This window comes from Ralstonia sp. Ralssp135 (assembly GCF_047304345.1).
In the GTDB taxonomy this organism is placed as follows: domain Bacteria; phylum Pseudomonadota; class Gammaproteobacteria; order Burkholderiales; family Burkholderiaceae; genus Ralstonia; species Ralstonia chuxiongensis.
In genome coordinates this window covers 57,672-108,189 of sequence record NZ_JBGLYZ010000014.1, presented here as the reverse complement: position 1 = coordinate 108,189, position 50,518 = coordinate 57,672, and the positions used below count along the sequence as shown (strand labels likewise).

Sequence of the window (50,518 nt, the reverse complement as noted above, 5' to 3'; positions counted from 1 at the left end):
CCATCTCGGGCGCGCCTTTCTTTTGCTTACTTTTCTTTGGCAAGACAAAGAAAAGTGAGTCGTGCCCGGCAGGGTACGAAAGGGAGGCAGACCACCAACACCAAAACTCAAAACCAAAACCTCAAACCTTCAAAACCACAACCCCCAACGGCGGCAACCGCAACACCAACGACTGCCCCTGCCCATGCGCCGCCACGTGGTCCACATCCACCGCGCCACCGTTGCCGAGATCGCTGCCGCCATACACGGCGGCGTCTGTGTTCAGTACCTCCTGCCAATGCGTGGCGCCATCGGCGGGCGGCACGCCAATGCGATATCCCTCTCGCGGCACCGGCGTCATGTTTGCCACCACCAGCATCGGCCGTCCGTCGCCGTCGAGCCGCAGGAAGGCAAACACGCTGTTGGTGCGATCGTCGCCAATCACCCAGTTGAACCCTTCCGGCGCGGTGTCTCGCGCATGCAATGACGGTTCGTTCCGGTACAGCGCATTGAGGTCATGCACGAGCCGCTGCACGCCACGGTGCCGCGGGTCATCCAGCAGGTGCCATTCGGGCGATGCATCGTGGTTCCATTCGCCCACTTGCCCAAACTCGCAGCCCATGAACAGCAGCTTCTTGCCCGGATGCGTCCACATGAACGCCAGGTAGGCGCGCAGGTTCGCCAGCCGCTGCCATTCATCGCCGGGCATCTTGCCCAGCAGCGAGCCCTTGCCGTGCACGACCTCGTCGTGCGAGATCGGCAGGATGAAGTGCTCGGAGAATGCGTACACCAGCCCGAACGTCATACCGTCGTGATGGTGCTGGCGGTACACCGGGTCGCGCTGCATGTAGTGCAGCGTGTCGTGCATCCAGCCCATGTTCCACTTGTAGTCGAAGCCCAGGCCGTTGAATTCCACGGGGGCGGTCACGCCGGGCCAGGCAGTCGATTCTTCGGCGATGGTGATGGCGCCGGGGCAGCGCTCGTGCACCACGGTGTTCATCTGCTGCAGGAACGCCACGGCTTCGAGGTTTTCGCGGCCGCCGTAGCGGTTGGGCACCCATTCGCCGGCGCGGCGTGAGTAATCGCGATAGAGCATCGAGGCCACGGCATCCACGCGCAGGCCGTCGATATGGAAGCGCTCCAGCCATTCCAGTCCGCTGGCGATCAGGAAACCGCGCACTTCATTGCGGCCGAAGTTGTAGATGAGCGTGTTCCAGTCCTGATGGAAGCCTTCGCGCGGGTCTTGGTGTTCGTACAGCGCGGTGCCGTCAAACTGTGCCAGCCCGTGCGCGTCGGTTGGGAAGTGCGCGGGTACCCAGTCGACGATGACGCCCAGGCCTGCCTGATGACATCGATCAACAAAGCGTGCAAACGCCTCGGGCGAGCCAAAGCGCGCGGACGGCGCGAACAGCCCGAGTGGTTGATATCCCCAACTGCCGCCGAACGGATGTTCCGCCACCGGCAGCAGTTCAATGTGCGTGAAGCCGAGCGCCGTCACGTAGGGGATCAGCCGGTCGGCCAGCTCATCCCAATGCAGGTTGCGGCCGCCGTCTTCCAGATCGCGCAACCACGAGCCGGCATGCACTTCATAGATGCTGATGGGCGCGTCAGGTTTGTGGCGCTCAGCGCGCGTTTGCATCCAGTCGTCATCGCTCCAGCGCAGCGGGGCCGGGTCAGCCACCACCGATGCGGTGGCGGGCGGCGGTTCGGTCTGGCGGGCAGCAGGGTCGGCCTTGACCATCAGATGGCCGTCGGCGCCAATCAGCTCGAACTTGTAGCGCGCGCCGGGGCCGACGCCCAAGCCACTGGGCAGGAACAGTTCCCACACGCCAGCCTGATGGCGCAGGCGCATGGGGTGCCGGCGTCCGTCCCATTGGTTGAAGTCGCCCACCACAGACACGCGCTGCGCATTCGGCGCCCATACCGCAAAGCGCACGCCGCTGATGCCGTCGATGCGGATGGCCTGCGCGCCCAGGCAGCTCGCCAGCGCCCAATGCGTGCCTTCGTTCAGCAAATGCAGGTCCAGATCGCCGAGCAGCAGCCCGAAGGCATATGGGTCTTCGGTTTCCTGCACGGCTTCATGGCCGGTGCCTGCAGGCCAGATGATGCGCAGGCGATAAAGGTCGGGGTGGCCGTACACGTCTTGCGCATCGGCGCGCAGCGGGCCGTGGAACAGTCCCGTGCGGCCCACCGGCGTCATCTCGGTGATGATCTGGCCGCGGGCGTCGATGGCCTGCACACGGCGTGCACCGGGATAGAAGGCACGCACCACCCAGCGCGTGCCGTCGTCGGTGTCCACGCGATGCGGCCCGAGCACGGCAAACGGGTCACCCAGGCGGCCATGCGTGAGCGCGTCGACGCGCATCTGGTCGACACCGGGCGGTAGCACGATCGGCGCCTGGGGGGCGGCGGCGGTTTTGGTTGGAGAGGCAAAGTCGAGTGCGGTCACGGTGGGCCTCCCGTCGAGTCTTCTGCAGCAGGTGAGGGTGGCTCTGCATGCAGCAGGCGGCGTGCCACGCGCGTGAAGCCTTCCAGCGGAATCGGCAGCCAGGTCGGGCGGTTGGACGCTTCGTAGTTGACTTCGTATGCGGCCTTTTCCAGCAGGAAAAGATCCAGCAGGTGAAAGTCGACCACGGGCTGATCCAGCGCGTTCAGATCGGGCCCGCGAATGGCAGCGGCATACGCCTCCAGGAAGCGTTCGGTAGACGCAGCGCGGAACCGCTCCAGCAGGACGTTGCGGCGCTCCTGCGCTGGGCCGGCCACGTGTTCGGGGCCTTGGCGCATGGCGCCCACCACGTAGTCGAGCGAGCGCATCAGCCCTGCCACGTCGCGCAACGGGCTGGTCTTGCGCCGGCGCTCTTCCACGGGGCGGGACGGCTCGCCTTCAAAGTCGATCAAGTAGGCATCGCCCTGCGCCACCAGCACCTGGCCGAGGTGGAAATCGCCATGGATGCGCGAGAGCGTGGCGCCCAGGCCGTCTTCGGCATGCGCGCGAGCAGCGTCGAGCAGCGCCTGGTGTTGCGACAGCAGCCATTGCACGTCGCGCTGCCGGGGGCTGTCGGGGTTTTGCTGCTGCCATGTCGTCAGGTTGTCGTGCGCGCGGGTGAGCTGTTCGCTCACGCGGGTGATCCAGTAGGTGGCATCGTCTGTATCGGCAATGCGCACACCGAAGTTCGGGTCTTCGGTGGGCGCGGCCAGCGCCGCATGCAGTTCGCCCAGCCGCGTGCCAATCACGCCGATGAAGTTGACGTAGCCCGCCAATGCCTCGTCGGTATCCACGCGCGCTTCCGAGACGGCCACAGGGGACGATTCACCATCGCCGGAAGTCACGCCTTCCATCTGCACGGCCAGTTCGTCGATGGTGCGTCGCAGGTAGTCCAGCGCCCAGGTCCAGGCATCGCCCTGGTTGGGAACGAAGCTTTGCATGACGGCCAGCGTGGCGCGTTCGCCGTCGGCAGCGTGGTGAGAGATCTCGCCAATCAGCGCCGCCGTGTTGGCATAGCCGACACGCGTGAGGTGGCGCGTCATCTCCACCTCGGGGTGGATGCCCGTTGCGATACGGCGGATGAGCTTGACGATGACCGACTCGCCAATCACCAGCGAGCTGTTCGACTGCTCGGCCGCCAGCCACTGGATGGGCGTGTCGGGCGCCAGCGGTAGCGGTGCGGGCCGTGTGCTGCCGGCCTCTGGCGTTTCGGCGGGTTCTGCCAGCTCTGCGATGTTAGGCTCCGGCTCGAACCGCACGGTGCCGTCATTGGCTTCTAGCGTGGTGCCGCGCACGAGGTTGGTGAGCAGCGCACGGGCGAAGGTTTCGGTGGTGAAGGCGTCGGTCAGGTAGCCGACATGGCGGCCGCGCCGCACGCGCGCCAGGGCGAGCTGAATCGGCAGCGCCGGTAGCGTGGCCGATTCCCATGCGATGGAAAGCGGCAGCAGGTAACGCTCGACGCGCTCGCTGCCGTCGGGGCTGCCCAGCGTGACGGCCACTTCGTTCAAGAACACCTCGGGCCGCGTTGCCCCGGCCAGCGGGCGGTTGGTGGATGCGGCATCCACGGGCACGGTCGCGCCCCAGGCAAACTTCGCGCTGCGCAGCACGCTGTCCTTGGCGGCAAACCAGCGGCGCTTGGGCAGATAGGTCGGCAGGATTTCGCGCTCGATCAACTGGCGATGCGCCTCGCGTTGTCGCGTGTCGGCCAAGGCATCGAGCCCCGCGCGCAGCACCAGCGTCGTGAACTCGGGCAACTGCTCGGCGGCCGGCTGCGACCAGCTCGGGCCGGGCTCGTTCTCGCGCAGCTCCAGCCAATAGAAGGCGTACGGCGGCAGCGTGAGCAGATACGACAACTGGCCGATCGGCGGAAACGCCGTCCCGCCAATCAGCTCTACTGGCACGCGCTGTGCAAAGGCGGACAGGTCCAGCTCTACGGCCTGTGAGGCGCGAGAGAGATTGGCCACGCACAGGATGGGCGCCTCGCCTTCCAGCGCGCGGATATACGCCAGCACCTTGCGGTTGGACGGCTGCAGAAACTGGATGGAACCACGCCCGAACACGCGATGGCGCTTGCGTGTGGCAAGCAGCCGGCGCGTCCAGTTGAGTAGCGAGTGCGCGTCGCGGCTTTGCGCTTCGACGTTCACCGATTCATAGCCGTACAGCGAGCCCATGATGGCCGGCAGCACGAGCTGTTCGGGGTCGGCGCGCGAGAAGCCGCCGTTGCGGTCGGGGGACCACTGCATCGGCGTGCGCACGCCATCGCGGTCGCCCAGGTGGATGTTGTCGCCCATGCCGATTTCGTCGCCGTAATACATCACGGGCGTGCCGGGCATCGAAAACAGCAGGCTGTTCATCAACTCGACGCGGCGGCGGTCGCGTTCCAGCAGCGGCGCCAGCCGGCGGCGGATTCCGAGGTTCAGGCGCGCGCGGCGGTCGCTCGCGTAGACCTCCCAGAGGTAATCGCGCTCGGCGTCGGTCACCATTTCGAGCGTCAGTTCGTCGTGATTACGCAGGAAGATGGCCCATTGGCAGCCGCTGGGCACTTCCGGCGTCTGACGCATGATGTCGGTGATCGGGAAGCGGTCTTCACGTGCAATCGCCATGTACATGCGTGGCATCAGCGGGAAGTGGAACGCCATGTGGCATTCATCGCCGGCGCCGAAATATTCCTGCGTGTCTTCGGGCCACTGGTTGGCTTCTGCCAGCAGCAGGCGGTTCTTGAATTCTCCATCCATGGCCGCGCGAATCTTGCGCAGCACGTCGTGTGTCTCGGGCAGGTTCTCGTTCGAGGTGCCTTCGCGCTCGACGAGGTAGGGCACGGCATCCAGCCGCAGGCCATCTACCCCCAGATTCAGCCAGAACTTCATCACACCGATCACGGCCTTGAGCACGCGCGGGTTGTCGAAGTTGAGGTCGGGCTGGTGCGAATAGAAACGGTGCCAGTAATACGCCTTGGCCACCGGGTCCCACGTCCAGTTGGAAGGCTCGGTATCGATGAAGATGATGCGCGTGCCGGCGTACTTCTTGTCGTTGTCGGACCACACATAGAAGTCGCGTAGCGCAGAACCCGGCTTGGCGCGCCGCGCACGCTGAAACCACGGGTGCTGGTCCGACGTGTGGTTGATGACGAGTTCCGTGATCACGCGCAGGCCCCGCGCATGCGCTTCGGCAATGAAGCGGCGCGCGTCGGCCATGCTGCCGTAATCGGGGTGCACGCCGCGGTATTCGGCGATGTCGTAGCCGTCGTCGCGGCGCGGCGACGGATAGAACGGCAGCAGCCAGATCACGTCCACCCCAAGCTCGGCGATGTAGTCGAGCTTGGAGATCAACCCGGGGAAATCCCCGACGCCGTCGTTGTCGGAATCGCAGAACGATTTGACATGCAGCTGATAGATGACGGCGTCCTTGTACCAGAGCGCGTCGTCCACCAGCAGCGCGGTCGGATTGCGCGTCATGACGGTTGTTCCTCCGAAGGCAGGGCCGGGCGCACGCGCCAGATGGCAAACGGCTGCTCGGGTTCAAGACGGATGTGCTGCCACTTGCCGCGCCACACGGTGCGCTGGCCGTTGACCAGGTTCTCGGCCATCAGCGCGCCGTGGTCGGGCAGGCCCCATTGCCACAGTGGCAGTTCGATGTCGGACTCATGTGCGTGGTGCGGGTCGAGATTGATGGCCACGAACACTGTGTTGTCGCCAAAGCGGTCTGGCGGCAGGGCGTTGGCCAGTTCAGCCTGGGAGGTTCCCAACTGCGCTGGCACCACAGGCGGCGTCGATTTGCTGAAGAACAGGATCTGCTCGCCCGAGGCCGGCTGGAACGTCACGCCCAGGTGCGAGTGCAGCGCCGGATTGGCCCGGCGGATGCGATTGAGCAGGGCAATCTCTTTGACGATGTTGCCGGGGCGATTGTGGTCCCACGCGCGCAGTTGGTACTTCTCGGAGTCGAGGTACTCCTCCTTGCCCGGCACCGCAGCGCCTTCGCACAGCTCGAACCCGTTATAAACGCCCCACAGGCCAGACAGCGTGGCCGCCAGCGCGGCACGAATCAAAAAGCCCGGCCGGCCCGACGACTGCAGGAACACCGGGTTGATGTCCGGCGTGTTGACGAAGAAGTGCGGGCGGAAATATTCACGCACTGGCGTGCGCGTCAGCTCGGTCAGGTAATCGATGAATTCCTGCTTGGTATGCCGCCACGTGAAGTACGTGTACGACTGCGAAAACCCAACCTTCGCCAGCCGGTACATCACCTTGGGGCGCGTGAAGGCTTCCGACAGGAACACCGTATCCGGATAGCGCGCACGCACCTCGCCGATCATCCATTCCCAGAACGGCAGCGGCTTGGTGTGCGGATTGTCGACGCGGAACAGGCGCACACCCTCGTCGGCCCAGAACATCACCACATCGCGCAGGGCGGTCCACAGGCCGGGCTTGGCGTCGCTGGCATAGAAGTCGACGTTGACGATGTCTTCGTACTTCTTGGGCGGGTTCTCGGCGTATTTGATGCTGCCGTCGGGCCGCCACGCAAACCAGCCGGGGTGCTCGCGCAGCCAGGGGTGGTCGGGCGAGCATTGAATGGCAAAGTCGAGCGCCAGCTCCAGGCTTTTCTCACGCGCGGCGCGCACCAGTCGGCGGAAATCTTCCAGCGTGCCGAGCTGCGGGTGGATGGCGTCGTGCCCGCCTTCCGCAGCGCCAATGGCGTATGGGCTGCCGGGGTCGTCAGCCTCGGCGCGCAGGCTGTTGTTGCGACCCTTGCGGTTGGTGCGGCCGATCGGGTGGATGGGCGGGAAGTACAGCACGTCGAAGCCCATGCCGCGAATGGCGCCCAGCCGGCGGATCACGTCATCAAACGTGCCGTGCCGGTGTTCGTCATCCGATGCCGAGCGGGGGAACAGCTCGTACCAGCTCGCGAACGCCGCGCCACCGCGTTCCACGTCCAGCGGATACGCCACGCTTTCCACATAGAACGGCCGGTAGTGCGAAGCCTGCGCCATCACGTGGGCGGTCACGGGGTCCAACAGCAGCTTGAGACGGTGCGCTTGGTCCGCCCCGGCCAACAGGTGGGCCAGCTTGTGCAAGGCGTCGACCGGTGCGTCCTTCGGCGCATGTTCTGCGGCCTGTGCGACGAGCTGCGCGCCTTCTTCCAGCTCCAGCGTTACGTCCACGCCGGCGGTGTGCTTCTTCTCCAGTTCAGACCGGTAGGTGCCGAACGCATCGCGCCACGCGGCCACGGCATAGGCGTGCCGCCCCAGCCGTTCGGGCCGGAACGCGCCACGCCAGCGGTCGTTGCCCAGCGGCATCATCGGTACGTGCTGCCAAGCGTCTTCATCTTGCGCGCGCCACAGCAGGTGCACGGCCAACTTGTCGTGCCCGTCCATCAGCACATCGGCCTCGACGATGATGTCATCGCCCACCAGGCGCTTCACGGCAAAGCGGCCGTCTTCAACGGAGGGCTGCACCTGTTCGATGCCGATGCGCGGCGACGCAATGGCCGCGTTGACAGGGTCTTTCGCTTCGCCGGCCTTGGTACGCGGGCTCTTCGCGGCTTTGGCTGTCGCGGGATAGTGCACCGGAGCATTGCGGAACACGCGCCAGACCTGCACGTCGCCGGGCAGCAGGTCGATTTCGGCCAAGGGCCGTGCATTGGTGCGCAGCGTATCGTCGCAGCTGCCCACCGGTTCGGTCAGCAGGTCGAGCGCTACGCCGCGCGTAAAGCCGCCAGCCACGCCGGGCAGAAAGTGGTCGGCATGCACCGACACGCCCATGTGCAGATCGGGGTTGATGACGGTCAGCGTGGCGGCGTCGCCTGCACGCAGGTCGGGGCCATCGGCGCGCAAGAGGGCGGTGGCGGGCGCGTCGGGGCCGGTCAGCATGCGCAGTTCGGCGTGCGGCGCCACGGTGTTCGTCTCGCGCGCGGCGCGGATGGTGGCGTTCACATCACGCACGGCGTCGCTCAGGTCAAACGCAGCATGGGCGTCGATCCATTGCTGGTCGGATGGGTCACCGCGCTCAGCCAGCATCGGGAGCAGCGCGCCCCGTTCGAAGCCCAGCGGCATCAGCCAGCCGGCATCGAGCGTGTCGGCCACGTGCAGGAGGCGGCGATAGGCGCGCTCTCGGATCATCGTGTCGCCAAACGCTTGGCCGTAGCGCGTGCCGAACGGTGCCTCCACGGTGGCGATAGGCGGGGCCACGGCGGCCAGGCGTGCGTGCTCTTCCACCATCCAGCCGGCGCGGAAATCCCACCAGCGCAGCGACGAGAATGTCGCGTCAAAGCCGGCACCTGCCAGCCCATCGACCGCCGCGCCGTCCATGCCGGGCGTCCAGGCCAGGAATCGCACGGCCCCGGCGTCTTTGCGCACGTTCGCAATCAACGTACGCCACCGGTCTGCAGGCAGGCGGGCGGGCGCTTCACAGCGGAACCCGCTGATGCCCAATGCGGCCCAGGCGCGCAGTTGCTGAGCCCACCACGTGAGGATGGCATCTGCGTTGCGCGGGTCGTCGTGGCGGAAGGACGCCACCTCAAGGTGAGAAGGCGGCAGGCGCGGGTCCAGCGCGTTGCCGTCTTCGGCGTGGCTGGCGAACCAGTCGGGATGGTCGGCGCGCAGGGGCGCATCAACGGCCACGCGGTCGATTACCAGATCGAGCAGCAACGTAAGCCCACGCGAGCGGCAGCCTTCGGCCAGCTTGGCGAGGGCTGCGTCGGCCGGCCCGCCGCCTAGCGCCGCATGCAGTTGCGCATGGTCGCGGGTGACGAAGACGTTGCCGGCCGCACCCACCGCAAATGGCGGCGCCATCAACACATGATCGAAACCCAACGAGGCGATGAGATCGAGCACGCCTTCCCAGCGGTCGAGCCTGCCCAGTTGCAGCGGATGCACGTAGCAGATGGCTGGGGCGTATGGGGGTCTCCGCCGCGGTGGGCGGGGCGGCGCTCGGCATTGCTGCCGGGCGGGTCACCGATTTGGCATTGCTGCCGGGTGGCTTGGCCGCGTTGAGTGCGGCCGTGGTTTTACGTGGAGTGGCGGGCTTGGGCGACTTGGTCTCGGGCATGCGTGAAAGCGGGGCAGGGCGTCAGGCGCGGTCAGGCACGGATCTTCTCGGCACTGGCGGCGCGCGCCACCGCGTGCGCTCGGATCTCGTCGGACAGTGCCGTCGAGCGTCGCCGCGCCGGCGTACGCACAGGTTGGTCGGGGCGGGGCGTGTGCAGCGCGTCGGGTGCGACGGGCGTCTGCGCAAGCGCCACGGCAGGCATGGGCGTGGCGGCTGGTACGAGGTTGCGGTACAGCGCGATGTATTCGCGTGCGGGCTGCGACCAGCCGAAGTCGGTCGTCATGCCGTTGTATTGCAGGATGCGCCACGCCTGCGGCTGGGCGAAGACGCGCAAGGCACGCTCCACGGCGGCCACCATGGCATCGGCGGTGTCGCCGTCAAACAGGAAGCCTGTGGCGCCGTGCAACGCCGCCTCCGGCGAGCCGCGATCGGTGATGGTGTCCATCAGCCCCCCGACGCGCGACGCGATCGGCACCGTGCCGTAGCGCATCGAATAGAGCGGCGTCAGGCCGCACGGCTCGAAGCGGCTGCCATGCAGCAGGATGTCGGCGCCGGCGTGCAGCAGATGGGCATAGGCCTCGGTGTAGCCGATCTTCGCGGCCACCTGGCGCGGATAGCGCGCCGCCAGCTCAGCCATGCCGGTCTCGTAGGCGTGTTCACCGCAGCCGAGCACGGCGACCTGCAATTGCGGGTTGGATTCCAGCAGCTGGGGCAGCGCCTGCAACGTCACGTCGGCCATCTTCTGATGCGTCAGGCGGCTGCCCACGGCCAGCAGCGGCGCTTTGGCGTCTTCCGGCAGGCCGAAGCGCTGTTGCAATACACGTTTGGCGGTGTGCTTGCCGCTCAGGTTGGCGGCAACAAACGGCTGCGGAAGCAGCGGGTCTTTCGACGGGTTCCACACGTCGTTGTCGATGCCGTTGAGGATCGCGACGAGGTCTTGCTGGCGTGCGCGCAGCAGGTCCTGCATGCCGCAACCTGCTGTCTCGGTCAGGATTTCGCGCGCATACGCGTGGCTCACGGTGGTGATGCGATCGGCCCACAGCAGGCCGGCCTTCAGGAAGCTGAACTGACCCCAGAACTCGGCTTCGTGCGCCGCATCGGTCGGCACGCCAATATCCGGTACCACATGCATCGGGAAATTGCCCTGGAACGCGAGGTTGTGGATCGTGAAGACGGTCTTCACCGGCACTTGCGCACGCTTGACGAACAGCGGCACCAGCCCCGCATGCCAGTCATGCGCCTGCACGATGTCAAAACGATGCACGCCCGGCACACCGCCGGCAACGCGCGCAGCGGCCTGGCTGAATGCCGCAAAGCGCAGCGCGTTGTCGTCATATGGCTGGCCGTGGTCGTCGAGGTAAGGGTTGCCCGGCCGTGCGAACAGCGCCGGCGCGTCGAACAGCAGCACCGGGATGCCCTGTGCGCCCATGCGGCCACTCAGCAGGCGGGCGCGGCCGCCCGGCAGGTCGGTCCATTCGCACACGGTGCGCGTGTGCTGCAACTGCGTGATGGCGTCGGGATAGCCCGGCAGCATCACCGTCACTTTCATGCCGGCGCGCCGCAATGCGTGCGCGCAAGCCCCGACCATATCTCCAAGCCCGCCGGTCTTGGCCAGCGGCACAGCTTCAGAAGCGACAAAGAGAACGTTCAGTGACAAGGTCATGCTCCCGGAGGAATTTGCCTGCCGGGCCGTCAGCCAACTGCATGAGCAGTGGACGGCGCCGATGCGCGGCGGAGGTTTTCGATCGACCTCTTCGCGCAAGACCTATGCCAGTCAGACAGACGCTGACAAGGCTGTAGTCTTGGCCCGCGCCGCCTGGGCTGTACGTCATGTGCGCGCGGCGAGAGCACGTGCGGGGTGTGCAACCTGCGGGTGCGCCATGTAATTTCGTCTATGCACGCAGACGCACCTTTTGGATATGTGGCGCTTCAGTCGGTACGTGCTCGATTGCCCAGGCAATAGAAAAAAACAATCGGTAAAATCATATCAATCAACTTGTGCAATGCATCGATCGACGATACGATCCATTCCGTTGTCAACCAAGCAACCCAACCGAAAACCACTATGTCGCTGATCAATACTCAAGTCCAACCGTTCAAGGCCCAAGCGTTCCACAACGGCAAGTTCATCGAAGTCACGGATGAGTCGCTCAAGGGCAAGTGGTCCGTGCTGATCTTCATGCCGGCCGCATTCACCTTCAACTGCCCGACCGAAGTGGAAGACGCAGCGGACAACTACGCTGAATTCCAGAAGGCTGGCGCTGAGGTCTACATCGTCACGACCGACACGCATTTCTCGCACAAGGTGTGGCACGAAACGTCGCCGGCCGTGGGCAAGGCACAGTTCCCGCTGGTGGGTGACCCGACGCACCAACTGACCAACGCCTTCGGCGTGCACATTCCGGAAGAAGGCCTGGCACTGCGCGGCACGTTCGTGATCGACCCGCAAGGCGTGATCAAGACGATGGAAGTGCACGACAACGCCATCGCCCGTGATGTGAAGGAAACGCTGCGCAAGCTCAAGGCTGCCCAGTTCGTCGCCAACAACCCGGGCAACGTGTGCCCGGCCAAGTGGAACGAAGGCGCCAAGACGATCAAGCCGTCGCTCGACCTGGTCGGCAAGATCTAAGTTGTAAAGGCTGTTGCTGCAGAAATGCAGCGGAAAAAACGGCCGGCTCTGCCGGCCGTTTGCTTAAGGGCGCAGGCATGTGCCGCGCCCTGTGACTGAATCAAAACGAATAAAGGAAGTCGTCATGCTGGATGCTGATGTCAAGGCCCAACTGAAGGCCTACCTCGAACGCCTCGTGCAGCCCATTGAGCTGGTCGCCAACGTCGATGACAGCGAGGGCTCCCGCGACATGATGGACCTGCTGCGCGACGTGGCCGAGCAGTCCAGCATGATCGTGCTGACCGAACAACGCGACGCCGCCGAACGTGCGCCGTCGTTCCTGATCCGCCGCACCGGCGCGGATGTGAGCGTGCGTTTTGCCGCCATCCCGACCGGTCACGAGTTCACCTCGCTCGTGCTGGCGCTGCTGCAAGTGGGCGGCTATGCGCCCAAGCTCGAAGCTGACGTCATCGAACAGATTCGCAATATCGAAGGGGATTTCCGCTTCGAGACCTACATGTCGCTCACGTGCCAGAACTGCCCGGATGTGGTCCAGGCGCTGAACGTGATGTCCGTGATCAACCCGCGTATTCAGCACGTCGCCATTGACGGAGCGCTGTATCAGGGCGAAATCGAAGCGCGCCAGATCATGGCCGTGCCGACCGTGTTCCTGAACGGTGAGACCTTCGGCACTGGCCGCATGGGCGTGGAAGAAATTCTCGCCAAGATCGACACCGGCGCTGCCGCGCGTGATGCTGAAAAGCTTGCCGCCAAGGAAGCGTTTGACGTGCTGATCGTCGGCGGTGGCCCAGCGGGTGCGGCGGCTGCGGTGTACGCGGCGCGCAAGGGCGTGCGCACGGGCGTGGTGGCCGAGCGTTTTGGCGGCCAGGTGCTCGACACGCTGGGCATTGAAAACTTCATCTCCGTGCAGGAGACCGAAGGGCCGAAGTTTGCCGCCGCGCTGGAGCAGCACGTGCGCCAATACGACGTCGACATCATGAACACGCAGCGCGCGGTCAAGCTCACGCCGGCGGACAAGCCGGGTGGCTTTGCCGAGGTAACGCTGGCGAATGGCGCAGTGCTCAAGGGTCGCTCGGTCATCCTGTCGACCGGCGCGCGCTGGCGCAATGTGAACGTGCCGGGCGAGCAGGAATACAAGAACAAGGGCGTGGCGTATTGCCCGCACTGCGATGGCCCGCTGTTCAAGGGCAAGCGCGTGGCCGTGATCGGCGGCGGCAACTCCGGCGTGGAAGCGGCCATCGACCTGGCCGGCCTCGTGAGCCACGTCACGCTGCTGGAATTCGCTAGCGAGCTGAAGGCCGATGCCGTGCTGGTGCGCAAGCTGCAAAGCCTGCCGAATGCGACCATCGTGACCAATGCGCAGACCACCGAGATCACCGGTGACGGCCAGAAGGTCAATGGCTTGCGCTACAAGAGCCGCGTGGATGGCGTTGAGCACACTGTCGCGCTCGAAGGCGTGTTCGTGCAGATCGGCCTGGTGCCCAACACCGAATGGCTGGATGGCGCGCTCGAGCGCAACCGCTTTGGCGAGATCGTCGTCGATGCGCGTGGCCAGACCAGTGCGGAAGGTGTGTTTGCGGCAGGCGATGCGACCACGACGCCGTACAAGCAGATCATCATCGCCACCGGCGATGGCGCGAAGGCCGCACTGTCCGCGTTCGATCATCTGATCCGCGTGCCGCTGGCCGAAGCTGCCTGAAGCTGAAACAGGCTGAACCCAGCCGTACAAAGCCGGACTTCGCGATCAGCGGGTCCGGCTTTTTTCTTTGGCGCTTTGGTGCTCAGCCGGCGGCGGACTGCAGCGCTTGCGCGCGCGCGGAGCACATGTCGACAAGGCGATCGCGCAACGCGCGCCCCGCGCTGTCGAGGTCGGGGCGCGCAAAAAGCGCAAGCTCGAGCCCGCCAATCTCCGGAAAACCATCGGCAGCGCCGACCACGCGATGACCGGCCTGCACAGTGCTGGCTGGCAGCAGGCTCACGCCCAACCCCGCGCTGACAGCCGCGCACAGGCTCGCCAGGCTCGGGCTTGAATACGTGATACGCCAAGGCTGGCCGATCGATTCCAGCGCGTGCAGCATCTCCTGCCGATACAGCGCGCCCACCGGAAACACCACCAGCGGCACCGCAGGTTGCGATGGCCCGAGCGGCAGCGTGTGCGGCCGCTCGGCGCTGTCGATCCAGCAAACCGGCTCAGCCCAGCGCGCATGGCAATCGCTATCGGTGCCCCATTGCTTGACGAGCAGCATGTCGAGATCGCCGTTGCGGTAAAGGCGCAGCAGGTGGTGGGAGAGGCCGCTTTCCACCTCCAGGCGCAGCCGCGGGCGCTCGCGCGCGAAGCTGGCGATGAGCGGCATCAGCGCGCCGCTGCCAAGGTCTTCCGGCACGCCCAGGCGCAGTACGCCGCCGGTGTGTTCAGGGCTGAGCGCCTCGCTGGCTTCGTTGGCCAGGCGTAGCAAACGGCGGGCGTAGCCAAGCAGGCGATCGCCTTCCTCCGTCGGCAACACCTGGCGCTGGCTGCGGTCGAGCAGGCGGCAGTCCAACTGCTGCTCGAGCCGGAGGATCTGCTGGCTGACGGTCGATTGCGTCAGGTGCAGATGCTCGGCCGCGCGTGTGAAGTTGCCCGTATCGACCACCGTGACAAAGCTGCGCAGCAAGACAAGATCAATCATTTAAAAACCCACTGAACATCACTCCACTATTTAATTTGAACATGTTTAGGGGCACAACCATAATCGACCCGCAATTTCGTTTGCGGAGAACCCGATGTCCGATGAGCAGTTCATGTGTGAGGCGGTGGAGCTTGCGCGCGGTAACGTCAACGCCGGTGGCCTGCCGTTTGGAGCGGTGCTGGTGCACGACGGCAAGATCGTCGCGCGTGCCGTCAACGAGGTGCACACCACCAACGACCCCACAGCGCATGCCGAAATGCAGGCCATCCGCCAAGCAAGCCAGGCGCTGGCCACGCCCGACTTGCGCGGTGCGGTGATGTACGCCAGCGGCCATCCGTGTCCGATGTGTTTTGCGGCGATGCACCGCTGCGGCATTCGCGCGGCGTACTTCGCGTATTCGAACGAAGATGGCGAGCCTTTCGGTATGTCGACCGCCGCCCTGTATGCCGAAATGCGTCGCGCACCGGCGGACGGTGAACTGCAACTGCATCCGTCCAGGCCGACGGGCGAGCAGGGCCTTTACGAAGCTTGGCAGGCCCGTCGCGCTCGGGCTGAACCTGCGCCCTGAGATTCAACGAACTAGCCGCCGTTGTTTCAAAAGCGGGTGATTTCCCGATCAGTCAAGCGAAGGTTATCGAAGCGGGCTCACGCATTTAGCTCGGCGACAATTCGCTCGGCGAGGAAATCGCAGGGTTGTCGGTTGGAAGTGACACTACGCGCCAAGACGATCTCCAACGTACCGATCTCCGGCAGGCCGTGCGTGGCTCCGAGCAACGTAAAGTCGGAGGGCACGGCACATCGCGCCAATGGGGTGACGGCGAGGCCCGCGCGGGCCATCGTCAGCAAGCCCAGCAGGCTCGGGCTTTCATACGATGTCCGGTAGGCGATCTTTGCGCGCTCGAGACTGCGGATCGCTTTTTCCCGCGCGACGCTGCCGGGCAGAAACACCGCAATGGGCAATGGCCGTTCACGCCAGATTTCCGTGGCCCCCGGGCCTGCTGCCCACACCATTGGTTCGTGCCGCAAAAATTCGCCGGTCAGCCCTTTGACGCGCGTGGCGCAGACGAGGTCCACCGTGCCATCACGCAACATTGGCGCCAACGCCACGCTGGGCAAGCCGATCACCTGGATCTCGACCTTCGGATAGCTGGCCGAGAATTTCTTGAGAATCGGTGGGAACAGCGACGACGCGTAGTCGTCCGGCACACCGATCACCACGCGGCCCGTCACGTCCGGCCGCACGACCGCTGCCCAGGCTTCATCACGCAGCGCAATGATCCGGCGCGCATACGCCAGCAGCACCTCGCCGTCTTGTGTTGGTATCACGCTACGCGGCTTGCGCACGAACAGCGCCTTTCCGAGCGCCGATTCCAGCGTCTTGATCTGCATGCTCACGGCCGATTGCGAGCGGTGCACGAGATCTGCCGCCCGGCTGATCGTGCCTGTGTCGGCAACGGCGACGATCATGGTGAGAACGTCGACGTCCAGGGCTTTCATCTCGGTACTCATGCGCGCTCGCTTGCGTGGATGTATCAGAAAAACTGAAAGATTCCATCAATATTATGCGATTTTCTTTTCAATCGCAGTGCAGCAAAGTCTCGGGAAAACGGAGTTTCAACAATGAATGCGCGAACGCCCCTGACGACGCTGGCTCTTGCCGGTATATGGCCACAACCCGCTTTTGCTGCCACCGCCTCGGGCACCTCGGTGCCCTACGTAGAAGCGGGAAGCGGCGAGCCGATGGTCTTTGTCCACGGGTCGTTGTGCGATTACCGCTATTGGGATCCGCAGCTTGCCGCGCTGTCAAAGCAGTTCCGCTGCTTCGCGCCGAGCCTGGGCCACTATTGGCCGGAAACCCACGCATTCGGGCACGGCGATTTCAGCTGGGAAGCGCACGTCGTTGAGATGGCAGAGTTCATCGAGGCGCTCGGGCTGGGCCCGGTGCACCTGGTTGGCCATTCGCGCGGCGGTTGCGTTGCGTTTCATCTGGCGCGGCAGTACCCGCACCTGGTAAAGACGCTCACGCTGGCCGATCCGGGCGGGCCGTTGCAGGCAACGCCGCAAGCAGCGACCGGCGCCTTGCCGCCCGCGGTCCAGGCATTGAGAGCGCAAGCTGCCGACCTGATCGGACAGGGTGAATTTGACGCCGGCCTGAACCTGTTTGTGGACTCGGTCACCATGCCCGGCTTCTGGAGCATGAGCACGCAGAGCTTTCGCAGGATGGCGCTGGACAACGCGCTTACGCTGCCCAAGCAGCTGCGTGATCCACTACCCGCCTATACGCCTGAGGCGGCCAGCGAAATGCAGTGCCGTACGTTGCTGATCGACGGGCAAAAGAGCCCGCGCATGTTCCGAAACACCGTCGACAAACTCCATGCGTGGATTCCGCAGGCTGAACGTCAAACCATCGCCGGCGCCTCGCATGGCATGAACATCGCCAACCCGGGCGCGTTCAACCGGGCGCTTAGTCAATTGGCTGCCTGGTCGCCCCATACGTAGCCATCAGCAGTCCGAAGCACACGCCGACGACGTCCACGCAGGCCCCTTTGTGTGCAACCAATATGATCAGCAGCAAGCCAATCTGCTAACTCGTAGCCAGATCGATGCGTACGCCGGCAGTGAAAAGACCGTAGCGGACGCTTGATGCGTCATCAGACCGTCAGCATTGAGGGGGCAGACGGCTACGCCCGCGCTATCGCGCCGGTGTGATGCCGCCTGCGGCGTCGAGAAAGCCGCGCTCGGATCGGGGTCTTCAAAAGATCGCAAAGAAAACGCTTGTAATGCGAATCATTCGCATTTATAGTGTGTCCATCGACGGCGCTGCAGCCGATGGATCCGCCCCTTAGGGCATATCCCTCAGAGCGGCGCATCGAACCGAATTTCGCTGCGTGCGCTCGCTATTCCATGGGCAGCGCCCGGCACTCGATCTTTTGTGGGGACCGCTCTGACACACAGAGCGTTTGGCAGTAGCAAGCCGCCCGACAGTCGGGAAAGCACTCAGACCCCGCTTTCCCGACTGCGACTTTTCCGGGCTGCCAGCCATGCCGTTTTTTTTTTGGGGAACTTGTCGCCCCGGCCTGCATGCTTGCGGCCTTGTCGTTTCCGGTTCTCTCCCGCTGCAATACCCCGCCTGCCGTACCCAAATCTCGCCCAACAAACGCCATGCCAAACTCGACCGACCTGCACCGGGCGGGGCTCAAAGCCACGTCGCCGCGCGTCAAGATTCTGGAAATCCTCACCGCCGGTACGGAACACGGCCGCCACCTGAGCGCAGAAGATGTGTATCGCCAGTTGCTCACGTCGGAACTCGACATCGGCATCTCAACGGTCTACCGCGTGCTCAATCAGTTGGTCGATGCCGGCGTGCTGTTGCGCCATACGTTCGAGGCCGGCCATGCGGTGTATGAGCTAGACGAGGGCGCACACCACGATCACCTGATCTGCTTGTCGTGCGGCCGCGTGGAAGAGTTTCACGACGACGCCATCGAGTCGCGGCAGGAGCGTGTGGCCAACGAGCGCGGCTTTGTGCTGCGCGATCACGCGCTGGCGCTCTACGGCGTATGCCCCGCGTGTCAGGCTGGTGCGGGGGTGTCCGGCGCGATTGGGTTGAACGCGTGATGTGATCCGGTAACTTGCTGAAACAGTATCGGCGGAATCATGGCGAAACTCACTGCGCGCTCGGTGTTCCAACTCCCTGTTATTCAGGAGATGCCGATGCAACGCCGTCTGAAGTCCGAACATGAACTCAAGATCTTGCTGGCCCGCTGCGTCCAGCAACATCCGGAATGCGCACAGTGCGAACTGCGCGCCATGTGCATTCACCGCCCCGATCACACCGGCTGCAATTGGAGCGCCGAGTTTGATTTTCCGGTCGAAGACGATGCCGCTGCCATTCGCGGTCTGTCCGTCGCCAAGCGCCTACTGACGCGCGCTCGCACGCAGTACAACGTGGTGCCGGCCCAGTAACCTGCGCCGCTTATCCCTTCGCCTGGCGAGAGATCCGTTCCAGCAGCGCGCGTGCGCTTTCACCGTGCCCCTGTTGTGCCAGCAGGCGCGCATTCAGCACGAGGTTTTCGAGGACCAGCTTGGCGATGCTCGCCGTGAGCGACACGATCACCTCATCCTGGCTGAAATGGGCATTTTCCATTTGCGTCAGCTGGCGCGACACCAGCTTGCAGACCAGGTCGCGCAACATCTGCTCGTCAAAGGGCAGGTTGGCGAAATCCACCGGGTCTTCCTTCTCGACTTCCGCAATCAACTGGACCAGCAATTCTTCGGTCATGACGCGTCCCCCGTTCAGGTTTGAACCAGTCTACGCCTGCGCTGGACAAAAACAAAACGGGCCCGCGTTAAGCGAGCCCGTCGGTGTTGTGACGTTGCGTCGGCCGTTATTTGCGCCGCACGAAGTGGATCGGCTGTTCAACCGCCGCGGATGATGACGATTCGCCCGATGCGCAACCGCTGCAACCGCTGCCGCATGCGCTGCCCGAAAGCGGATCGGAGTGGCACGAAGGCGACTCACCCGGCGTGAGCAACCGCTGCCCGAAGGCGCGCATCCAGCCCGGCCGCGACGGTCGATCACACCAGCCCGCCACGCGTGCGGCCGTGCGGGCACGCATTGCCGGCGCATAGCGGCCGGTCAGCGACAAGGCGCTCAGCGCCACGACTGTGGCGACAACGCCGGTTTCGACAACGTGGTACACGCTCATGTCAGCACCCGTGCGATCTGGTAGGTGGCGAACGCGGCCAAGTAGGCCAGCGCGAAGAGGTAACCGGCGGTGCCCGCCATGACCTTCCACGAGTTGGTCTCGCGGCGGATGGTGGCCAGCGTCGAGATGCACTGGGGCGCGTAGACGTACCACGCCAGGAAGGCCAGGGCCGTGGCCAGCGACCATTGCTGGGAGATGATTGGCGCCAGCTGCGCAGCCGCGTCTTCATGCGTGGCCGACAGCGAGTACACCGTCGCCAACGCGCCCACGGCCACTTCACGTGCAGCCATGCCGGGAATCAGCGCAATACACATCTGCCACGTGAAGCCGATCGGCGCGAACACGACTTCGAGCGCGCGGCCGATCATCCCCGCAAAGCTGTAATCGATGGCCGGCAGCGTGGCGTTGGCCGGCGGCGAGGGGAACGTCGAGAGGAACCACAGCACCACCATCATCTTCAGGATGACCGTGCCGATGCGGCGCAAGAAAATGCGTGCACGTTCGATCAGGCCGACGATCAGGTTGCGCGCGCTGGGCAGGCGATACGACGGCAGTTCGAGAATGAGGGGGTGCTCATTGCGATCGCGCTTCAGATACTTGAGCACGTACGCCACGACCAGCGCCGACACGATGCCCGCCATGTACAGCCCGAACAGCACCAGTCCCTGCAGATTGAACAGGCCCCACACCTGCCGTACCGGGATGAATGCGCCGATCAGCAGCGCATACACCGGCAGCCGTGCCGAGCATGTCATCAGCGGTGCGACAAGAATCGTCACGAGCCGGTCGCGCGGGTCCTGAATGGTGCGCGTGGCCATCACGCCGGGGATTGCGCACGCAAAGCTCGACAGCAGCGGAATGAAGGAGCGTCCGGAGAGCCCGGCGCCCGCCATCAACCGGTCGAGCAGGAAGGCTGCGCGTGGCAGATAGCCTGACTCTTCCAGCGAGAGGATGAAGAGGAACAGGATCAGGATCTGGGGCAGGAACACCAGCACGCTGCCCGTGCCGGCAATGATGCCGTTCACCAACAGGCTTTTGAGCATGCCGTCAGGCATGACATTGCCGACCCACACGCCCACGGCCTCCACAGCGGCCTGGATGCCGTCCATGAGCGGCTGCGCCCACGAGAACACTGCCTGGAACATCAGGAACATCAGCACGGCCAGCAGCATCAGGCCCAGTACCGGGTGCAGCACGATGCGGTCGAGCCGGTCGTCCAGCTCGGCCGTGCTGCGCGGCATGGTCACGGCGGAATCGAGCAGGCGCTTCACCTCGACGTGCGGATCGGCGTCGGCCGGCAGCCCAACCGGCACAGCCGGGAGTTGTTCGTGATCGATATGCGCCACGAGCTCGGCTGCGCCGTTGCGCTTGATGGCCACGGTTTGCACCACCGGCACGCCCAGGGCGGTTTCCAGCTTGGCACGGTCGATGCGGATGCCGCGCCGCTCGGCCGCATCCACCATGTTCAGCGCCAGTACCATCGGCAGGCCCAGGCGTTGCAGCTCCAGCACGAAGCGCAGGTGCAGCCGCAGGTTTGTGGCGTCGACCACGCAGATCAGCAAATCGGGGCGTGACTCACCGCGGAACGTGCCAAGGCAGATATCGCGTGTAATGGCTTCGTCGGGGCTGGTGGCGATCAGGCTGTAGGCGCCCGGCAGATCCAGAATCTGCACATGCCGGCCCGACGGCGAGGTAAAGCGGCCTTCCTTGCGCTCGACCGTCACGCCCGCATAGTTGGCGACCTTCTGGCGGCTGCCCGTCAGCAGGTTGAACAGCGCGGTCTTGCCGCAGTTGGGATTGCCGACCAGGGCAACGCGCAATGCGGGTGTGGAAGCGGAGGAGGAGGAAGCGTGCATCTGCATGAAGCCGGATAAGCGGAGCCGGAAGGCGGCGGCAATGGGAGGCTGGCTATGCCGCCTCGCGCACCTTGGCGGGCGGGGCCGTCTCGGGAGCGGCGATGACGGCGGCGGGTTGCGTTGCCGATTGGGCGCGCACGCGCACGCGGGCAGCCTCCTGGCGACGCAGTGCAAAGCGGGTGAAGCCCACCTGCACGACCAGCGGATCGCCGCCGAACGGGCCGACGGCCACCACGCGCACCTCTTCGCCCGTCACGAACCCGAGTTCGCGCAGGCGTTGGCTGATGGGATCGGCGGGTTCACGGTCTTCAACGTGATCCACCACCGCCGTCGCCCGGCGGGAAAGCTCGGAAAGCCGCATCGTGCGTGATCGTTAACGTAGCGTGGTACAAGCAGGGAGGCTAAATGCGAATCGTTTTCATTATAACGCAACATCCCGTGTGACGGGCTGCGGCACCGGGTCGCTGGGATGGATATTTCGGAGGACGGGTGGTTACGGAGTCAGGCGTTGTGCAGAAGGCACACGCGAAAGGCGCAGGGTGGCCAAACCCGCTGCCCATGCAGGGTTTTTCCCAAATTACCCTATCCTGGGTATTGGCCTGAACGGGGAGCATTGCCTATCCTTCAACTGCGCTGAACTTCCCCGTTCAAAGCGTATTCTTGAAGCCACCGGATACCGCTATCCGGTGGCTTTTTCTATGGGCGCTTGCCGCGCACAGACTCCCGCGCCAGACGCTGCCGGCAACGTGACCCCGAGCTCGCCTTGCTGTTGAGCAGCATGGCGGCAACGGTGGTTGGGGCACCGCTTTGCCAACACCGCTACCACCTCTCACGCCGCCTGCCATGCCGATTTGCGGCACGGTCACGTACAGGCTATCCACAAGTTGCGTGCGATAGGAATTGCAAGCAAAATGCTTGCGCACTGCGTCAGCCGTCCGCCGGCACGATGCCGCAACTGCATCGTGCGCCGGGGGGGATGGTCCTTGAGCCGCGCATCGTGCAACCGCAGAGTGCATTCGCTCTCCATATAGGCTCTACCGGTCATTCAAGTGCCGAAGCACGCTTTCTTTCCCACCACGCTGCGCGGCCGCTTGCTTGCCCTGGCCGCGGTGGCCGCCTTGCCGGCCATCTTCGTGGCGATTGCCGGTGTGGCGCTTTACCGTGACCGGCTCAACGATCACCTTGCTCAGCACCTGACCCACGAAACCGAGGCCGCCGCTGCACGTGTCGGCATGGTGCTTTCCAACGCCAACGCGCTGCTTTCCGTCCTGCTTGCCGATGATTCGGCCCTGCGGATGGACGAACAGGAATGCAGCCGCTTCGTCAGCCGCGTCGCGCACAACCAGAACGACCTGGCTGGGCTGGGCCTTATCGATGCGCATAGCAAGGTGGTATGCGCGCCCGATATGGCACGACTTGGCGTCACGGTGTCGGATCGGCCGTACGTTCGTGAAGTGTTGAAGAGCGGCAAGCCCGTGCTGTCGTCGTTCTCGACGGGCCGGGTCTCTCGTGAGCCCGTTCTCATTTCCGGGCGGCCCATGGTCGGTGTCGACGGTGCCATTCGCGGCGTCGCCTATGCCTCTGTGCGGCAGAGTGCGTTGATTGCGGCAGCCATGGAGGGCGTGTCGGAAGCACCGGTCTATCTTGTGGACCAGGCGGGCAATGTGTTGTCGACCCACGGCACTTTGACCGCCGAGCAAGTGCCGGCCATCGTGCGCGGGCCGCTGCTGGCAAAGGCGGACCAGCAGCCTGGCGAACCCCTGCTGGTGGACGACACAGACGGCGTGCGCCGCGCCTACGCCGCCATGGTGGTGCCGCATGCGGCCGGCGGGCATTTGCGCATCGTGCGCGGTGTGGATGCCACCGATATCGTTCGCCAGCAGCGCAACGTGACGCTGGCCGGCGGCGGCGCCATCCTGCTGATGGTCGTGATGCTGCTGGCGCTGATCCAGATGGCGCTGCGGCGGATGGTGATGCCGCGCATCGATGCGCTCGTGGATGCGGCGCGCCGCTACGCAACGGGTGATTTTTCTGCCCGCGTGCCCGAGCACGGTACCTCACGCGATGAGCTCTCGCTGCTGGAGCGCACCTTCAACGAAATGCGTGCCGCAATTCAGCGCCACGACGCCACCGTCCACCGCCTGACCGAGCGCTTTCAGCGCGTGGCGCGTGCCACCAACGACTGGATCTTCGACTGGGATATCGCCACCGGCGAGTCCTGGGCCAACGCCAGCCTGCATCGGCTGCTAGGCAGCGATGCGCTGCTGAGCCCTGGCGACGACGACGGCGCAGGCGGGGGCACCTCGCGTACGCTCACCTTCTACCAATTCGTACACCCAGACGACGTCGATGCCTTCGCCAAGGAGCTGCGCGCCGTACTGAATTCGGACCGCGACAGCTGGCAGCACGTCTGCCGCGTGATCGATGCCAACCGCGCCACGCGCACGGTGGAAATTCGCGCGAGCCTGTATCGAGATCAGAACGGCCGCGCCGTGCGCGTGGTCGGTGGGGTGACCGACATTTCGCAGCGCTCGGCGATTGAACAAGAGCTGCGCAGCAGCGAAGCGAACCTGCGGGTGGCCGAACAGATTGCGCTCCTGGGTAGTTGGCGTTGGGACGTGCTGCGCGACTCGACCACGTGGTCGTCAGGCATGTATGTGTTGACGGGCATGCCGCTGGGCGCGCCTCCGGCCTTTGCGCAGCAGGCGCAGTTCTTTACCGCCGACAGCTATAACCGCCTGCGTGAGGCCGCCAGCCGCGCCGTGACGGAAGGTGAACCGTACGCGCTGGACCTGGAGATGATCCGCCGCGACGGCGAACACCGCTGGGTGCTTTCGCGCGGCAATATCGAGCGTAATGACCGCGATGAGGTTGTCGCCCTGTTCGGCACCATGCAGGACATCACCGAGCGGCGCGATTCCGACGAGCAACTGCGGCTGCTGCGCCGCGTGGTCGAGTCAGTGCCGTCCGGCATTACCGTGGCCGACGCGCAGCAGCCCGACCTTCCGATCGTGTATGTGAACCCGGGCTTTGAGCGCATGACGGGCTATCGCGCAGAAGAAGTGCTGGGCCGCAATGCACGCTTCCTGCACTCGTCTGAGCCGGGGCAGCCTGCGCTCAACGAAGTGCGTGCAGCCCTGCGCGACGAAAGCGAGATCCGCGTGCTGCTGCGCAACTTCCGCAAGGACGGCCACGCGTTCCTGAACAACTTCCTGCTCTCGCCGGTGCGCGATGCCAAAGGCGCGGTCACGCATTACGTCGGCATTCAGGACGACGTGACCGAGCAAGAGATGACGCGCACGCGCCTGGCGCAGCACGCCACGATCGATCCGCTCACGGGCCTGCCCAACCGCACGCTGCTGGCCGATCGTGTGCAGCAGGCAGTGGAAATGGCCGCGCGCCAGCGCAGCCGCTTCTATGTGGCGCTCGTCAACATTGACCGCTTCAAGGTCGTCAACGACAGCCTTGGCCACCTATTGGGCGACGAGGTGCTGCGCCGTGTGGCCGAGCGCCTGCGCGATGCGGCCGATACGGTGGACACCGTGGCGCGTTTTGGCGGCGATGTGTTTGCGCTGGTGATCTCGCACGCAGGTTCGCGCGGTGTCGATTTCGGCTTCGACCTGTTTGCCGAGCCGGTGCGCGTGGAAGGGCACGAGGTGTTTGTGACCGCGAGCATTGGCGTGGCCGAATACCCGGCGCACGGTGCAGACGCCGATAGCCTTATCCGCCATGCCGAAATGGCGATGTACTACGCAAAGCAGAACGGCCGCAATCGCCTGGAATTCTTCGCGCCCGAGATGGACGTCGGCGTGTCGTACCGGCTGAACCTGGAACACCAGATTCGGGCAGCGCTGGAGCAGGGCCAGTTCCGCTTGCTGTATCAGCCCCAGATTGACACCAAGACGGGCCGCATGTACGGGCTGGAAGCGTTGATCCGCTGGGTTCATCCGACGCGCGGGTTGTTGCCGCCGGCCGCTTTCATTCCGGTGGCCGAAGAGAGCGGACTGATTGTCGAGATCGGCAATTGGGTCTTGACCGAGGCCGCGCAGCAGCACGCCGAGTGGCACAAACGCGGGCTGGCCGATGGCCTGACGCTGGCGGTGAACGTGTCGCCGTTGCAGTTCAAGCGCGGCACCGTGCTGCCGACGTTGCTCAAGCTCCAGCGTCAGTACGGCCTGGGCTCCGGCTTCCTTGAGCTAGAAGTGACCGAGTCGATGCTGATGGAGGGCACCGAGCGCACCATCGAAGACCTCACTGCCATTCGGCAGCTTGGCGTGCGCATTGCCATCGACGACTTCGGCACGGGCTATTCGAGCCTGGCCTATCTGAAGCGCTTGCCAATCGATCTCATCAAGATCGATCGCGCGTTCGTCAAGGACATCGACCGCGATTCCAACGATGCAGCCATCTGCACGACCGTCGTGGTGCTCGCGCACAACCTGGGCGTGAAGGTGTGCGCAGAAGGTGTGGAAGATGCCGCGCAGTCGGCCTTCCTGACGTCGCACCAATGCGACGTGCTGCAGGGCTATTACTTTAGCGAGCCGCTGTTGCCCGAGGCGGTAACGGCACTGCTGGAACGCGACACGCGCTTCACGCTGTAAGGCCCCGCACCCGCTGCGGCGCTACGCGCGGAACACCGCGATGGCGTGCTTCAGATCTTCCGATTGGCGCGCCAGCACCGAGGTGGCCGCCGCCGCTTCTTCCACCAGCGTGGCGTTCTGCTGCGTGACCCCATCGAGCTGCGACACCGACGCGTTGATCTGCGCAATGCCGCTGCTCTGCTCGCGCGAGCTGGCCGAGATTTCCGACATGAGCTGCGTGACGGTCTGCACCGACTGCACGATCTGCGTCATGGTGGCGCCAGCCTTGTGAACGAGGTCAACGCCATCACGCACGGACTGATCAGATGCGCGGATGATCTCCTTGCTCTGCGCGGCGGCCTGTGCGCTGCGTTGCGCGAGGCTGCGGACCTCGCCAGCGACGACTGCAAAGCCACGGCCTTCTTCGCCCGCGCGGGCGGCTTCCACAGCCGCGTTGAGCGCAAGGATATTGGTCTGGAACGCGATGCTCTCGATGGTGGCGATGATCTCGGTCACGCGCTGGCTGTCTGCGCGGATGGCGTCCATGGTGTGCACGACGCGCTGCACGACTTGGCCGCCGTCGGCCGCGATCGTGGAGGCCTCCTCGGCAAGCGCGCTGGCGGCGCGGGCGTGGTCGGCATTCTGCGCGACCATCGATGTCAGTTCCTCCATGCTCGATGCGGTTTCTTCCAGCGCGGCAGCCTGCTGCTCCGTGCGGGCAGACAGGTCGTGGTTGCCGGCCGAAATCTGCAGCGTGCTGTGCGCGACGCTGGCGGCACCGTCCTGGATGTCGCGCACGATGGACGACAGGCTCGCGCGCATGGTCGCCATGGCGCGCATGACTTCGCCCAGTTCGTCGTGGGAGCGGGCTTCAACCACGGTGGTCAGATCGCCGGCTGCCAGGCGCGTGGCCAGCATGGCGGCTTCTTCCAGCGGACGGATGAGCGTGCGTGCAAGCAGCACGCCAGACATCGTCGCCAGCCCGGCGCAACCCACGCCCGTGAGCCACAGCCAATCACGGCTGAAAACGAGCCACGCTGCGCCATGCAGATCGGCGGCTTCCAGGGCGATGTGCGCCCACAGCGTACCGACCAGAATGGCCGACGCAATCAGTGTTTGCAGACCGATCACCTTGAAACGCAGGCTGTCGAGCTGGAACAGATTCGCGGCGCGCCGCCAGCCCGTGCGCAGAATGCGGCCGGCGCGCACGGTGTACGACGTGTCGCCTTCGTTGATGGCGGTGTAGGCGCGTTGCGCGCGCGCGATCTGAGCAGGCGTGGCCATCGAACGCACGGACGTATAGCCGACCACCGAGTTGTTCTGAAACACCGGCGTCACGTTGGCCAGCACCCAATAGAAGCCGCCATCCTTGCGGCGGTTCTTGACGAAGCCGCGCCACGGCTTGCCGGCTTGCAGCGTGGCCCACAAGTCGGCGAACGCGGCTTCAGGCATGTCTGGGTGGCGCACGAGGTTGTGCGGCGCACCCACCAGTTCCTCCTGCGAATAGCCGCTGATGCGCACGAACGCCGGGTTGGCGAAGACGATGCGGCCTTTGAGATCGGTGCGGGAGATGAGGTAGTCCGTCGGGTTGAGGGCGGTTTCGGCTTGGGTGACCGGCAGATTCTTGCGCATGGTTGTGCCGCGCTTCGTGGGCGCAGATGGACGGAAGGAGGGGCGCGCGAGAGACGCGCTTTCCTCCTTTCCATCGGCACGCCCGCGACGGGCTAAAGATGATGCGGGCGTCGGCAGTTGATCTCGATCAAATCGTACGGTCCTGCCCAGATGGGCATGTCCGTTGCTATCTTGCTGGCAATGCGCCGTTCAGGCGCTGCAGATGGAGGAACAAGGTGCACAAGATCTGTGGAGACGTTGAAATCGTCCCGCGTGTGGTTCCCGCCGGCGGGCGGGGCTGGGAGGCGCGTGTCGAGGTGGTGTTCCGCGGCGCGGAAGGGCAATCGTTGTCGGGCTCGCAACCGGTGCGGCCCGGATGTACGTTTGGCTCGCCGCGCGAAGCGATGGACGCGGCGCTGCTTTACGGACAGCGCCTCCTGCGCGATTGGGTGCGGGGCGCCGCGCCAAGTGCCGAAATCGCCATTTGAGGCGACTCGAAGATCAACGCGCCTCGGCCGCCTTGCGTTCTTCGCGCGAGAGCCCTGCCGTCCAGTAGCCCTTGGCGTCGATGGCGTCGCGCGGGACGGCCCAGGCGCCTTCGAGCAGCGTACGGACCTGTTTGAGCAAGGACGCCTCGCCGGCCAGGAACACCTGGGGCGTGCCGGTCGGCATGGGCTGGGCGCTGAGTGCGCCGACCATCATGGCGCCGGCGTGCGCCGTATCGCTCTCTACCCAATGGATGCTGCGGTTGCGCGGGTGGCTTGCCAAGGCGCCCTCGAGGGGCAGTCGGGCTCGAGCGTCGCCGATGGCGATATAGGTCAGCACCTGCGCGTGCTCGGGCAATGTTTCCAGAATCGCGAAGATGGCGGGCAACGCCGTTTCATCGCCGATGAGCAGCGTCCACGGTGCAGCGGGATCGACGCGGAAGCCGCGCTTAGGGCCCGCAAATTCGACTTCATCCCCGGGGGCGGCGTGTTCGAGCCAGCGTGCTGCCGGGCCGTGCTGCGTGGCGGGGGTTTCATCGTGCACGACGAAATCGATCTCGAGTTCACCACGGGCGGCGTGATAGCGGCGGATGGTGTAAGCGCGCCCAAGCGTGCGGCCGGTGCCTGCGGCATCGTGCGGAAACATCAGCTTGATGGCTGCGCCCGGTGCGGCACCCGCTAGATCGGCGAGATCCGCAGCGGCTACGCCGGTAAACACCACGCGGCGCATGCGCGGCGACAGGGTATGGATTGCGCGCACACGCATGCGGCGTGTGGCGGGTTTGACAGAACTGAGCAGCTGCGACATGAGACCTTGTGTGCGATTGAAGGCAAACATAGATGGCTGCGAAATGGACAGGGGCTGTGACCCGGGGACCGAGGCGGTGGCCCCGGGCGATGAAACATCCCCCGGGCGGCTGGACGGATGCTGCTTGCCGCTTACCGCTCGCCGGTAATTTCTTTCAAAGCGCGTAGCAGGATGTCTGCCACGCGCTGCTGTTCTTCGCGCGAGGCGAAGCGTTTTTCCATGAGGGCGAACTTCAGGCGCCAGCGCGCGGTGCGCAGCGGGTCGTGCCCCGTGTCAGTCCACTCGGCGGCGTTGTCGGTTTCGCGGTCGAAAGCCATGGCTTCGTTCATGCGCTTCACGCGCTCGCCCATGGCGCGCAGTTGCGCGAGGATGGCGTCGGCGCTGTGCTGGCGTTCGGCCAGCCATGTTTCGCCTTCGGGCGTGATGCCGTAGCGCTTTTTGTTGCCTTCGACCGTGACGGAAGCAAAACCGTGGTCTTCCAGATACGACAGCGCCGGATAAACCATGCCGGGGCTCGGCGTGTAGAAGCCGAGCGAATGTTCTTCCACCGCCTTGATCAATTCATAGCCGTGGCGGGGCGTGCCCTTGAGCAGCGCCAGCAGCACGAGCTGCAGGTCGGCCGAACTGAGCCGGCGGCCGCGCCACGGGCTGCCGCCTTCGTCATCGCCTTCCCCGAAGCCGCCGGGGCCGCCAAAGCCGCCCATGCCACGCCCGAAACCGTGTCCGCCATGGCCATGACGACCCATCATGAAGTGTTTTTGAATCCACATTTTGTGGTGATGTCCAAACCATCCGCGCATTGCCATTCTCCTGAAGAGCATCATCAGATATATCTTAAGATACATCGCATGATAGTGGCGGCGATCCAGAAGTCAAGGACAGCGGAGGAAAAAGACGCGCGGATCAGGGGGCGGGTTTGTCGCTACCGAGTCTTGCGACGTGTACGAGCCAACGCCGCACGACTTCTTCTTCCTTGGGCGAGAACCCTTCCAGCAAGTCCTGCTCGATCCCGCCCGAGCGTTCTCGGCACGCGGCGAGCAGGGCCGACCCTTCCGGTGTGACGTCGATGTGCTGGATACGGCCGTGCACGGCGTGGGGCCGGCGCGTGATGGCGCCGCTGCGCTCCAGGTTGGTCACGATCACGCTTACCGTCTGGGGCGTCAGCATGGTCAGCCGAGCGAGGTCGGCGTTCGAGATGCCGGTGTAGGCCCGGAGCATCGTGAGCACCAGGAATTGCGGCAGCGTGACACCCACGTCGGCCATGGCGCGCTCCATGCGTAGCCGGTGAGCGGCGCTGGCTTGGCGCAACAGATAGCCAAGATAGCCTTCTTCACCGCGCTTGCCCTGGCCGGGTTCGGGGATGGAGGGCGAGTTGCGGGGCGGGTCGTTTTCCTTGCCGGCGGCAGGGGTGCGCTTGCTCATGATGTCAGAGTTCGAATATGATGTTCGAGCACTGATATTACCATTCCTCCAACCCGGACCTTCAGCAGGAGCCAGACATGGAAGATCTCTCCCCGCGCATGGATTACACGGAATTTGTCGACACCGCCGTCGGCGTGGCGCCGGCGTTGCAGGCGCTCGGCAAGGCGGTAGACGCCTCAGGGCTGGAAAAGCCGCTGACCGAGCTCGTCAAGCTGCGCGCGTCGCAAATCAACGGCTGCGCGTTCTGCGTGCAGTTCCATTTGAACTTGGCGCGCAAGCTGTGCGTGGCGCCGGCCAAGCTCGATCTGGTGGCAGTCTGGCGCGACACACCGGCGGTTTTCACGCCGCGCGAGCGGGCCGCGCTGGCCTGGACGGAGGCGCTGACCATGCTGGCTCGCGCCGCCGACCACGGCGTAGAAGATCACGAATACAACGCCGTGCTTGAGCATTTCTCCAGGACGGAAGTTGCCTTCCTCACGGCCGCCGTCGCCAACATCCAGGCGTGGAACCGTATTGCCGTTGCGATGCGCTTTGCGCCGCAGGTGCCCGCCGCCGTGGCCGCAGAGGAAGCATGACCATGGACGCCATCCGCCCCATCGAAGACGAGGCCGCGTTACGCGCGTGCTTTCCCGTCATGCATCAACTGCGGCCGCATCTTGCCGACGCCGACGAGCTGGCCGCGCGCTGGCGCCGGCAGGTGGAAGACGGCTATCGCCTCATTGCCGTCTGGCGCGAGGGCGTGCCGGTTGCGCTGGCGGGGTATCGGCAGCAGGAGAACCTCGTCTACGGGCCGTTCCTGTATGTCGACGATCTGGTGACCGATGCCAACCTGCGCAGCAGCGGCCTCGGCAATGTGCTGATGGACCACCTCAAGGCTGAAGCCGAGCGCCTGGGCTGTGCACGGCTCGTGCTCGACACGCCGCTGTCCAACGTGCTCGGCCACCGCTTCTACTATCGCAACGGGCTGCTTGCAGGCGCCTTGCGCTTTGGCATGAATACGCGACCTGAAGGTGCCCGATGACAACACTGCTGCACGTGACCGTGAGCCCCCGCGACGATCGCTCGCACAGCCGGCGTGGCGCCCGATTGGTGATTGCTCAATTGGCCGAAGCCGTCGGTGGCCTGCGCATCATCGAGCGCGACCTGGCCGCGACGCCGTTGCCGCACCCCGATGCCGGCTTTGTCGAGGCCAGCCTCATGCCCGATGCCGACCGCACCGCGGCGCACCGCGCGCAGCTTGCGCTGTCGGAAACGCTGATCGGCGAACTGGAAGCAGCGGATGCGGTGCTGATCTCCACGCCGGTGCACAACTACACGGTGCCTTCGGCGTTGAAGGCGTGGATCGACTTGGTGGTGCGGCCCGAACGCACGTTCCGGCGCACGCCGACGGGCAAGGTGGGCATGCTGACCGATCGCTCGGTGCTGGTGGTGTCTGCTTCCGGCGGCAATTTCGATGGCGCCCACGCGCAGACCGATTTTCTGATGCCGTATCTGCGTTATGTGTTTGCCACGGTCGGCATCCATCAGGTGGAGGGCATCCGCTTGCAGAACACGGCACGCGGGGCCGATTCCGCCGTGCGGGCCTTGGAGAGCTTTCGACAGGAACTGGCTGCGCGGATGCTGCTCATGCCGTTGGTGGCTTGAGGGTTGTCGTGCAAAACAAAATGCGTGGCTGGCCTGTAGCGCCCGGGCTGCCACTTGCCATCACGCATGTCAGTGCACCGCACCGCCGGTCACCTTGAGATCTGCCTGCGTGGCCAGCGCCGTACGCACCGCCAGACGTATCCCTTTGATCTGGGTATCGATCGACAGGCTTGGCCGGCCCGCATGCCGCGCCGCCAACTCGGGCGTCGTCGGCACGTGGATGAAGCCGCCACGCATGTGTGGTGCGCGCGTGGCAAGGTGGTGCATCAAACCGTAGAACAGGTGGTTGCAGTTATATGTGCCTGCACTCTGCGACACGCCCGCCGGCACGCCGGCCTCGCGCAGCGTTTGCACGATCGCTTTGATCGGTAGCGTGGAGAAATACGCCGCCGGCCCATCGGCCACCACGGGCGTATCAACGGGCTGGTTTCCCGCGTTGTCAGGAATGCGCGCGTCGATCACGTTGATGGCCACGCGCTCTATCGAAATCTCGGTTCGGCCCGAGGCCAGCCCGAGCGCGAGTACCAGGGTGGGCGATGTCTCCTCGATCGCTTCCACCAGCCTCTCGTTGGCAACACCAAACACACACGGCAACTGCCGCGCCACGATGACTGCGCCATCCACCTGCGTGCCGTCGAGCGCCTGCGCGATGTCCCACGATGGGTTGGTCGGGTCGGATTCAAATGGCTCGATGCCGGTGACGAGAACGGTGACCATACGGGTTCCTCCTCGGTTATATACGTAGTGATGCAACTATTTGCCAATCAAAAAAGCGGCACATGCCGCCCCCGATTGCTTTACGTGTTCAGTGCACTGCGGACCTCACGGATGGCCTGCACTGTATCGTCGAACGCCCCGGCGCCGACATGCTCGCGCACGCGCCGTGCCACCTTGGCGCTCGCGGCCTGCAACGCGGTTTCCAGTTTGCGCGCGGCATCCGTGGGGAAGAGGTTCCACTCGCGGCCATCCTCTGCGGAGGGTTGGCGCTCTACCAGACCTTTGGCGATCAAGCCGTCGACAAGACGTGTGGCGGTGGGCCGCGCAATGCCCAGCACTTCGGCCAATTCGCGGTTGAGCACCCCGGGCTGTTTAAGTACCACGCGCAGCACAAAGCCTTGCGGCGGCGTCAGGCTGAACGGCGCATACGCGGCAGTCCATTCGCGCTCGACAGAGCGCGCCAGTGCGGTGGTGTTGAAGTAGAGGCAATGATCGAACATGTGCGGCAGTCTAGCGACTGATCATTAGCTATGCAACGAAATTTTCCGTCCGTCTATCTGCTTGGGTCGCAGCTTAAGGCGCCGCTTCTGCCGTGTGCGTAAGCTGCTTCAGCGCCTGGACGAAGTACGCGCGATCGTGGGGTGCCAGGTCTTGCATGGCTTGGGAGAGACGGTCCATTGTCGTGCGGGCGGTGATGTGATCGCCATCTGCGTGGGCAAACCATGCCAGCTCCAGCAGCAAGCCGCTCACCTGTACGTGGCCGTAGCGATGACGGCCGCTGTCGTGTTCGCGCAGGCGCAGTGCCGCCACGTCGGTCCAGCGCTGCGGCCAGTAGCGCGCATCAAAGGCTTCTGCAAATGGGCCGGCCTGCGTGCGCAGGTCGGTCAACGTGAGCGCAGCGCGGCACGTGTCCGCCCGAGCAATCCGCATCAGCGCGATGGCGTTCCACGCCGATTGCAGCGGCCCGCCATTGCGCAGCGCTTGCCATTCGCTCATGGCCAGCCAGCGGACGGCATCGACCGTGCCGTCGGCATGCGCTAAGTTGCCGAGCACATCGCGCAGCAGCCAGCACGTCATGCCGAGGTTGGCGGCAACCTGCTGCACAGCGTCGGACGCCTGGCTTTCCAGTGCGGCAGCCAGCGCGGTTTCGAATTGCGCGACGATGCGCTGTGCGGCCTGGGCGCGTACGTCCAACGCAATGCCGTCGGCATCGGCGTAGAGCAGGCGGGCGCGCTCGATGAGGGCGCTGAGATTGTTCCACTCGAAGCGGATCTGCGGGTGGTAGCGCAGCAGGCTGCGGCCGGGCTCCGCATCTGCCAGACGGGCGAGCAGGCCGGCAGCGAGGTCGAGGTCGCGGCGGTCATACGCACACCACGCGGTGACGATGCGCTCCATGGCGGCGAGGTAATCGTTGCCGAGCACGTGCCGCTGCCGGCGGTGCGCGCGCAGTTGCGAAAGCAGGGCACTGGCGCGTGTGGAATCGCCCAGGCGGCGCGCGGCCATTGCCTCACCCAGGGTGACGAGGGCGCGCTGGAAGTCGTTGTCGGCGGCGTCACTGGCGTGGCGCAGCGCGAGCAGAGCACCGCCGCGCTCGGTGTCAGACGCGCCGGCGCTGGCGCCCAGTGCATGCAACAGGCGGCCTTCGCGCATGGCGTGGCGCGCGGTCAGAAAGGCGTGCCAGAACGCGGGGTTGGGCGTGCCAGGCGCCGGGCCGGACAGCGCGCTGGCGTTGGCTTCGGTGCTGTTGTCCGTGCTGCCATCCGGCGTGGCAATCCCGAGGAAGGCGCGCACATCTGCGTCATCGGCAATCCGTCCTTCAACCACACAGACCACGCGCGCCGCGTCTTCGGGTGTGAGCCAGAAGGGCCCTTGGCTGCGCTTGTCTGCGTTGAGGAAGCGCGGCTCGCGGTCGCGCTGTTCGCCCCAGCCGGCCTGCACGCCCCAGTTCTGCCAGTCGCGAAACGCGCGGCTGATCATCATGCGCTGCGTGCTGGCGTCTGACACGGCGCCGCGCAGGTCCGCCAGGCGCACCAGCGGTTGTTCCGGCGACAGACGATGCGCGTATGCCAGCCGCACCAGCAGCCACAGGCTCTGGAACGGCGCGCGCCGACCATCCACGGTTTGCGGGGTGGTCAGCTCGACATGGAGGGCGGGCAGGGCAGGCGGCGTCATGCAGGCAATCAGGCGAAGCGAAACAAAACGTGGCGCCATTGTGCGCCAAGCCGATTGTTACAGGCGTTACGCGCGTGACGTGAGGCTTGGCGTGCACGCTGGCGGCGGCATGGCGCGCTCCCTACGATGCGCAGCGCTGGCTCATCTGCGCATCGACGGTTGCCGGCAGCCATCCACCCATTTCAAGGAACGTTTCATGTTCTCTCGCTGGTCGAAGACCTTCGCGTTTGCCCTCACGGCCTGCGCCGTTGCCATGAGCACCGCCACCGCCCGTGCCGAGATGGTCCTGCGCAATGACCTCAAGCGCGTGTTCGACGCAGCCGGCGTCTCCGGCACCTTCGTCCTGATGGACATCAGCGCTGACCGCACCTATGTCGTCGACCCGGCGCGGGCCGCGCGGCGCATCCATCCGGCATCCACGTTCAAGATTCCGAACAGCCTGATCGCCTTCGATACGGGCGCCGTGCGCGACGATCAGGAGGTGCTGCCTTACGGCGGCAAGCCACAGCCTTACAAGCAGTGGGAACACGACATGGCGTTGCCCGAGGCGATTCGCCTATCGGCGGTACCGATCTACCAGGAGGTGGCACGCCGCGTGGGTTTTGAACGCATGCAGGCCTACGTCGATGCGTTCGACTACGGCAATCGCCAACTCGGCAGCGTGATCGATCAATTCTGGCTACGCGGCCCGCTGGAGATTTCCGCATTCGAAGAGGCGCGCTTCACCAGCCGCATGGCGCTCAAGCAGTTGCCGGTGAAGCCGCGCACCTGGGACATGGTCCACCGCATGCTGTTGATCGAGCAGCAGGGCGATGCCGCGCTGTATGCCAAAACGGGTGTTGCCACGGAATACCAGCCGCAAATCGGCTGGTGGGTCGGCTGGGTGGAGCGTGCCGGGAGCGTGTATGCCTTCGCGCTGAACATCGACATGCCACGCGAGGGCGACATGGCCAAGCGTATTCCGCTGGGCAAGCAGTTGATGCAGGCGCTGGAGGTGTGGCCGGCGCCGTGAGAGGCGCAGCTGCGGGCTTCGCCGTCTGACCCGCAATCAGGGATGCCCGCAATCCACAATGAGATCGATCCTGAGGACGATGAAAATCGTAAAAAACTATTGCGCCGGTCCGTCTGAAGGCGGCCGGATGCAACACATCGGGGTCCTCATGTTGAAGGTCTACAAGGCAACGGCCGTCGCCGCAGTGGCGGCCCTCGGAGCCGGTTGCGCGCTGGCGGGCGGCACCCAGGGCGGCGTGATTTATTTCACTGGCGCCATCGTCCAGGCCGGGTTTCGCGTGCAGCCTGTGCAGCAGTCAATCGGTGCGGGAAACGCGTTGCAGGCGCGCGAATCCGCGTCCGGCGATCAAGTGGTGTTGGACTTTCGCTCGGCTGCGGTGCGGGTGGTGCCGGTTGATGTGTCGGTGGAGGCGCGCGCGGCGTCATCGCTCAAGCCCCTGCGAGTGGGCGATTCGCGCGGCAAGCCGGACGTGCTCGTCAAGTACGCCGGCTTCAAGGCCAGCTTGCTGGCGGCAAACAACGGCACGCTGACTTTGTCGCGCGCGCCGGGAGTGGAATCAGCGCTCGCGGTGGTGACAGTTTCCTACCAGTAAAAAAGGCGGGAATGCCACACCTGATTCGTTGACCGCCGCGATGGCGATTGAACAGGGATGGACATGAGAGCCTCAATCATCTTGCGCCCTCACGCACTCGGCGATGTCGGAGAGGCGCATCTGGGACAGATGATTGAGCAATGCGGCTTCTGCCGCCCCCAGCGCGTCGTCGAGGAATCGGTTGACCGCTGATTCCACAGGGCAAGCCGGGTTGTCCTCGGCTCTGCCGATCGAGAATGCGCTCTTATGCGCGATAGCCGCATATACGTCACGCACAGTAAGGTCGCTCAGTTCTCGGGCCAGCGACCAACCACCTCCGGGGCCCGCTATTGATTCGACATAACCGGCTTCACGCAGCGCGGCCATCGTGCGTCGAACGAGCGACGGCTGCGTGTGCAGCATCCTTGCGATGGTCTCGGAATTCGTCGTGCCGCCACGCAGGTGCATGTGAATGAGTACATGGAGAAGTCTCGCGAGCCTTGTGTCCCGTTTCATCTTGGTCAAGCAGGTTAATTGTGACATTTGATGTTACGATTTGTCGCGGTTTTCGGCAACGATTGGAGCGTGACCATGCAGACATTCACCCAGACCTTCATTGAAACCAATGGCATCCGCTTGGGTGTCGCCGAACAGGGAGCGGGGCCACTGGTGCTGCTTCTTCATGGGTTTCCCGAGACGTCTTACGCATGGCGGCACCAGTTGGCTGCGTTATCGAGCGCGGGATTTCGCGCGGTCGCCCCAGATATGCGCGGTTTCGGCCGAAGTGATTGTCCGGCTGAGCAAGCGCGGTACACGACGCTGGATATCATTGGTGATCTTGTGGGGCTCGTCGAGGCTCTAGGAGAGCAAAACGCGGTCGTGGTGGGCAATGACTGGGGCGCAACCATTGCATGGCAGGCTGCGCTGGTGCGGCCGGATCGCTTTCGCGCTGTGGTCGCGCTCGGAGTTCCGATGATGGACAGGGCTCCGCTGACGCCGAGCAAACTGTTTCCCGTGATGCAGCAGGCGTGGTTCTACACGCACTACTTTGCGCAACCGGGATACGCGGAGAGAGAGTTTGAGGCCGACGTTGCCACTACGCTGCGCAAACTCTATTTCTGGGCATCGGGCGACGCGGGTCCGCGCGACATCAACACGCCTAACCCTTTCGGTCTCGTACCTCGAGAGGCAGGGCTACTCGGCGCTCTGCCGCAACCTGCTGCGCTACCGACCTGGCTCAGCGAACACGAGTTCGAAGTCTTTGTGAGCGCGTTTGCGGCCTCGGGGTTTCGCGGTGGTCTGAACTACTACCGGAACCTCGATCGAAACTGGGACCTTCAGGCCGCCTTCAGCGGGCTGCAGGTCCAGACGCCTGCCCTTTACCTGGTCGGCGAATATGACACTGGGCTAGCAATACCTGGCATGCAAGAAATCATCAGCCTGATGCCCAAGCTTGTGCCGGGCCTACGAGGCTCTCAAATCATCCAAGGAGCCGGCCACTGGCTGCAGCAAGAGGCACCAGAACGTGTGAATACCGCAGTGATCGAGTTTCTGCACGGCCTGTAGCGGGCAATTGGCGTATAGGTCGGGGTTGGCCTTCCGCTCAACCGTGAGCGGCGGCCGCGGCCGGGTGCACTACACCCGCGCCTCAATCAGATCCGACAGGCCGCACTGCGGCGAGATCCTGGGCGACATCGCCAACTACACCGACATCGTGCCGGTGGTCCAGGTCAGCCAGGTCGTCGTCGAGCGGTTGGATCGCTGCGTCTTTTGAGACTTATTTCCCAGCCGAGTAGTTGATGGGAATCCAACGGAAGCCATGCTTATCCGCTTGCAAATGCCCCAGTCCTGGAAAAGGCACGTGAGCGGCGGCGAAAAGTATCTTGTCGTTGGCGATGCGGGTGAATTCCTTGATGCGTTCCTGTTCGGCCAACTGGCTGTTGCTATCGAACGAAACGGTGACCGTCGGATCTTCAAACTGAACGGCCGCGACATGGACGATGTCTCCCACCACCATCAAACGATGTCCCCGGCTCTCGATCATGTAGCCCACGTGCCCGGGTGTATGTCCAGCGCTCTGGTACGCCTGGATGCCGGGGCTCAACTCTTGCTCGCCGTCAAACGGCTGCACGCGGCCCGCCCTGATGTAGGGCTCCATGATCGCCATGGCACGGCGATAGCTGCCCTTTTGGTCGCCGCGATTGCCCTCCGGCGCCTTGGCCATGTTCGCCTCGCTCAGCCAGTAATCCAGCTCACGACGATTGACGCGGACGATCGCATTGGAAAAGCGCATTTCTCCATCCGTCGTCAGCCCACCAATATGGTCTGCGTGCATGTGCGTGATGTAGATTTCATCCACCTGGGACGGCGCATAACCGGATGCCCTCATGTTGGCTGCCAGCCTCCCCAGGTGCGGACCGAAGATGTTTCCTGCGCCGGTATCGATCAAAATCAGTTTGGCGCCCGTATTGATCAGGAAGGCGTTGTAGGACGTTTCGAGCGGACTTTGCAGGTAATTCTCGGCCAACACGTCGTCGACCTTTTGCGCGGTGGTGTTCGTCAGAAACTGGTCAACCGGCAATTCCAGCGTGCCGTCATTGAGCGCCGTCACCTCGTAAGCGCCCAACATGAAACGGAAAAAGCCCGGCGCTGATGTACGTGCAAAGGGAGCGGCCGCGTGGGCTGCGCACTGCAGCAGCAGGGACATCGTCAGAAGGCTGCACAGAGCAAACAGCTTGGTCATTGCATGTCGATATTTCATGATTGTCTTTCTGTATCGGTATCCGCATCGGCGTCTAAGCGGCGCAGCGGGCGTGCAGTTGGGTTTGATAGCAATATGGCCACGGACTTCAATTCCCACCCAAGGTGGCTCTGACCATCGCCGACCAGTCCTGGTCGCCGTAGCCGGCATCCACAGCGTCCTGCATGCGTGCATAAACGACGTCGAGCATAGGTAGCTCGCCGTTGGCGTCCCGTGCGGCTTCTTTCGCCAACCGCAGATCCTTCAGGCCCAGTGTCGCCTTGAAGCCTGGCGGGTATTCGTTCTTGATGATGTTGCCGGAGTAGGTCTGGTAGGGGCGAGAGCCAAACAAGGTGCCGAGGATCAATTCCAGAAAGCGTTCCCGCGGCACACCATGCGCTTCGGTCAGCACCACCGCTTCGGCCATCGCTTCGATCGCGAAGCTGATCATCATGTTGCACGCCAATTTGGCTGCATAGGCCATGCGCGGATCGTCGCCCATGCGCCAGATGCGCTTACCGATCAGCTCCAGCGCAGGCATGACCTTATCGATCGCGGCTGGGTCACCGGCGGCAAGAATGTTGAGCTCCGCCCGCGCAGCGACATCAGGCCGCCCCAGTACCGGCGCGGCGACAAAGGCGATGTCGTGGGCGCGATGATGATCCGCCAGCTCTTGTGAAAACGCAGCCGAGATCGTGGACGCCACCACATGCACCAAGCCAGGTCTTGCCTGCGCCAGCAGATCGCCTTCCATCAGCACACTGCGGATGGCCGAGTCGTCGGACAACATGGTCAATGCCATGTCGGCTTGCAATGCTTGCATTGGCGTATCCACCATTCGCACGCCTGCGACGCTCCCGCCCGAGCGATTCCATGCGACAACCTTGTGGCCGGCTGCAGCCAGGTTGCGGGCGATTTCCCGGCCCATCGCACCAAGGCCGATGATTCCGATTTCCATTTGCTTTGCTTGCTCCAGAAGTCAGGCCTTAGCTCGAACGGAGCCAACCAGGCCGTTGCTGCAGCCGATCGTTCGGCATGCGATGGAGCGTAGTCTCGCAACGTTCGATACTGTTCATCAACTGAATATAATGAACACCATCCGTTCATTTTTGTAAGGGGGTGGCATGGAGTGGAGTGATGTCAGGATCTTTCTTGCTGTTGCTCGCACAGGAACGCTCGGTGCCGCCGCACGGGCTCTGCGCCTAAGCCACCCGACCGTGGGCAGGCGATTGCGCGCTTTGGAAGAAGCCACAGGGCAGGTGCTGTTCCAGCGGACGGCGGACGGCTTCGTTCTGACTGAAGAAGGGATGGGAGTGCTTCCGCTTGCCGAGCAGATCGAAGAGGGAGCGCTGGCGATGGAGCGGAGACTGGCCGGCAAACAACAAGCGCTCGACGGCACGCTACGCGTGACGTCTGCCGACTGGTTCGGCGCCTACGTGTTGCCTCCGGTGCTGGCGGCGTATGCGGCCAAATATCCCCAAGTCCAGATCGAGGTGCTCACCGGAACGCGCCTGTTCAACCTGGCGCAACGGGAGGCTGATGTAGCGTTTCGCATTGTCCCGTTCGAGGAGCAGGACATCGTCCAACGGCGGTTGCTCCAGATGCGCTATGGCGTCTATGTGTCTGCCACCGGGCCCGCCCCGATCGCTGGCGACGGCAGCGGATATCGGCTGATCACGCCGGATGTGCTAAGTGGTTCGTTTCCGGATACCGCGTGGCTGAGAGAAATGTTTCCGAATGCAGGAGTCGCGCTGCATTCGAACAACCGAAACGTCAAAGCGCAGATGTGTGCGATGGGAATGGGCATTGCGGTGCTGCCGCGCCCGCTGGGTGACCAGACCCACGGTATCCGTCGACTGGAGCTGGACGCAGAACCACCGCATCGCGAGATATGGATGGGCTACCACCGTGACTTGAGGCGACTTAACCGCTTGTCTGCATTCGTTGACTTGATGGTCAGACATCTCGCCAACTCTGCATTTGATGCCTCTGCCACATCGCCGTGAATGCCCACTCTGCGCGCAATGCGCATCCATGGGTCGGATGATTTCATTCGGGCGATAGCGGCCAACCCAATTGGCCCGCACCGTTCCAGGCATCTCGCCTAGCGATGCGAGCCCCAGCCAAACGCTTACACCCCTGCCTCAATCAAATGCGAAATCTGCGCCGACGCCCGTGCAAAGTCAGTCAGCGCGCGGGCGCGCTTGCACCAATAGCTGCCGGCAGAGATGACGACCGGCTCTTTGGCGTCGTCGGCCTGCAGGACGATGAGCATGCCGATGTGGCGGGCTGCCTGATCCACCTAAATACAGCTGGGATCGGGCGGCAGAGCCGGCGAGGTTGTTCTGGCTGACATCGTTCAACGTCGGTCCCTGATGCGGCAGGGACGTTGGCCCTGCGCATTTTCGCTAAACGTTTGCTTCTGCCGGAAAAAAAGCGCCACTGCACACGACTCGGGCGCTGACGCCTCCACCCTCGGATGAGCGTCGGAAAGCGCAGGAGACGCAAAGATAGGGACCAATGAGCATCCTGCGTGCTTTCATTATCAGTGGATTGACAAGAAACTTAACCACCCATGAGAGGGGAGAAATGTGCTCTCCATTGAAAGCCGCCTGGTTGAACTGGTTTTGAGTTGGGAAGTGATGCGATGGTCTTCTTAAAACGACAGTTCCGCCATCGTCGGTTCAGGAAATTGGCCTTTAAAGTCGGTGCGGTTCCAGCGTTTCGACGTCGCGTTCGTCGACTTCTGGCGCCGTGACGACTCGATTGCGTCCTGTTGCCTTTGCTAGATACAGCGCAGCGTCCGCCCGCGCCAAGGCTACCTCCAACGTATCTCCGGGCATGACGCTTTCGACGCCCGCGCTGAACGTACAGCCCACGCCATCTTTGGGCGATCGTTCGACGGCAAGCCGCAGTTCATTTGTTAAAGCGGCTGCGTCTCGCTTGCGCGCATCCACGCAAATAATCGCGAATTCCTCGCCACCCAGACGCCCAAGAATGTCGCGCGACCGCAGGCGTGCAGACACAACAGATGCGAAATGTCTAAGGATCCGGTCCCCGACCGCATGGCCAAAAGCGTCGTTGACGGCTTTGAACTCGTCGATGTCCAGAATCGCGATCGACACCGGCGTGCCCTTTGCAGCCGCCTCGCGAAGCAAGGCGTTCGCCTTTTCCATGAAGTCGCGTCGCATCAGCGCACCGGTCAGTTCGTCAATACTCGCGAGCTGTTCCATCTTTCGTGCAAGTTGGTCATGCGCAAGCATCACCATCCCGGTAGACATGCACGGCAATGTGACGATCGCGAGCCCGAGAAACAAAACGTTCCAGGGCGAGGGCTCCAACATAGCCATTTGCGGCACTCCGAAGCCTCCGGCGACGGCGCGCGCGATATGGAATAACGCGCCCAGAAAAGCGGCTGCTGCAACGAATCGATAAGGGTAGCGCGCACCGTCACGCGGCGCGTGACGCAGCGCCAACGTACCCACGGCGATCCTTGCATAGGCGAGCAATGTGGATACCAGCGCGATCTTCGCACCCATGTTTGGCGACACGTAAGTAAAGTACACCACCGCAGCGAAGGCGATGACGAACGCCGCGGTTTCGTCGTGCCGTGCGTAAGCCTTGCCGAAGAACTGCCGCATCCCCTGCACGAGCAACAGCAAGGCTGTCAGAGCAATGAACGCGGCTCCAATGGTGGTGAACTGTCCTGGCTGAGCACCGGCGGCCAACATCCATGCCAAAGCAGTGGCCAAAAGTGCGTGAGCGACGCACCAGCGGCCTATACCGGGCACCCCAGTCCGAAGCAGCGAACCGAGGATGCCCACGCTCATCAGGCAGGACATGATCACAATACCTACCAGAATGAGTGGTGTGAGCATGAGATCGGGTGGTGACAAATATTGGCGAAACAAGAAGAGCGACACCGTATTCGACAACTGAGCGCAAAACGAATGACCGGTGGCACGCGCTTCTGTTGCCAAATTCCGGGAACCGCAGTTGCGGGGCGCTCAAGCGGCCAACGTGCCGTTCCCAAGTTTGAAGATTGCGCGCGCGACGCAGTGCATCGGTCTGCTTGGCTACGGTATGAGTGGCAGCTGAACTTCCTTCCACCGCTGGTGCATTCGGCTGCGTGATTTCCTCAATCTGGCCGACATCGATGTTGACTTGCTCGACAGGTTCATATTTTCGGGTAAAGCAATTACAGCTGGGCAAGGTCTTGGGCCGTACGTCTTCTTATCGGCCAATCTGCGTTCCACTTAATACTGTTTTCGGCAATACGCCATGACGAAACGGAAAAATGTACGGTCTAGGGACACTCAATTGCTGGGCGGTGGTCCTCGTCGGGCATTGAGGCGTGGAGTGAGGCTTTTGAGGACTCGTTTTACAGCTTCACGGACAGAGGGCGCGGCTCTGGGTTCAACCACGCATCAGTGTTCTCCGGCTTGATTGGAATCGGGCGGCGGATCGCCGGTGATGATGGCGAGCGACAGCAGATCTTTCTCGCCGAGCTCGGTCGCCAGTGTGACCACACGCAGGCGACGAACAGCGTCTGCGGCCATGCGCGCGCGGACGACCTCTGCGATCTTCTTCTCTTCGTCGGTCTTGGGCGATACGAGGACAGGCGTGATTCGGCCACGCAAAAAAGCCCACCGAGGTGGGCTTAGTGCTGCATCAATTGCTCGAAAGACTTCCTCTTCTTTTGCTGAAGAGGTCCATCGCGTGCCATGTCTCGTCGCCACGCAGAGATATCGTTTGCGCGGTGGATGGTGTTCTGTTCAAAACACCAGCGCAAGCCATTGATTTTATTGCGACGCACTCTCCCTTTTTGGCCGTGATTCTCACGCAATAAAGCGGAGGTGTCCTCTTCTATTCGTACACTTGCGACGTTTTGATGGTGGGGTGGTACTGGTACAGCCACGTCTCAGACAGCGGCTTGCCATCCACGCGCAGGAACAGCCGCATATCCACCGGCTCCTTCCCGTCAACCGTCAGATCGAACTGGGCGCGCCAGTGGCCCGGCACGCCATTCGGCACGGCTTCGGTAAACACGTATGAGAACGTGCCGCGCGAGGTAGAGAGCACTGCCTCCGGCTTGGTGCCGAAGGGCAGCTTCTCCAGCGGGCCGCCCTTGAACTCGACCATGAACTTGCGCACGCCGTGCGGACGCGGCTGGCCCGGCTGGCCGCCGTTGCCCATGCGCGTGGCTACGCAACGCGCCAGTTGTGTCGGATACGGCTCGTCGGCCAGCCAATGCAGGCGATAGCGCAGACGGTATTGGCTGCCCGCGCGCGCCGGCGCTTTCGGCACCCACATGGCGACGATGTTGTCGTGGATCTCGTCGTCGGTCGGGATCTCGATGAGCTGCACGGCGCCTTCGCCCCAGCCCTCCAGCGGCTCGACCCACAGGCTCGGGCGGCGCTCGTAGTGCACGCCGTCCTGATAGTCGTTGAAATCCCGGTCGCGTTGCAGCAGGCCGAAGCCGCGCGGGTTGTTGTCGCCAAATGCAGATGCCATCGTGCGCGGCGGATCGTTCAGCGGGCGCCAGATGCGTTCGCCGCTGCCGGTCCAGAGCGCCAGGCCGTCGGAATCGTGCACCTCGGGGCGCCAGTCGATGGCGGTGCCCTTGGCGGTTTCCGAGAACCAGTACATCGACGTGGCAGGTGCGATGCCGAAACGGTCCACGTCCTTGCGCAGGAAGATGGCCGTGTCGATATCCATCACCACGCCCTTCGTGCGGTGCATGACAAAACGGTATGCACCCGTGATGCTCGGGCCGTCGAGCAGCGTGTAGATCGTCACGGAATCGGCGCGGTTGTCTGCCGGCGTGTCGAACCACACGTGCGTGAAATTGGGAAATTCCTCGGGCTTGCCGGCCTGCGCAACATCAAGCGCGATCCCGCGTGCGGAGAGCCCGTATTGATACAGCTCGCCGATGGCGCGGAAGTACGACGCGCCCAGGAAGGCGACCCAATCGTTCTTTTTCCAGTCGAGCTTTTTCTGGTCGCCCAGACGGCTTTCCTGGAAGCGGAAACCCGCAAAGCCACTGCCGCGCGGCAGCTTGCGCGCCGGGCTGTCGGCGGGCATGTCGAAGTACGACTCGTCGTAGACGATCTCACGTGCGGCGCCTTTTTCCACCACGTGCATGCGCACCGGCGCGCGGAAGAACGTGCCCAGGTGGAAGAACGTCACCGGAAACTGGCCCGGGCCGTCGGCAAAGAGCGCGTGGGCGGTGTCGAACTTGATCTTGCCGTGCGCCTCGTAATCGATCTTGGCCAGGATGTCGGCAGGCGCCGTAGCCGGCGGCGTGTAAGGCTTGCCGGCCATCGTGCGGGCGCGTTCGATCAGCGCATCGAAAGAAAACGGCGCGGCATCGCCCAGCTTGACGCGATTGGCGGCCAGCGCTTCGGGCGTGATGCCGAGCGCCGCCAGCGTGGCGGTAACGGATGCGGAGGCAAGAAGGGTTCGACGTGTGACCATAGGTGCCTGTGATGTGACTGATGAATAAGAATGGTCCGACATGGTAACGCGGGCCCAGGTTCCGCCACGGGCTGGAGGCTCCTCCGGATGGCCGATCCACTGCCGTTTGGTCGCCCAGATCGACCATTCGTCGCAGAGCACTTGAACTTGCAAGTGCCGGTTACGATACTTGGGCCACATCAATGGGGGGCTGGGATGACGCTACGACTGCGCAGCATCGGCATCGCTTTGGCATTGGTTTGCGCGGTAGGCGGCGCCCAGGCAGCGCCCTGCGACGCGCCCGCGCAGTTGAACGATGGCTGGCAGACCGAAGCCGACCCCGCTGCGGCCGGTTTCGATTCCGGCCGCCTTTGCACAGTCTTGCGCAGTTTTGCCGACGCCGATATCAACTTCCACAGCCTGCTCGTGGTGCGTCATGGCCATCTGGTGGCGGAGGTCTATCACGCCGGCAAGGATGAGCGTGTGAAGGACCTGTTCCGCACCACGCGCACGTTCGACGCCAGCACGCTTCACGACATCCGCTCGATCAGCAAATCGGTGACGAGCCTGCTGTGGGGCATTGCGCAAGGGCAGGGGAAGATGCCGCCGCTCGACACGCCAGTGCTGTCGTTATTTCCCGGGCTGGCGGATCTGAATCGCGATGGCCGCGAGGCGATCACGCTCTCGCAGATGCTGTCGATGTCGAGCGGCCTTGCCTGGAACGAATGGCGTGCGACGAGCTTCTTGAACAACGACGAGTTCGGACTGTTCTGGCACACGTCTCAGGCGCACTACGTGTTTGACCGCCCGATGGCGGCGCCGGCTGGCACGCAGTTCAACTACAACGGCGGCAACACGGCGGTACTGGCGCAGCTACTGGCAGAGCGCGTCGGCATGTCGTTGCCGGAGTACGCGCGCAAGCAACTGTTCGAACCGCTGGGCATCACCGATTGGGAATGGGTAGACGACTACCGTGGCCGCCCGCTGGCGTTTGCCGGCGTGCGCCTGCGCCCCCGAGACCTGGCGCGCATCGGCCAACTCGTGCTGCAGCACGGCCAGTGGAATGGGCGGCAACTCGTGCCCGCCGAGTGGATTGCCGAATCAACGCGCCCGCGCATCGACACCGGCATGGGCTTGCAGTACGGCTATCAGTGGTGGCTCGGCAAGGTGGTGGCCGGCGGCACCGAACAGGCGTGGATCGGTGGCATCGGCAACGGTGGCCAGCGTCTGTGGATCGTGCCCGGGCTCGACATGGTGATCGTCACCACCGCGGGCGATTACAACCAGCGTGCCTCATGGAAGCAGGCCGAAACCCTGCTCGACCAAGTCATGGCGGCCGTGCAGCCGTCGCCCCACTAACGGCGGCGCGGCGGCGCGGTTGCGTGGCCGCGCGGGCTTAAAGGAACCGGTCGAGGATCTTGCGGCTGTGTTTGTCCAGCGCAAGCAGGTCGCGGATCAGGTAGTGGATGCCGTGGCTGTCGGAAATGAGCAGCGTGGTGCCGGTCAGGCGCCGGATGTCTTCTTCGCCGCGCAGCACGAGGTCGGTCTGGCCGCGGTCGGTCTGCACCGTCCATGTGCTGGGCGTCGCGTAGGTCGATACGCCGACGATCTTGCGGATTTCGGGCATGAATTCACGCGCACCGAGTTCGGCTTCGATCAGCGCGCGCATCGGCGCGGGCAGCGCATCGGGCTGCGTGATCCATGCCAGCTCGCGGCCGTCGGTGCTCATCAGGCTCAAGCCCTCGCCCGCGGCGGAGATCGGAAACGCGCGCACGGGCACCACGCCTTCATGCACGGTGCCATCCGCCAGGGTCATCACAAGCTTGCCGAAGCCGTTGCGGCTCAGGGTGAAATCGGGCGTTTGCATCGCAGTCATTTCAAATAGGGGATCACTGCGCGTAAGCCGGCGCGGCGGCGTCCACGCGCTCGCCGTCGCTGGTCAGATCGGTGTCGGCGTCGACATTGCGGGCCTGCGCCTGATAGAGCTTGTAGTACGCCCCTTCGCGCGCGAGCAGTTCATCGTGGTTGCCCACTTCGACAATCTGGCCGCGATCCATGACGACCAGGCGGTCGGCCTTGCGCAGCGTCGACAAACGGTGCGCGATGGCGATGGTCGTGCGGCCCTGCACGAGGTTGTCGAGCGCTTTCTGGATTTCCTTCTCGGTGGTCGTATCCACGGAAGACGTGGCCTCGTCCATGATCAGGATGCGCGGGTTGATGAGCAGCGCGCGCGCAATCGAAATACGCTGGCGTTCGCCGCCCGACAGCGCTTGGCCGCGTTCACCCACCAGCGAGTCGTAGCCGTGCGGCAGGCGCAGGATGAACTCGTGGGCGTGGGCGGCACGCGCGGCGGCAACGATCTCTTCACGCGTGGCGCCGGGTTTGCCGTAGGCAATGTTGTCGGCAATCGTGCCGAAGAACAGGAACGGCTCCTGCAACACCAGGCCGATGTTGCGGCGGAATTCCGACACGGGCAGCGAGCGGATATCGGTGCCGTCCAAGCGGATCGCGCCTTCCGACACATCGTAGAAGCGGCAGATCAGGTTCACGAGCGTGCTCTTGCCCGAGCCGCTATGCCCGACCAGACCGATCATCTCGCCCGGCTGGATCGACAGGTTCAGGCCACGGATCACCGCGCGGTTGCCGTAGCGGAAGCCCAGGTCTCGCAACTCGATTGCCCCGTCCACCTTCTCGATGTGCACAGGCTTGACCGGCTCCGGCACGCTCGACACATGATCGAGAATGTCGAAGATGCGCTTGGCACCGGCCGCCGCCTTCTGCGTGACGGACACGATGCGGCTCATGGAATCCAGGCGCGTGTAGAAGCGGCTGATATAGGTCAGGAACGCCACCAGCACACCGACGGTAATGGCGTCGTGGCTGACCTGCCAGATCCCGAAAATCCATACCACCAGCAGCCCGACTTCGGTCAGCAGCGTCACGGTCGGGGTAAACAACGACCAGACCGCGTTGACGCGATCGTTGATCGCCAGGTTGTGCTTGTTGGCCTCGGCAAAGCGTGTCACCTCGCGCTTTTCCTGGGCAAAGGCCTTCACCACGCGGATGCCCGGGATCGTATCGGCCAGCACGTTCGTGATTTCCGACCAGATCCGGTCGATTTTCTCAAAGCCGTGGCGCAGGCGGTCGCGCACCAGGTGGATCATCCACGCGATGAACGGCAGCGGCACCAGCGTGACGAGCGCAAGCCAGGGGTCGATCGAGACCAGGATGACCGCCGTCATCGCAATCATCAGCACGTCGGTCGCGAAATCGAGCAGGTGCAACGACAGGAACACGCTGATCCGGTCGCTTTCCGAGCCGATGCGTGCCATCAGGTCGCCCGTGCGCTTGCCGCCGAAGTATTCGAGCGACAGCTTGAGCAGGTGCTCGTAGGTGGTTGTGCGCAGGTCGGCACTGATGCGCTCGGACACGCGCGCCAGCAGATAAGTGCGCGCCCAGCCCAGCACCCACGCCACCAGCGCGGCGCCAAACAGGCCGGAAAGGTAGAGCGTGACCAGGCGGTAATCGACTGGTTGCCCGTTCTGGTAGGGGATCAGCACCTTGTCCATCAAGGGCATCGTCAGGTACGGCGGCACCAGCGTGGCGGCCGTGCCGATCAGCAGCAGGGCGAAACCGGCCAGCAATTCCCACCGATACGGCTGGGCGAAGCGCCACAGGCGCAGCAGCGCCCAGGTCGAGGGCGGCTGCTCCAGTTCGCGGCTGCATTGCGGGCAGTTCTCTTCACCGGGCGGCAGGGGCGCCTTGCAGGTGGGGCAGACCTCCGCGTCGGGGTGCGCGGCTTGGGCACCGGTGGCCAGGGCATTGCGCTGGGCGTCGAACGCGTCGGCCAGCCGCAGGGCGTCGGTGTTGCGGCCCAGCGTGTACCGCCAGCTCGCCAGCCGGCGCTGTCCGTCGGACAACTCCAGCGTGCCGACGCCGGCGTGGTCGCTGTGGGCCAGCGTCATGCCAGGGGCGATGTCCCAGCTTTGTAAATCCTTTTGGCCGGGGGCTTGGCCGACCAGGCGCCGGTTCGTAACAACCAGCCACCCTTGGGTAAAATGCAGCCTTGCGTCCAAATCCAGCTGCAGCCCGGCCAGGATGGTTTCTTCTGGAGCGAGGCTCGGGGCCAGCGCGACACTCCAGGGTTCCTGAGCGCGGGCGACGGTGGGGGCGGACGATGGGGAGGACTGGGTCATCAGTGGCGCAAAGAATTCAAAAAGCGCGTCCAAATGGCCAAAAAACAGCCCAAAACGGGAAAAGGACGAACATAAATCGAGGCAAGAGTGCGGCGTCGCAATTGTTGCGGCCTGCAAATTTTGCTCGCAAGTATACATAGCCACGCCAGCCCGGCATTTGGTGCGCTGCACAACGCACTTCGGGCTCAAGACGTCAACGCCGACGCCGTTGTAACGTTATTGAAAGGTAACGGTTCGATTCCACGGACCAATTCACGGGTACATCGCCCCCTGCTTCCAAGCAAATTCAATGAAGAAGAAGGACATTGAGATTCTCGATGTCATGTCGCTGCGCGGCCCGAATATGTGGACATATCGGCCAGTGCTCGAGGCATGGGTCGACATTGGTGAACTGGAGGATTTTCCTTCCAACACGATTCCGGGTTTCTACGAGCGCCTCTCGACATGGCTCCCAACGCTGATCGAGCACCGCTGCAGCCCCGGCGTGCGCGGCGGCTTCCTGATGCGCTTGAAGGAGGGCACCTGGCCCGGCCACATCCTGGAACACGTCACCCTGGAATTGCAGAACCTGGCCGGCATGCCCGGCGGGTTTGGCAAGGCGCGCGAGACGCCCGTGCGCGGCGTCTACAAGGTGATCGTCCGTGCCTGGCACGAAGACGTGACCCGCGCTGCCCTGCTGGCCGCCCGTGACCTGGTCATGGCGGCCATTGAAGACCGCCCGTTCGACGTGGATG

43 protein-coding genes and 1 pseudogene (1 of these 44 running past the window's edge) are annotated in these 50,518 nt (G+C 64.0%); 18 read left to right on the top strand and 26 right to left on the bottom strand.

What is annotated here, in order from left to right; all coding sequences use genetic code 11:
- Nucleotides 1-121 precede the first annotated feature (121 nt).
- From glgB to glgA, 4 genes are all read right to left on the bottom strand, one after another.
- Nucleotides 122-2,428, bottom strand: coding sequence for a 1,4-alpha-glucan branching protein GlgB (glgB, locus tag ACCD03_RS12335; RefSeq protein ID WP_413411782.1), 2,307 nt, complete (start codon nucleotides 2,426-2,428; stop codon nucleotides 122-124).
- Entirely contained in the window at nucleotides 2,425-5,919 is a 3,495-nt protein-coding gene (gene treS / locus ACCD03_RS12330) for a maltose alpha-D-glucosyltransferase (RefSeq protein WP_413411780.1), read from the bottom strand. The genes glgB and treS overlap by 4 nt, the downstream gene beginning before the upstream one ends.
- Nucleotides 5,916-9,335, bottom strand: a complete 3,420-nt coding sequence (locus ACCD03_RS12325; RefSeq protein ID WP_413411778.1) for a maltotransferase domain-containing protein — start codon at nucleotides 9,333-9,335, stop codon at nucleotides 5,916-5,918. Before ACCD03_RS12325 ends, treS begins: the two co-directional genes overlap by 4 nt.
- 203 nt (nucleotides 9,336-9,538) lie before the next feature.
- The gene (gene glgA / locus ACCD03_RS12320; protein ID WP_413411776.1) at nucleotides 9,539-11,170 is read right to left on the bottom strand and encodes a glycogen synthase GlgA; all 1,632 of its coding nucleotides are present in this window, start codon (nucleotides 11,168-11,170) and stop codon (nucleotides 9,539-9,541) included.
- A gap of 402 nt (nucleotides 11,171-11,572) precedes the next feature.
- On the opposite strand from glgA, the gene ahpC reads away from it, so the two are divergent.
- Both ahpC and ahpF read left to right on the top strand, forming a co-directional pair.
- Nucleotides 11,573-12,136 carry an alkyl hydroperoxide reductase subunit C gene (gene ahpC, locus ACCD03_RS12315; RefSeq protein ID WP_024978277.1) on the top strand — a complete coding sequence of 188 codons (564 nt, stop codon included), beginning with the start codon at nucleotides 11,573-11,575 and terminating at the stop codon, nucleotides 12,134-12,136.
- 124 nt (nucleotides 12,137-12,260) lie between these two features.
- Nucleotides 12,261-13,835: an alkyl hydroperoxide reductase subunit F gene (gene ahpF / locus ACCD03_RS12310; protein ID WP_012430076.1), complete on the top strand. Its 1,575-nt coding sequence runs from the start codon at nucleotides 12,261-12,263 to the stop codon at nucleotides 13,833-13,835.
- Between the two features lie 82 nt (nucleotides 13,836-13,917).
- Here the strand turns inward: ahpF and ACCD03_RS12305 are convergent, their stop codons facing one another.
- Nucleotides 13,918-14,805: a LysR family transcriptional regulator gene (locus tag ACCD03_RS12305; RefSeq protein ID WP_316672860.1), complete on the bottom strand. Its 888-nt coding sequence runs from the start codon at nucleotides 14,803-14,805 to the stop codon at nucleotides 13,918-13,920.
- Between the two features lie 94 nt (nucleotides 14,806-14,899).
- On the opposite strand from ACCD03_RS12305, the gene ACCD03_RS12300 reads away from it, so the two are divergent.
- The gene (locus ACCD03_RS12300) at nucleotides 14,900-15,373 is read left to right on the top strand and encodes a nucleoside deaminase (protein ID WP_413411773.1); all 474 of its coding nucleotides are present in this window, start codon (nucleotides 14,900-14,902) and stop codon (nucleotides 15,371-15,373) included.
- A 77-nt stretch (nucleotides 15,374-15,450) separates the two neighbouring features.
- Here ACCD03_RS12300 and ACCD03_RS12295 read toward each other — a convergent pair whose 3' ends face one another.
- Complete coding sequence (locus tag ACCD03_RS12295; protein ID WP_316672866.1) at nucleotides 15,451-16,302, bottom strand: LysR substrate-binding domain-containing protein; 852 nt, start codon at nucleotides 16,300-16,302, stop codon at nucleotides 15,451-15,453.
- Nucleotides 16,303-16,425: 123 nt separating this feature from the next.
- Between ACCD03_RS12295 and ACCD03_RS12290 the strand changes: the two genes are divergently transcribed.
- The 3 genes from ACCD03_RS12290 to ACCD03_RS12280 all read left to right on the top strand — a co-directional run bounded on the left by ACCD03_RS12290 (nucleotide 16,426) and on the right by ACCD03_RS12280 (nucleotide 18,771).
- The gene (locus ACCD03_RS12290; RefSeq protein WP_413411771.1) at nucleotides 16,426-17,304 is read left to right on the top strand and encodes an alpha/beta fold hydrolase; all 879 of its coding nucleotides are present in this window, start codon (nucleotides 16,426-16,428) and stop codon (nucleotides 17,302-17,304) included.
- A gap of 663 nt (nucleotides 17,305-17,967) precedes the next feature.
- A complete protein-coding gene (gene fur, locus ACCD03_RS12285; protein WP_045205401.1) occupies nucleotides 17,968-18,423 on the top strand; it encodes a ferric iron uptake transcriptional regulator in 456 nt (151 codons plus the stop codon).
- 96 nt (nucleotides 18,424-18,519) lie between these two features.
- Nucleotides 18,520-18,771 carry a hypothetical protein gene (locus tag ACCD03_RS12280; protein WP_325650594.1) on the top strand — a complete coding sequence of 84 codons (252 nt, stop codon included), beginning with the start codon at nucleotides 18,520-18,522 and terminating at the stop codon, nucleotides 18,769-18,771.
- 10 nt (nucleotides 18,772-18,781) lie between these two features.
- On the opposite strand, the gene ACCD03_RS12275 is transcribed toward ACCD03_RS12280, so the two are convergent.
- The 4 genes from ACCD03_RS12275 to ACCD03_RS12260 all read right to left on the bottom strand — a co-directional run bounded on the left by ACCD03_RS12275 (nucleotide 18,782) and on the right by ACCD03_RS12260 (nucleotide 21,731).
- The gene (locus ACCD03_RS12275; RefSeq protein WP_004627974.1) at nucleotides 18,782-19,087 is read right to left on the bottom strand and encodes a hypothetical protein; all 306 of its coding nucleotides are present in this window, start codon (nucleotides 19,085-19,087) and stop codon (nucleotides 18,782-18,784) included.
- Nucleotides 19,088-19,193: 106 nt separating this feature from the next.
- On the bottom strand, nucleotides 19,194-19,514 hold the full coding sequence (locus ACCD03_RS12270; RefSeq protein WP_316881483.1) for a DUF6587 family protein: 321 nt from the start codon (nucleotides 19,512-19,514) through the stop codon (nucleotides 19,194-19,196).
- Nucleotides 19,511-21,376, bottom strand: a complete 1,866-nt coding sequence (gene feoB / locus ACCD03_RS12265; RefSeq protein WP_045205398.1) for a ferrous iron transport protein B — start codon at nucleotides 21,374-21,376, stop codon at nucleotides 19,511-19,513. The genes ACCD03_RS12270 and feoB overlap by 4 nt, the downstream gene beginning before the upstream one ends.
- A gap of 46 nt (nucleotides 21,377-21,422) precedes the next feature.
- Entirely contained in the window at nucleotides 21,423-21,731 is a 309-nt protein-coding gene (locus tag ACCD03_RS12260) for a FeoA family protein (protein WP_045205397.1), read from the bottom strand.
- 688 nt (nucleotides 21,732-22,419) lie between these two features.
- Between ACCD03_RS12260 and ACCD03_RS12255 the strand changes: the two genes are divergently transcribed.
- Nucleotides 22,420-25,971 (top strand): EAL domain-containing protein, encoded by a 3,552-nt coding sequence (locus ACCD03_RS12255; RefSeq protein ID WP_325650587.1) that lies wholly within the window; start codon nucleotides 22,420-22,422, stop codon nucleotides 25,969-25,971.
- Between the two features lie 21 nt (nucleotides 25,972-25,992).
- Here ACCD03_RS12255 and ACCD03_RS12250 read toward each other — a convergent pair whose 3' ends face one another.
- Nucleotides 25,993-27,582 carry a methyl-accepting chemotaxis protein gene (locus ACCD03_RS12250; protein ID WP_325650585.1) on the bottom strand — a complete coding sequence of 530 codons (1,590 nt, stop codon included), beginning with the start codon at nucleotides 27,580-27,582 and terminating at the stop codon, nucleotides 25,993-25,995.
- Between the two features lie 215 nt (nucleotides 27,583-27,797).
- On the opposite strand from ACCD03_RS12250, the gene ACCD03_RS12245 reads away from it, so the two are divergent.
- On the top strand, nucleotides 27,798-28,049 hold the full coding sequence (locus ACCD03_RS12245) for a hypothetical protein (protein ID WP_045205394.1): 252 nt from the start codon (nucleotides 27,798-27,800) through the stop codon (nucleotides 28,047-28,049).
- 13 nt (nucleotides 28,050-28,062) lie between these two features.
- Here ACCD03_RS12245 and ACCD03_RS12240 read toward each other — a convergent pair whose 3' ends face one another.
- The 3 genes from ACCD03_RS12240 to ACCD03_RS12230 all read right to left on the bottom strand — a co-directional run bounded on the left by ACCD03_RS12240 (nucleotide 28,063) and on the right by ACCD03_RS12230 (nucleotide 30,276).
- Entirely contained in the window at nucleotides 28,063-28,884 is an 822-nt protein-coding gene (locus ACCD03_RS12240) for a siderophore-interacting protein (protein WP_325650584.1), read from the bottom strand.
- 101 nt (nucleotides 28,885-28,985) lie between these two features.
- On the bottom strand, nucleotides 28,986-29,654 hold the full coding sequence (locus ACCD03_RS12235) for a PadR family transcriptional regulator (protein ID WP_253535319.1): 669 nt from the start codon (nucleotides 29,652-29,654) through the stop codon (nucleotides 28,986-28,988).
- Nucleotides 29,655-29,757: 103 nt separating this feature from the next.
- The gene (locus ACCD03_RS12230; protein ID WP_325650581.1) at nucleotides 29,758-30,276 is read right to left on the bottom strand and encodes a MarR family winged helix-turn-helix transcriptional regulator; all 519 of its coding nucleotides are present in this window, start codon (nucleotides 30,274-30,276) and stop codon (nucleotides 29,758-29,760) included.
- Nucleotides 30,277-30,353: 77 nt separating this feature from the next.
- On the opposite strand from ACCD03_RS12230, the gene ACCD03_RS12225 reads away from it, so the two are divergent.
- Genes ACCD03_RS12225 through ACCD03_RS12215 form a run of 3 tightly spaced genes read left to right on the top strand, consistent with a single transcriptional unit; the run spans nucleotide 30,354 to nucleotide 31,920 of the window.
- Nucleotides 30,354-30,851 carry a carboxymuconolactone decarboxylase family protein gene (locus ACCD03_RS12225; protein WP_413411765.1) on the top strand — a complete coding sequence of 166 codons (498 nt, stop codon included), beginning with the start codon at nucleotides 30,354-30,356 and terminating at the stop codon, nucleotides 30,849-30,851.
- Nucleotides 30,848-31,297 (top strand): GNAT family N-acetyltransferase, encoded by a 450-nt coding sequence (locus ACCD03_RS12220; protein WP_413411763.1) that lies wholly within the window; start codon nucleotides 30,848-30,850, stop codon nucleotides 31,295-31,297. Before ACCD03_RS12225 ends, ACCD03_RS12220 begins: the two co-directional genes overlap by 4 nt.
- Nucleotides 31,294-31,920 (top strand): FMN-dependent NADH-azoreductase, encoded by a 627-nt coding sequence (locus tag ACCD03_RS12215; RefSeq protein ID WP_413411761.1) that lies wholly within the window; start codon nucleotides 31,294-31,296, stop codon nucleotides 31,918-31,920. Before ACCD03_RS12220 ends, ACCD03_RS12215 begins: the two co-directional genes overlap by 4 nt.
- Before the next feature lie 69 nt (nucleotides 31,921-31,989).
- On the opposite strand, the gene pcp is transcribed toward ACCD03_RS12215, so the two are convergent.
- The 3 genes from pcp to ACCD03_RS12200 all read right to left on the bottom strand — a co-directional run bounded on the left by pcp (nucleotide 31,990) and on the right by ACCD03_RS12200 (nucleotide 34,809).
- The gene (gene pcp, locus ACCD03_RS12210; protein ID WP_413411759.1) at nucleotides 31,990-32,637 is read right to left on the bottom strand and encodes a pyroglutamyl-peptidase I; all 648 of its coding nucleotides are present in this window, start codon (nucleotides 32,635-32,637) and stop codon (nucleotides 31,990-31,992) included.
- 80 nt (nucleotides 32,638-32,717) lie between these two features.
- Entirely contained in the window at nucleotides 32,718-33,137 is a 420-nt protein-coding gene (locus tag ACCD03_RS12205; RefSeq protein ID WP_045205386.1) for a MarR family winged helix-turn-helix transcriptional regulator, read from the bottom strand.
- 73 nt (nucleotides 33,138-33,210) lie between these two features.
- Nucleotides 33,211-34,809: a hypothetical protein gene (locus ACCD03_RS12200; RefSeq protein ID WP_413411757.1), complete on the bottom strand. Its 1,599-nt coding sequence runs from the start codon at nucleotides 34,807-34,809 to the stop codon at nucleotides 33,211-33,213.
- Between the two features lie 196 nt (nucleotides 34,810-35,005).
- Between ACCD03_RS12200 and blaOXA the strand changes: the two genes are divergently transcribed.
- Together blaOXA and ACCD03_RS12190 are read left to right on the top strand one after the other, a co-directional pair.
- Complete coding sequence (gene blaOXA / locus ACCD03_RS12195; RefSeq protein WP_413411755.1) at nucleotides 35,006-35,821, top strand: OXA-60 family carbapenem-hydrolyzing class D beta-lactamase; 816 nt, start codon at nucleotides 35,006-35,008, stop codon at nucleotides 35,819-35,821.
- 148 nt (nucleotides 35,822-35,969) lie between these two features.
- Nucleotides 35,970-36,413, top strand: coding sequence for a hypothetical protein (locus tag ACCD03_RS12190; RefSeq protein ID WP_413411753.1), 444 nt, complete (start codon nucleotides 35,970-35,972; stop codon nucleotides 36,411-36,413).
- 72 nt (nucleotides 36,414-36,485) lie between these two features.
- On the opposite strand, the gene ACCD03_RS12185 is transcribed toward ACCD03_RS12190, so the two are convergent.
- Nucleotides 36,486-36,908: an Rrf2 family transcriptional regulator gene (locus ACCD03_RS12185; protein ID WP_413411784.1), complete on the bottom strand. Its 423-nt coding sequence runs from the start codon at nucleotides 36,906-36,908 to the stop codon at nucleotides 36,486-36,488.
- A gap of 75 nt (nucleotides 36,909-36,983) precedes the next feature.
- On the opposite strand from ACCD03_RS12185, the gene ACCD03_RS12180 reads away from it, so the two are divergent.
- Both ACCD03_RS12180 and ACCD03_RS12175 read left to right on the top strand, forming a co-directional pair.
- Nucleotides 36,984-37,958 carry an alpha/beta hydrolase gene (locus ACCD03_RS12180; RefSeq protein WP_325649099.1) on the top strand — a complete coding sequence of 325 codons (975 nt, stop codon included), beginning with the start codon at nucleotides 36,984-36,986 and terminating at the stop codon, nucleotides 37,956-37,958.
- A gap of 100 nt (nucleotides 37,959-38,058) precedes the next feature.
- A pseudogene (locus tag ACCD03_RS12175) lies at nucleotides 38,059-38,166 on the top strand (EthD family reductase); the annotation flags it as partial.
- A 3-nt stretch (nucleotides 38,167-38,169) separates the two neighbouring features.
- On the opposite strand, the gene ACCD03_RS12170 reads toward ACCD03_RS12175, so the two are convergent.
- Nucleotides 38,170-39,135, bottom strand: coding sequence for an MBL fold metallo-hydrolase (locus ACCD03_RS12170; protein WP_413411750.1), 966 nt, complete (start codon nucleotides 39,133-39,135; stop codon nucleotides 38,170-38,172).
- A gap of 106 nt (nucleotides 39,136-39,241) precedes the next feature.
- Entirely contained in the window at nucleotides 39,242-40,090 is an 849-nt protein-coding gene (locus ACCD03_RS12165; protein WP_413411748.1) for an NAD(P)-dependent oxidoreductase, read from the bottom strand.
- A 166-nt stretch (nucleotides 40,091-40,256) separates the two neighbouring features.
- Between ACCD03_RS12165 and ACCD03_RS12160 the strand changes: the two genes are divergently transcribed.
- Nucleotides 40,257-41,138, top strand: a complete 882-nt coding sequence (locus ACCD03_RS12160; RefSeq protein ID WP_316672932.1) for a LysR family transcriptional regulator — start codon at nucleotides 40,257-40,259, stop codon at nucleotides 41,136-41,138.
- 125 nt (nucleotides 41,139-41,263) lie between these two features.
- Here the strand turns inward: ACCD03_RS12160 and ACCD03_RS12155 are convergent, their stop codons facing one another.
- The 4 genes from ACCD03_RS12155 to ACCD03_RS12140 form a co-directional block, all read right to left on the bottom strand.
- Nucleotides 41,264-41,434: a hypothetical protein gene (locus tag ACCD03_RS12155; protein ID WP_413411745.1), complete on the bottom strand. Its 171-nt coding sequence runs from the start codon at nucleotides 41,432-41,434 to the stop codon at nucleotides 41,264-41,266.
- Between the two features lie 397 nt (nucleotides 41,435-41,831).
- A complete protein-coding gene (locus ACCD03_RS12150) occupies nucleotides 41,832-43,112 on the bottom strand; it encodes a GGDEF domain-containing protein (protein WP_413411743.1) in 1,281 nt (426 codons plus the stop codon).
- Between the two features lie 447 nt (nucleotides 43,113-43,559).
- Nucleotides 43,560-43,772 carry a hypothetical protein gene (locus ACCD03_RS12145; RefSeq protein WP_413411741.1) on the bottom strand — a complete coding sequence of 71 codons (213 nt, stop codon included), beginning with the start codon at nucleotides 43,770-43,772 and terminating at the stop codon, nucleotides 43,560-43,562.
- A gap of 226 nt (nucleotides 43,773-43,998) precedes the next feature.
- Entirely contained in the window at nucleotides 43,999-45,609 is a 1,611-nt protein-coding gene (locus ACCD03_RS12140; RefSeq protein WP_045205378.1) for a glucan biosynthesis protein, read from the bottom strand.
- 195 nt (nucleotides 45,610-45,804) lie between these two features.
- Here ACCD03_RS12140 and ACCD03_RS12135 point away from each other — a divergent pair, with 195 nt between their 5' ends.
- Nucleotides 45,805-46,947, top strand: a complete 1,143-nt coding sequence (locus ACCD03_RS12135) for a serine hydrolase domain-containing protein (RefSeq protein WP_413411739.1) — start codon at nucleotides 45,805-45,807, stop codon at nucleotides 46,945-46,947.
- A gap of 37 nt (nucleotides 46,948-46,984) precedes the next feature.
- Here the strand turns inward: ACCD03_RS12135 and ACCD03_RS12130 are convergent, their stop codons facing one another.
- Together ACCD03_RS12130 and ACCD03_RS12125 are read right to left on the bottom strand one after the other, a co-directional pair.
- Nucleotides 46,985-47,455, bottom strand: coding sequence for a DUF1854 domain-containing protein (locus ACCD03_RS12130; protein WP_413411783.1), 471 nt, complete (start codon nucleotides 47,453-47,455; stop codon nucleotides 46,985-46,987).
- 22 nt (nucleotides 47,456-47,477) lie between these two features.
- On the bottom strand, nucleotides 47,478-49,784 hold the full coding sequence (locus ACCD03_RS12125; RefSeq protein ID WP_413411737.1) for an ABC transporter transmembrane domain-containing protein: 2,307 nt from the start codon (nucleotides 49,782-49,784) through the stop codon (nucleotides 47,478-47,480).
- 289 nt (nucleotides 49,785-50,073) lie between these two features.
- Here ACCD03_RS12125 and cphA point away from each other — a divergent pair, with 289 nt between their 5' ends.
- Nucleotides 50,074-50,518, top strand: the start of a protein-coding gene (cphA, locus tag ACCD03_RS12120) for a cyanophycin synthetase (RefSeq protein WP_413411735.1). The gene runs 2,228 nt beyond the window's last position; the window shows 445 of its 2,673 coding nt (coding positions 1-445); its start codon is at nucleotides 50,074-50,076; the stop codon falls past the right edge of the window.

Coding starts and splice junctions, on each gene's coding strand:
- treS (WP_413411780.1), bottom strand. CDS start 5,919: ATGACGCGCAATCCGACCGCGCTGCTGGTGGACGACGCGCTCTGGTAC.
- glgA (WP_413411776.1), bottom strand. CDS start 11,170: ATGACCTTGTCACTGAACGTTCTCTTTGTCGCTTCTGAAGCTGTGCCG.
- ahpC (WP_024978277.1), top strand. CDS start 11,573: ATGTCGCTGATCAATACTCAAGTCCAACCGTTCAAGGCCCAAGCGTTC.
- ahpF (WP_012430076.1), top strand. CDS start 12,261: ATGCTGGATGCTGATGTCAAGGCCCAACTGAAGGCCTACCTCGAACGC.
- ACCD03_RS12305 (WP_316672860.1), bottom strand. CDS start 14,805: ATGATTGATCTTGTCTTGCTGCGCAGCTTTGTCACGGTGGTCGATACG.
- ACCD03_RS12300 (WP_413411773.1), top strand. CDS start 14,900: ATGTCCGATGAGCAGTTCATGTGTGAGGCGGTGGAGCTTGCGCGCGGT.
- ACCD03_RS12295 (WP_316672866.1), bottom strand. CDS start 16,302: ATGAAAGCCCTGGACGTCGACGTTCTCACCATGATCGTCGCCGTTGCC.
- ACCD03_RS12290 (WP_413411771.1), top strand. CDS start 16,426: ATGAATGCGCGAACGCCCCTGACGACGCTGGCTCTTGCCGGTATATGG.
- fur (WP_045205401.1), top strand. CDS start 17,968: ATGCCAAACTCGACCGACCTGCACCGGGCGGGGCTCAAAGCCACGTCG.
- ACCD03_RS12280 (WP_325650594.1), top strand. CDS start 18,520: ATGCAACGCCGTCTGAAGTCCGAACATGAACTCAAGATCTTGCTGGCC.
- ACCD03_RS12275 (WP_004627974.1), bottom strand. CDS start 19,087: ATGACCGAAGAATTGCTGGTCCAGTTGATTGCGGAAGTCGAGAAGGAA.
- ACCD03_RS12270 (WP_316881483.1), bottom strand. CDS start 19,514: ATGAGCGTGTACCACGTTGTCGAAACCGGCGTTGTCGCCACAGTCGTG.
- feoB (WP_045205398.1), bottom strand. CDS start 21,376: ATGCAGATGCACGCTTCCTCCTCCTCCGCTTCCACACCCGCATTGCGC.
- ACCD03_RS12260 (WP_045205397.1), bottom strand. CDS start 21,731: ATGCGGCTTTCCGAGCTTTCCCGCCGGGCGACGGCGGTGGTGGATCAC.
- ACCD03_RS12250 (WP_325650585.1), bottom strand. CDS start 27,582: ATGCGCAAGAATCTGCCGGTCACCCAAGCCGAAACCGCCCTCAACCCG.
- ACCD03_RS12240 (WP_325650584.1), bottom strand. CDS start 28,884: ATGTTTGCCTTCAATCGCACACAAGGTCTCATGTCGCAGCTGCTCAGT.
- ACCD03_RS12235 (WP_253535319.1), bottom strand. CDS start 29,654: ATGCGCGGATGGTTTGGACATCACCACAAAATGTGGATTCAAAAACAC.
- ACCD03_RS12230 (WP_325650581.1), bottom strand. CDS start 30,276: ATGAGCAAGCGCACCCCTGCCGCCGGCAAGGAAAACGACCCGCCCCGC.
- ACCD03_RS12225 (WP_413411765.1), top strand. CDS start 30,354: ATGGAAGATCTCTCCCCGCGCATGGATTACACGGAATTTGTCGACACC.
- ACCD03_RS12220 (WP_413411763.1), top strand. CDS start 30,848: ATGACCATGGACGCCATCCGCCCCATCGAAGACGAGGCCGCGTTACGC.
- ACCD03_RS12215 (WP_413411761.1), top strand. CDS start 31,294: ATGACAACACTGCTGCACGTGACCGTGAGCCCCCGCGACGATCGCTCG.
- pcp (WP_413411759.1), bottom strand. CDS start 32,637: ATGGTCACCGTTCTCGTCACCGGCATCGAGCCATTTGAATCCGACCCG.
- ACCD03_RS12205 (WP_045205386.1), bottom strand. CDS start 33,137: ATGTTCGATCATTGCCTCTACTTCAACACCACCGCACTGGCGCGCTCT.
- ACCD03_RS12200 (WP_413411757.1), bottom strand. CDS start 34,809: ATGACGCCGCCTGCCCTGCCCGCCCTCCATGTCGAGCTGACCACCCCG.
- blaOXA (WP_413411755.1), top strand. CDS start 35,006: ATGTTCTCTCGCTGGTCGAAGACCTTCGCGTTTGCCCTCACGGCCTGC.
- ACCD03_RS12190 (WP_413411753.1), top strand. CDS start 35,970: ATGTTGAAGGTCTACAAGGCAACGGCCGTCGCCGCAGTGGCGGCCCTC.
- ACCD03_RS12185 (WP_413411784.1), bottom strand. CDS start 36,908: ATGAAACGGGACACAAGGCTCGCGAGACTTCTCCATGTACTCATTCAC.
- ACCD03_RS12180 (WP_325649099.1), top strand. CDS start 36,984: ATGCAGACATTCACCCAGACCTTCATTGAAACCAATGGCATCCGCTTG.
- ACCD03_RS12170 (WP_413411750.1), bottom strand. CDS start 39,135: ATGACCAAGCTGTTTGCTCTGTGCAGCCTTCTGACGATGTCCCTGCTG.
- ACCD03_RS12165 (WP_413411748.1), bottom strand. CDS start 40,090: ATGGAAATCGGAATCATCGGCCTTGGTGCGATGGGCCGGGAAATCGCC.
- ACCD03_RS12160 (WP_316672932.1), top strand. CDS start 40,257: ATGGAGTGGAGTGATGTCAGGATCTTTCTTGCTGTTGCTCGCACAGGA.
- ACCD03_RS12140 (WP_045205378.1), bottom strand. CDS start 45,609: ATGGTCACACGTCGAACCCTTCTTGCCTCCGCATCCGTTACCGCCACG.
- ACCD03_RS12135 (WP_413411739.1), top strand. CDS start 45,805: ATGACGCTACGACTGCGCAGCATCGGCATCGCTTTGGCATTGGTTTGC.
- ACCD03_RS12130 (WP_413411783.1), bottom strand. CDS start 47,455: ATGCAAACGCCCGATTTCACCCTGAGCCGCAACGGCTTCGGCAAGCTT.
- ACCD03_RS12125 (WP_413411737.1), bottom strand. CDS start 49,784: ATGACCCAGTCCTCCCCATCGTCCGCCCCCACCGTCGCCCGCGCTCAG.